General features: G+C 55.2%; 50 protein-coding genes and 7 tRNA genes (1 of these 57 running past the window's edge). 8 read left to right on the top strand and 49 right to left on the bottom strand.

Annotation, left to right across the window (positions count from 1 at the left end):
• The 14 genes from lipA to leuS all read right to left on the bottom strand — a co-directional run.
• Positions 1-739, bottom strand: the 5' portion of a protein-coding gene (lipA, locus tag LBF07_RS17260; protein WP_028019480.1) for a lipoyl synthase. The gene continues 227 nt to the left of window position 1, outside the view; only the first 739 of its 966 coding nucleotides appear in the window; its start codon is at positions 737-739; the stop codon falls past the left edge of the window.
• A 207-nt stretch (positions 740-946) separates the two neighbouring features.
• Positions 947-1,900: a YbeF family transcriptional regulator gene (locus LBF07_RS17265; protein WP_032665064.1), complete on the bottom strand. Its 954-nt coding sequence runs from the start codon at positions 1,898-1,900 to the stop codon at positions 947-949.
• A 291-nt stretch (positions 1,901-2,191) separates the two neighbouring features.
• Positions 2,192-2,833 (bottom strand): lipoyl(octanoyl) transferase LipB, encoded by a 642-nt coding sequence (gene lipB / locus LBF07_RS17270; RefSeq protein ID WP_033144925.1) that lies wholly within the window; start codon positions 2,831-2,833, stop codon positions 2,192-2,194.
• Positions 2,834-2,928: 95 nt separating this feature from the next.
• Complete coding sequence (gene ybeD, locus LBF07_RS17275; RefSeq protein ID WP_006177135.1) at positions 2,929-3,192, bottom strand: DUF493 family protein YbeD; 264 nt, start codon at positions 3,190-3,192, stop codon at positions 2,929-2,931.
• Positions 3,193-3,298: 106 nt separating this feature from the next.
• Complete coding sequence (gene dacA / locus LBF07_RS17280; RefSeq protein WP_032638844.1) at positions 3,299-4,510, bottom strand: D-alanyl-D-alanine carboxypeptidase DacA; 1,212 nt, start codon at positions 4,508-4,510, stop codon at positions 3,299-3,301.
• Between the two features lie 139 nt (positions 4,511-4,649).
• Entirely contained in the window at positions 4,650-5,762 is a 1,113-nt protein-coding gene (gene rlpA, locus LBF07_RS17285) for an endolytic peptidoglycan transglycosylase RlpA (protein WP_094934393.1), read from the bottom strand.
• A 16-nt stretch (positions 5,763-5,778) separates the two neighbouring features.
• Positions 5,779-6,891, bottom strand: coding sequence for a peptidoglycan glycosyltransferase MrdB (gene mrdB / locus LBF07_RS17290; RefSeq protein ID WP_023310746.1), 1,113 nt, complete (start codon positions 6,889-6,891; stop codon positions 5,779-5,781).
• A 2-nt stretch (positions 6,892-6,893) separates the two neighbouring features.
• Positions 6,894-8,795: a peptidoglycan DD-transpeptidase MrdA gene (mrdA, locus tag LBF07_RS17295; RefSeq protein WP_033144927.1), complete on the bottom strand. Its 1,902-nt coding sequence runs from the start codon at positions 8,793-8,795 to the stop codon at positions 6,894-6,896.
• A 28-nt stretch (positions 8,796-8,823) separates the two neighbouring features.
• Positions 8,824-9,291, bottom strand: a complete 468-nt coding sequence (gene rlmH, locus LBF07_RS17300; protein WP_023310748.1) for a 23S rRNA (pseudouridine(1915)-N(3))-methyltransferase RlmH — start codon at positions 9,289-9,291, stop codon at positions 8,824-8,826.
• A gap of 3 nt (positions 9,292-9,294) precedes the next feature.
• On the bottom strand, positions 9,295-9,612 hold the full coding sequence (gene rsfS / locus LBF07_RS17305) for a ribosome silencing factor (RefSeq protein WP_023334893.1): 318 nt from the start codon (positions 9,610-9,612) through the stop codon (positions 9,295-9,297).
• 269 nt (positions 9,613-9,881) lie between these two features.
• On the bottom strand, positions 9,882-10,547 hold the full coding sequence (nadD, locus tag LBF07_RS17310) for a nicotinate-nucleotide adenylyltransferase (RefSeq protein WP_033144928.1): 666 nt from the start codon (positions 10,545-10,547) through the stop codon (positions 9,882-9,884).
• Positions 10,540-11,571 carry a DNA polymerase III subunit delta gene (gene holA / locus LBF07_RS17315; protein WP_094934392.1) on the bottom strand — a complete coding sequence of 344 codons (1,032 nt, stop codon included), beginning with the start codon at positions 11,569-11,571 and terminating at the stop codon, positions 10,540-10,542. Before holA ends, nadD begins: the two co-directional genes overlap by 8 nt.
• A complete protein-coding gene (gene lptE, locus LBF07_RS17320) occupies positions 11,571-12,140 on the bottom strand; it encodes an LPS assembly lipoprotein LptE (RefSeq protein ID WP_039261260.1) in 570 nt (189 codons plus the stop codon). The genes holA and lptE overlap by 1 nt, the downstream gene beginning before the upstream one ends.
• A gap of 14 nt (positions 12,141-12,154) precedes the next feature.
• Positions 12,155-14,737, bottom strand: coding sequence for a leucine--tRNA ligase (gene leuS / locus LBF07_RS17325; RefSeq protein WP_033144930.1), 2,583 nt, complete (start codon positions 14,735-14,737; stop codon positions 12,155-12,157).
• A 214-nt stretch (positions 14,738-14,951) separates the two neighbouring features.
• Between leuS and LBF07_RS17330 the strand changes: the two genes are divergently transcribed.
• Positions 14,952-15,434 carry a zinc ribbon-containing protein gene (locus LBF07_RS17330; RefSeq protein ID WP_094934433.1) on the top strand — a complete coding sequence of 161 codons (483 nt, stop codon included), beginning with the start codon at positions 14,952-14,954 and terminating at the stop codon, positions 15,432-15,434.
• Between the two features lie 67 nt (positions 15,435-15,501).
• Here LBF07_RS17330 and rihA read toward each other — a convergent pair whose 3' ends face one another.
• The 10 genes from rihA to miaB all read right to left on the bottom strand — a co-directional run bounded on the left by rihA (position 15,502) and on the right by miaB (position 25,727).
• On the bottom strand, positions 15,502-16,443 hold the full coding sequence (gene rihA / locus LBF07_RS17335) for a pyrimidine-specific ribonucleoside hydrolase RihA (protein WP_045887719.1): 942 nt from the start codon (positions 16,441-16,443) through the stop codon (positions 15,502-15,504).
• A gap of 120 nt (positions 16,444-16,563) precedes the next feature.
• Entirely contained in the window at positions 16,564-17,289 is a 726-nt protein-coding gene (locus LBF07_RS17340) for an amino acid ABC transporter ATP-binding protein (protein ID WP_014883001.1), read from the bottom strand.
• A complete protein-coding gene (gene gltK, locus LBF07_RS17345) occupies positions 17,289-17,963 on the bottom strand; it encodes a glutamate/aspartate ABC transporter permease GltK (protein ID WP_014883002.1) in 675 nt (224 codons plus the stop codon). Before gltK ends, LBF07_RS17340 begins: the two co-directional genes overlap by 1 nt.
• The gene (locus tag LBF07_RS17350) at positions 17,963-18,703 is read right to left on the bottom strand and encodes an amino acid ABC transporter permease (protein ID WP_023310756.1); all 741 of its coding nucleotides are present in this window, start codon (positions 18,701-18,703) and stop codon (positions 17,963-17,965) included. Before LBF07_RS17350 ends, gltK begins: the two co-directional genes overlap by 1 nt.
• A 155-nt stretch (positions 18,704-18,858) precedes the next feature.
• Positions 18,859-19,764 (bottom strand): amino acid ABC transporter substrate-binding protein, encoded by a 906-nt coding sequence (locus tag LBF07_RS17355; RefSeq protein WP_008501049.1) that lies wholly within the window; start codon positions 19,762-19,764, stop codon positions 18,859-18,861.
• 352 nt (positions 19,765-20,116) lie between these two features.
• A complete protein-coding gene (lnt, locus tag LBF07_RS17360; RefSeq protein ID WP_094934391.1) occupies positions 20,117-21,655 on the bottom strand; it encodes an apolipoprotein N-acyltransferase in 1,539 nt (512 codons plus the stop codon).
• A gap of 5 nt (positions 21,656-21,660) precedes the next feature.
• Positions 21,661-22,539 carry a CNNM family magnesium/cobalt transport protein CorC gene (gene corC / locus LBF07_RS17365; protein ID WP_021242574.1) on the bottom strand — a complete coding sequence of 293 codons (879 nt, stop codon included), beginning with the start codon at positions 22,537-22,539 and terminating at the stop codon, positions 21,661-21,663.
• 89 nt (positions 22,540-22,628) lie between these two features.
• A complete protein-coding gene (gene ybeY, locus LBF07_RS17370) occupies positions 22,629-23,096 on the bottom strand; it encodes an rRNA maturation RNase YbeY (protein WP_008501052.1) in 468 nt (155 codons plus the stop codon).
• Positions 23,093-24,139, bottom strand: a complete 1,047-nt coding sequence (locus LBF07_RS17375; RefSeq protein ID WP_008501053.1) for a PhoH family protein — start codon at positions 24,137-24,139, stop codon at positions 23,093-23,095. The genes ybeY and LBF07_RS17375 overlap by 4 nt, the downstream gene beginning before the upstream one ends.
• Before the next feature lie 163 nt (positions 24,140-24,302).
• A complete protein-coding gene (miaB, locus tag LBF07_RS17380; RefSeq protein ID WP_033144935.1) occupies positions 24,303-25,727 on the bottom strand; it encodes a tRNA (N6-isopentenyl adenosine(37)-C2)-methylthiotransferase MiaB in 1,425 nt (474 codons plus the stop codon).
• Between the two features lie 135 nt (positions 25,728-25,862).
• On the opposite strand from miaB, the gene ubiF reads away from it, so the two are divergent.
• Positions 25,863-27,038, top strand: coding sequence for a 3-demethoxyubiquinol 3-hydroxylase (ubiF, locus tag LBF07_RS17385; RefSeq protein ID WP_094934390.1), 1,176 nt, complete (start codon positions 25,863-25,865; stop codon positions 27,036-27,038).
• A 115-nt stretch (positions 27,039-27,153) separates the two neighbouring features.
• Here the strand turns inward: ubiF and LBF07_RS17390 are convergent.
• The 12 genes from LBF07_RS17390 to nagB form a co-directional block, all read right to left on the bottom strand.
• Positions 27,154-27,228, bottom strand: a tRNA-Gln gene (locus tag LBF07_RS17390).
• Positions 27,229-27,264: 36 nt separating this feature from the next.
• A tRNA-Gln gene (locus LBF07_RS17395) sits at positions 27,265-27,339 on the bottom strand.
• A 41-nt stretch (positions 27,340-27,380) separates the two neighbouring features.
• Positions 27,381-27,457 (bottom strand) — tRNA-Met (locus LBF07_RS17400).
• Between the two features lie 17 nt (positions 27,458-27,474).
• Positions 27,475-27,549: transfer RNA gene (locus LBF07_RS17405), tRNA-Gln, on the bottom strand.
• Positions 27,550-27,581: 32 nt separating this feature from the next.
• Positions 27,582-27,656 (bottom strand) — tRNA-Gln (locus LBF07_RS17410).
• 23 nt (positions 27,657-27,679) lie between these two features.
• Positions 27,680-27,764 (bottom strand) — tRNA-Leu (locus LBF07_RS17415).
• Between the two features lie 8 nt (positions 27,765-27,772).
• Positions 27,773-27,849: transfer RNA gene (locus LBF07_RS17420), tRNA-Met, on the bottom strand.
• 226 nt (positions 27,850-28,075) lie between these two features.
• Positions 28,076-29,740 (bottom strand): asparagine synthase B, encoded by a 1,665-nt coding sequence (gene asnB, locus LBF07_RS17425; RefSeq protein ID WP_023310762.1) that lies wholly within the window; start codon positions 29,738-29,740, stop codon positions 28,076-28,078.
• Between the two features lie 249 nt (positions 29,741-29,989).
• Positions 29,990-30,742: a ribonucleotide monophosphatase NagD gene (gene nagD / locus LBF07_RS17430; RefSeq protein WP_023310763.1), complete on the bottom strand. Its 753-nt coding sequence runs from the start codon at positions 30,740-30,742 to the stop codon at positions 29,990-29,992.
• Between the two features lie 45 nt (positions 30,743-30,787).
• Positions 30,788-32,008: an N-acetylglucosamine repressor gene (locus LBF07_RS17435; protein WP_094934389.1), complete on the bottom strand. Its 1,221-nt coding sequence runs from the start codon at positions 32,006-32,008 to the stop codon at positions 30,788-30,790.
• An 8-nt stretch (positions 32,009-32,016) separates the two neighbouring features.
• Entirely contained in the window at positions 32,017-33,165 is a 1,149-nt protein-coding gene (gene nagA, locus LBF07_RS17440) for an N-acetylglucosamine-6-phosphate deacetylase (RefSeq protein WP_094934388.1), read from the bottom strand.
• 55 nt (positions 33,166-33,220) lie between these two features.
• Entirely contained in the window at positions 33,221-34,021 is an 801-nt protein-coding gene (nagB, locus tag LBF07_RS17445) for a glucosamine-6-phosphate deaminase (protein WP_023310765.1), read from the bottom strand.
• A 328-nt stretch (positions 34,022-34,349) separates the two neighbouring features.
• On the opposite strand from nagB, the gene nagE reads away from it, so the two are divergent.
• From nagE to chiQ, 4 genes are all read left to right on the top strand, one after another.
• Positions 34,350-36,371: an N-acetylglucosamine-specific PTS transporter subunit IIBC gene (gene nagE / locus LBF07_RS17450; RefSeq protein WP_047633829.1), complete on the top strand. Its 2,022-nt coding sequence runs from the start codon at positions 34,350-34,352 to the stop codon at positions 36,369-36,371.
• A gap of 169 nt (positions 36,372-36,540) precedes the next feature.
• Positions 36,541-38,208 (top strand): glutamine--tRNA ligase, encoded by a 1,668-nt coding sequence (gene glnS / locus LBF07_RS17455; protein WP_094934387.1) that lies wholly within the window; start codon positions 36,541-36,543, stop codon positions 38,206-38,208.
• A gap of 446 nt (positions 38,209-38,654) precedes the next feature.
• On the top strand, positions 38,655-40,052 hold the full coding sequence (gene chiP / locus LBF07_RS17460) for a chitoporin (RefSeq protein ID WP_023310769.1): 1,398 nt from the start codon (positions 38,655-38,657) through the stop codon (positions 40,050-40,052).
• 47 nt (positions 40,053-40,099) lie between these two features.
• Positions 40,100-40,429, top strand: a complete 330-nt coding sequence (gene chiQ, locus LBF07_RS17465) for a ChiQ/YbfN family lipoprotein (protein ID WP_047061876.1) — start codon at positions 40,100-40,102, stop codon at positions 40,427-40,429.
• Positions 40,430-40,522: 93 nt separating this feature from the next.
• Here chiQ and fur read toward each other — a convergent pair whose 3' ends face one another.
• The 4 genes from fur to ybfF all read right to left on the bottom strand — a co-directional run bounded on the left by fur (position 40,523) and on the right by ybfF (position 43,135).
• Complete coding sequence (gene fur, locus LBF07_RS17470) at positions 40,523-40,969, bottom strand: ferric iron uptake transcriptional regulator (protein ID WP_014169146.1); 447 nt, start codon at positions 40,967-40,969, stop codon at positions 40,523-40,525.
• A 290-nt stretch (positions 40,970-41,259) separates the two neighbouring features.
• On the bottom strand, positions 41,260-41,790 hold the full coding sequence (gene fldA, locus LBF07_RS17475) for a flavodoxin FldA (protein WP_008501067.1): 531 nt from the start codon (positions 41,788-41,790) through the stop codon (positions 41,260-41,262).
• A 155-nt stretch (positions 41,791-41,945) separates the two neighbouring features.
• Positions 41,946-42,233, bottom strand: a complete 288-nt coding sequence (gene ybfE, locus LBF07_RS17480) for a LexA regulated protein (RefSeq protein WP_028019455.1) — start codon at positions 42,231-42,233, stop codon at positions 41,946-41,948.
• A 128-nt stretch (positions 42,234-42,361) separates the two neighbouring features.
• Positions 42,362-43,135, bottom strand: coding sequence for an esterase (gene ybfF, locus LBF07_RS17485; protein WP_094934386.1), 774 nt, complete (start codon positions 43,133-43,135; stop codon positions 42,362-42,364).
• A 183-nt stretch (positions 43,136-43,318) separates the two neighbouring features.
• Here ybfF and seqA point away from each other — a divergent pair, with 183 nt between their 5' ends.
• A complete protein-coding gene (seqA, locus tag LBF07_RS17490) occupies positions 43,319-43,867 on the top strand; it encodes a replication initiation negative regulator SeqA (protein WP_094934385.1) in 549 nt (182 codons plus the stop codon).
• A gap of 24 nt (positions 43,868-43,891) precedes the next feature.
• Positions 43,892-45,532: a phosphoglucomutase (alpha-D-glucose-1,6-bisphosphate-dependent) gene (gene pgm, locus LBF07_RS17495; RefSeq protein WP_058841816.1), complete on the top strand. Its 1,641-nt coding sequence runs from the start codon at positions 43,892-43,894 to the stop codon at positions 45,530-45,532.
• Positions 45,533-45,636: 104 nt separating this feature from the next.
• Here pgm and potE read toward each other — a convergent pair whose 3' ends face one another.
• The 9 genes from potE to kdpF form a co-directional block, all read right to left on the bottom strand.
• Positions 45,637-46,950, bottom strand: a complete 1,314-nt coding sequence (gene potE, locus LBF07_RS17500) for a putrescine-ornithine antiporter (protein WP_094934384.1) — start codon at positions 46,948-46,950, stop codon at positions 45,637-45,639.
• Complete coding sequence (gene speF, locus LBF07_RS17505) at positions 46,947-49,145, bottom strand: ornithine decarboxylase SpeF (protein ID WP_094934383.1); 2,199 nt, start codon at positions 49,143-49,145, stop codon at positions 46,947-46,949. Before speF ends, potE begins: the two co-directional genes overlap by 4 nt.
• A 254-nt stretch (positions 49,146-49,399) precedes the next feature.
• Positions 49,400-49,504 (bottom strand): leader peptide SpeFL, encoded by a 105-nt coding sequence (speFL, locus tag LBF07_RS17510; RefSeq protein ID WP_003858645.1) that lies wholly within the window; start codon positions 49,502-49,504, stop codon positions 49,400-49,402.
• 279 nt (positions 49,505-49,783) lie between these two features.
• On the bottom strand, positions 49,784-50,461 hold the full coding sequence (gene kdpE / locus LBF07_RS17515) for a two-component system response regulator KdpE (protein ID WP_008501074.1): 678 nt from the start codon (positions 50,459-50,461) through the stop codon (positions 49,784-49,786).
• A complete protein-coding gene (gene kdpD, locus LBF07_RS17520) occupies positions 50,458-53,145 on the bottom strand; it encodes a two-component system sensor histidine kinase KdpD (protein ID WP_033144942.1) in 2,688 nt (895 codons plus the stop codon). The genes kdpE and kdpD overlap by 4 nt, the downstream gene beginning before the upstream one ends.
• Complete coding sequence (gene kdpC / locus LBF07_RS17525) at positions 53,146-53,721, bottom strand: potassium-transporting ATPase subunit KdpC (protein WP_033144943.1); 576 nt, start codon at positions 53,719-53,721, stop codon at positions 53,146-53,148.
• A gap of 12 nt (positions 53,722-53,733) precedes the next feature.
• Positions 53,734-55,782 (bottom strand): potassium-transporting ATPase subunit KdpB, encoded by a 2,049-nt coding sequence (gene kdpB / locus LBF07_RS17530; RefSeq protein WP_039261299.1) that lies wholly within the window; start codon positions 55,780-55,782, stop codon positions 53,734-53,736.
• Positions 55,783-55,800: 18 nt separating this feature from the next.
• Complete coding sequence (kdpA, locus tag LBF07_RS17535; RefSeq protein WP_094934382.1) at positions 55,801-57,480, bottom strand: potassium-transporting ATPase subunit KdpA; 1,680 nt, start codon at positions 57,478-57,480, stop codon at positions 55,801-55,803.
• Positions 57,480-57,569, bottom strand: a complete 90-nt coding sequence (gene kdpF / locus LBF07_RS17540) for a K(+)-transporting ATPase subunit F (RefSeq protein ID WP_014069365.1) — start codon at positions 57,567-57,569, stop codon at positions 57,480-57,482. The genes kdpA and kdpF overlap by 1 nt, the downstream gene beginning before the upstream one ends.
• Positions 57,570-57,671: the final 102 nt, after the last annotated feature.

Raw genomic sequence — 57,671 nt, forward strand, 5'->3', positions numbered from 1 at the left:
CGATGATTTCATCATTGGTTTCACCCAGGCCCACCATCAGACCAGACTTAGTCGGAATATGCGGATGCGCTTCTTTGAAACGCTCCAGCAGTTTCAGGGACCAGTTATAGTCAGCGCCCGGACGGACCTGACGGTAGATACGCGGCACGTTCTCCAGGTTGTGGTTAAACACATCTGGCGGCGTCGCGGTCAGGATATCCAGCGCGCGGTCCATACGGCCGCGGAAGTCAGGCACCAGCGTCTCGATTTTGATGTTAGGGCTTTTCTCGCGAATGGCCGTAATGCAGTCGGCGAAGTGCTGAGCACCACCGTCACGCAGGTCGTCACGGTCAACGGACGTGATAACCACATAACGCAGCGCCATGTCGGCGATGGTCTGCGCTAGTTTCTGGGGTTCGTTAGCATCAGGCGCGACTGGACGGCCATGAGCAACATCGCAGAACGGGCAGCGGCGGGTACAGATAGCACCCAGAATCATAAACGTCGCGGTACCGTGATTGAAACATTCAGCAAGGTTCGGACAAGAGGCTTCTTCACACACGGAGTGAAGACCATTCTTGCGCATCGCCGCTTTGATCCCCTGGATACGCGAAGAGTCGGCCGGAAGTTTGATTTTCATCCATTCCGGTTTTCTTAACAGCGCCTCGCGCTCTGTAGCCACGTTTTTAACCGGGATAAGGGCCATTTTATCGGCATCGCGGTATTTAACACCGCGTTCCATCACAATGGGTTTACTCATAGCGTGCGTGTTCCAGTTGCGAATATCGAAGGAAAGCGTTTCAATTCAAGGGAATGTTGTATTTATCAACTATTTTTGAACGAACGACAGGCAGTATATCATTGAAACGGTCGTTAAAGCAGCCTGCCAGATCGCCAATTTGTAAAATAGTTGTTGTTTTGTGCCTTTTGCCCTGCGGGTTGCAGGGACTTGTGCTGGCTAAACCTGTCAGAAGGCCTGACGGATGATGCGGATGACGTTTTCCAGGACCGGATCGCGCAAACTCAGCTTGTTGTAATGCAGTGAAATCTCGATAGATTCCGCATTAAGCTGGCTGAGCGGGATGCTTTCCAGCGGCCAGCATTTTTGTAGCAGGCTGTACAGGCGTGATGGCATAACGCACAGCATATCGCTGCTGCCGATCAGGGATGCGGTGGTAAACATATTGTAACTGCTGAAGCTGATCTGACGTTCCGGGAAAATTTCATCAATACGCTGACGAAGTGCATGATTAGATTGCCCTTCGGTCATGAAAGACGAGTGATCGTAGTTGCGCAGGTTTTCGATGGTTAACGGCTCGCTAAGAGCAGGATGCTGCTGGCGGCAAACCAGTACCAGGTTATCCGCATAAAGCACATTTTGCCCCAGCGCTCTGGCACTGAAGCTGCCGCTTTCAATAATCAGGTCCGTCTGGAACTGGGCAAGCTGAATGTCAGGTTCATTGAGAGGCACATTGCGAAGCAGGAGCTGCGGAGCATGCTCTTTTACGGCCTGGAAGATCGCCGGCATCACCAGCACCCCGACAGAAGGGGAACAGCCGATGGTGATGGTTCTCTGCTTATCATAGCTCCCGGTTAAATCCAGTGCGCCCAGAATCGACTCCAGCCCCTGGCTGATGTACTCGTGGAGATGCGTGGCGTAAGCCGTCGGCGTTACCCCCTGGCCCTTACGGATAAATAACGGGTCGGGAAATATAGCGCGTAGCTTTTGGATTGACTGGCTTATTGCTGATGGCGTGAGATTAAGAATTTTCGCAGCGTTAACGATACCCTTATGGACATATACCGCCTCAAAAATAGTCAGTAAATTGAGATCAATATTACGTAAAGTCCGAAAAATTTGCGGCTTGTCTTCGCCACCGGGTTCATTCAGTCGTTTGGCTGGTAAATTATTATACTCCACGCTTTCACTCCGTATACATTCACAATATGAATGATAGTTGAATTTATTTATTATGCTTGTAGAGATTCGTAAAGTGTTGGTTTTGTTTCACTTGTTTATCAAGGGCAAACGGTTGTGTGATAATTGCTCACCTTACTTATGCCGTGTTTGCCATGCTTGCTGGAGGCTAAATAATATGTGGCGGTAATATTCGGGCGCTTCGAAAATATAGAATCTGTGGATTATTGTAAAGTGCAAAAGCTGTAAATAAACAGTGGCCCGCCAAATTATCGAGCCATGTTGTATGATGTATTAAGCAGGGATATATTCGTACGGGGGATTGTTAAGTAGCGCTAACATCTGCTTTAAAAGTACGGGACGAATATGTTCTGGCGTAGCGGTTTCAACCCACTGACGCATTTGCGTCATTTCCATGCCGGCGTAGCCGCAGGGGTTAATGCGCTGGAAGGGCGCAAGGTCCATATTAATATTCAAGGCCAGGCCATGGAATGAGCAACCTTTACGAATACGCAGCCCCAGTGAGCAGATCTTCATTTCCCCAACGTAGACGCCCGGCGCATCGGCGCGTGGATGCGCGTCAATACCATATTCCGCCAGCGTGTTGACGACAGTTTGTTCCAGTAAGGTAACCAGTTCACGCACGCCCAGCTTTCTGCGCTTCAGATTGAGCAGGACGTACATCACCTGCTGACCGGGCCCATGATAAGTGACCTGACCGCCGCGATCGCTCTGAATAACCGGGATATCTCCCGTCATTAACAAATGCTCTGCTTTACCCGCCTGCCCCTGCGTAAATACCGGCAGGTGTTCGACCAGCCAGATCTCATCCGGGGTGCTGTCATCGCGTGAATCGGTGAAGTCATGCATAGCCTGGGAGACAGGCTCATAAGGTTGCAGCCCGAGGTGACGGACCAGAATTTTATCCTGATACAAAACTGCGTCTCCGAAGACGAGGGACAAAAGGTGTGGAGGAGTATATCACAGCGGGGGAGAGGGGTTACCCGGCAAACCGGGTAACCGCAAAGGGACTACAGCACCATACGAACAATTTCGATATTGCCGAGCTCTTCGTACAGCGTTTCAACCTGCTCAATGTGTGTCGCAGTGATGGTAATAGAAACCGAGTGGTAGTTGCCCTTGCTGCTTGGTTTTACTGACGGAGAGTAGTCACCCGGCGCATGGCGCTGTACCACTTCAACCACCTGATCAACCAGCTCAGGTTTCGCCAGACCCATTACTTTGTAGGTAAATGAGGTTGGGAATTCAAGCAGTTCGTTAAGTTTGGTTTTCATGTCAGCTCCGGCGTAACGTCAAAAAATAATAACTCCCACGTCAGGTGGGAGTTATCAGGATACTTAGTATATGGGGATCAAAATCACACTTTCAAGCGTTCAATTTTTAACCAAACCAGTGGTGGAACATCAATTTAATGTAATCAATGATTTTGCCGAAGAAATTGCCTTCAGGAATTTCTTGCAGGACAACCAGCGGACGCTGATCGATCGTTTTTCCATCCAGCTGGAAGTTGATCGTACCCACAACCTGGTTTTTCTGCAGCGGGGCATGCAGTTCGGTGCTGTTCAGCACGTAGCTGGCTTTCAGATCCTTCATGCGACCGCGTGGAATGGTCAGGTAGAGGTCTTTATCAACGCCGAGAGAAGCACGGTCGTTGTCGCCGAACCAGACGGGTTCAGACGCAAACTCTTTCCCTGCTTTCAGTGGGTTCACGGTTTCGAAGAAGCGGAAGCCCCAGGTCAGCAGTTTCTTGCTTTCTGTTTCACGGCCTTTAAAGGTACGGCCGCCCATCACGGCAGAGATCAGACGCATCTGACCTTCAGTGGCAGAAGCCACCAGGTTGTAGCCCGCTTTGTCGGTGTGGCCAGTTTTGATGCCGTCAACGTTCAGGCTGTTATCCCACAGCAGGCCGTTACGGTTGGTTTGACGAATACCGTTGAAGGTGAACTCTTTCTCTTTATAGATAGAGTATTCATTCGGTACATCGCGGATCAGCGCCTGACCAATCAGGGCCATGTCACGTGCAGAGCTGTACTGACCGTCTGCATCCAGGCCGTGTACGGTCTGGAAATGGCTGTTTTTCAGACCCAGTGCATTAACGTAGCTGTTCATCAGGCCCACGAAGGCATCCTGGCTCCCGGCGGCGAAGTCGGCCATCGCCACGCAGGCATCGTTACCAGACTGCAGGTTGATACCGCGAATCAGCTGGGAAACAGGAACCTGCATACCCGGCTTCAGGAACATCAGAGAGGAACCTTTGAAAACAGGGTTCCCGGTTGCCCACGCATCGTTACCGATGGTGACCAGATCCGATTCTTTGAATTTACCTGCCTTCATCGCCTGGCCGATAACGTAGCTGGTCATCATTTTGGTCAGACTGGCCGGGTCACGGCGGGCATCGGCATTCTGTTCTGCCAGCACTTTGCCAGAGTTGTAATCGATCAGGATGTAGGATTCCGCGTCGATTTGCGGAACGCCAGGGATCATGGTCTTGATATTCAGGTCATCGGCGTGAGCTGCAGAGAGCGCAGCAGCGCAAAGGGCCGTGGTCAGCGCCATGCGCTGCACAAAACGAGCAGAAAAAGTGGTCTTCATGGTCAGAACTACGACATCCGTGATGGAATTAAAAAAAGTGCCTTACTATAGCAAATGCTATTCAGGCAGGCATCCGACTTTAAGCATGAGTTTGTGAATGTGTTTTACACTAACTGACAATTCGGATACCGCCGGTTAATTATTTCGCAACAGCGATAAATGACTGAAGTTGAGCTTCATTCTGCAGACGCTGCTGCAGGGACGCGGCCTGCGATTTGCTGGCAAACGGCCCCATCTGAATGCGCCAGACCGCGCCGTTCTGCTCAACGCGTCCCGGTACGCCAAACTGCTGGCTCAGACGCTGTTGATACTGCCTGGCCCGGGCCTGATCGCTCACTGCGCCTACCTGAACCACATAGCTGCCGCTGGCCGCTGCTGGAGCCGCCACCGCCGCACTTTGCGTGGCCGCTGGCGCCGTTACGGGAGCCGGCTGGGTCGCTGGCGCAGCAACGGGCGCAGGGGCCGGAGTTGGCTCACTGCCTTCCAGCACGCCCGAGGCTAAGGTCGTCGGTGCGCCAAGAAAGCCGCTACTCTTTACCGGCGCACCGGTAGAATCCTCGCTTTGCAGCGTGTCATTGCTGATCGGGCGTATTTCTCCCCCCGGCTGAGCAGGCTCTGCCGGAGACGAGACGCTTCCCATTCCGCCGTCAAGATTTGGGCGGTCAGGAAGGGCATAGGTCTGTTTTGCCACCGTCGTACACGCGGTACCCGGCCCGGAGAGCGAACCATCCTGTGCGACGATAATCGGGTCAATACGGACTTTGGTGTTGTTCGAGGTGTTCAGGCGATCGGCAGACGCGCGCGACAGGGAAATCACCCGGTCATTTCCGTAAGGACCACGGTCGTTGATCCGCACGACGATCATACGGCCATTCGCCAGGTTGGTGATACGGGCGTAGCTCGGGATCGGCAGCGTCGGGTGTGCTGCCGTCAGCTGCATTGGGTCGAACACTTCCCCGGAAGCCGTCAGGTTACTGCCTGGCTCGGCATCATAAATGGCGGCAAAGCCCGCCTGACTGAAACGGGAAGGATCCTGAACAATTTTATAGCTTTTGCCGTCGCGCTGGTAATCCTGATTGGCACTGGCATTCAGCGGTTCATAAACGGGATCGGCACCGCTAATTTCAACGATCGGGCCATTACACACCGCAGGCTGCGGCGGCGCGACGGTTGCCTGTTGCTGACCATCATCACTTGTGCAGGCCGCAAGTAAACTTGCCGCGATGCAGATCCCCAGCCACTGCTTACGCATTCCGATCCCCTTATTTTTATACGCTTTTTGACAACATTTTTCTGTGGGTATGGATCGACATCACGATACCAAACCCGGCCATCAACACGATCAGTGCCGAGCCTCCGTAACTCACCAGCGGCAGCGGTACGCCTACCACCGGCAGAATACCACTCACCATACCAATATTTACGAAGACATAAACGAATAAAATCAGCATCAACCCGCCGGCCATGACGCGACCAAAAGTGGTTTGTGCGCGTGCTGCAATCCACAATCCCCGCATGATCAGCAGTACGTACAGCGCCAGCAATATTAAGATACCAACCAGCCCCAGCTCTTCCGCCAGTACGGCAAAGATAAAGTCGGTGTGGCGTTCCGGTAAAAATTCCAGCTGCGACTGCGTGCCGTGCAGCCAGCCTTTACCGCGCAGGCCGCCGGAGCCAATCGCAATCTTGGACTGAATAATATGATAGCCCGCGCCCAGCGGATCGGTTTCCGGATCGAGCAGCATCATGACGCGCTGGCGCTGGTAATCATGCATCAGGAAGAACCAGAGGATAGGAATGAACGCTGCAATCAGCACCACCGCGATGCCAATCAGGCGCCAGCTCAGTCCCGACAGGAAAAGGACAAACAGGCCGGAAAGGGCGATAAGAATTGAGGTGCCAAGGTCAGGCTGCGCCGCAACCAGCAGCGTCGGCAGGAAAATCAGCACCAGCGCGATGGCGGTGTTTTTCAGCGACGGCGGACAGACGTCGCGGTTGATAAAGCGTGCCACCATCAATGGAACGGCGATTTTGGCAATTTCCGAGGGCTGGAAGCGGACAACGCCCAGATCCAGCCAGCGCTGCGCCCCTTTTGAAATGGCGCCAAACGCATCTACCGCAACCAGCAAAATAATACAGAAGATGTAAAGATAGGGCGCCCAGCCTTCGTAGACGCGCGGCGGGATTTGCGCCATCACCACCATGATGATCAGACCCATGGCGATCTGGCCGATTTTGCGCTCCATCATGCCGATGTCCTGGCCGCTGGCGCTCCAGATAACCAGGGCGCTGTATACCAGCAGAGCCAGCAGGATCAGCAGCATGGCTGGGTCGATGTGGATTTTATCCCACAGCGATTTTTTATTTGGATTATCCGTCATGATTATTGGTCCTCCGCCGCAGCGGCGGCCGGGTTTTCAGCCGGCAGTTCGGTGTTGTTATCACCCAGCATAATGTGGTCAAGGATCTGGCGCATGATGGTCCCTACTGCTGGCCCGGCACCGCCGTTCTCCAGAATCATCGCCACCGCGACCTGCGGGTTATCATAAGGGGCAAACGCCGTCATCAGCTTATGGTCACGCAGACGTTCAGCAATGCGGTGCGCGTTATAGGTTTCGTTGGCTTTCAGACCAAACACCTGCGCAGTACCGGATTTCGCGGCCACTTTGTACGGCGTACCGGTGAAGTACTTATGCGCGGTACCGTTCGGGCGGTTTGCCACGCCGTACATACCGTCTTTCGCAATTTCCCAGAAGCCGGAATGGATGTCACCCACCGGGGCCTCGTGCGGCTGATTCCACGGCACTTTTTTGCCGTCTTCAACCGTACTCTGTAGCAGATGCGGCACTTTTACCACGCCGTCATTGATGAGGATCATCATGGCCTTGTTCATCTGAAGCGGCGTTGCCGTCCAGTAGCCCTGACCGATACCTACCGGAATGGTGTCACCCTGATACCACGGTTTTTTAAAGCGCTTCAGCTTCCATTCACGCGTTGGCATGTTGCCAGAACGTTCTTCTGAAAGGTCCACGCCGGTGTAATGCCCGTAGCCGAATTTGCTCATCCACTCTGACAGGCGGTCGATACCCATGTCATACGCCACCTGATAGAAGAAGGTATCCGCAGATTCTTCCAGTGATTTGGTGACGTTCAGATGACCGTGACCCCATTTTTTCCAGTCACGATAGCGCTTATCTGAACCCGGCAGCTGCCACCAGCCCGGGTCAAACAGGCTGGTATTACGGTTGATGACGCCGGCACTCAGCGCAGAGACCGCCACGTACGGTTTAACCGTGGATGCCGGCGGGTAAACCCCTTGCGTCGCGCGGTTGACCAGCGGCGTGTTCGGGTCATTCAGCAGACCGGAATAGTCTTTACTCGAAATCCCATCAACAAAGAGGTTCGGGTCATAGCTAGGCATGGAGACCATTGCCAGGATACCGCCGGTACGAGGATCGGTGACCACAACGGCTGCACGGCTACCCGCCAGCAGGGTTTCGATATACTGCTGAAGTTTGAGGTCGAGCGTCAGATAGACGTCATGCCCCGCCTGAGGCGGCACTTCTTTTAGCTGACGGATCACGCGTCCACGGTTGTTAACCTCAACCTCTTCATAGCCGGTTTGCCCGTGCAGAACGTCTTCGTAGTAACGTTCGATCCCCAGCTTACCGATATCGTGCGTAGCAGCGTAGTTGGCCAGCTTGCCATCTTTATCAAGGCGGTCGACGTCTTTGTCATTAATCTTGGAAACGTAGCCAATCACATGCGTCAGCGCGGAGCCGTAGGGATAGTAGCGACGCTTATATCCCTTCACTTCCACGCCGGGGAAACGGTACTGATTCACCGCAAAGCGGGCCACCTGGACTTCCGTCAAATTGGTTTTAACCGGAATCGAGGTGAAGCGGTGAGAGCGGGCGCGCTCTTTTTTAAACGCCGCGATATCGTCATCGTTAAGGTCGACAACGCTTTTCAGCGCTTCCAGCGTATCCTGAACATTATCGACTTTTTCCGGCATCATCTCGATTTGATAGATGGTGCGGTTCAACGCCAGCGGGGTGCCGTTACGATCGTAAATAATGCCGCGGCTGGGTGCGATAGGCACCAGCTTAATGCGGTTTTCGTTTGAACGCGTCTGGTAGTCGGTAAAGCGGACAATTTGCAGATTATAGAGGTTGGCGATCAGCACGCCGGTAAGCAGCAAAATCCCGGTAAAGGCGACCAGCGCCCGGCGCACAAACAGCGCGGACTCAGCCGTATAGTCGCGAAAAGAATTCTGTAGTTTCATCCGCTGCTTAATCTACCCTGGTCAGTCATTACTCGCGGTGATAGGGGTGGTTGGTAGTAATGCTCCACGCGCGATACAGGCTTTCTGCCACCAGTACCCGAACGAGCGGGTGGGGAAGCGTCAGCGCGGAGAGGGACCAACTTTGTTCAGCCGCTGCTTTGCAGGCAGGGGATAACCCTTCTGGTCCGCCAATCAACAGACTGACGTCACGGCCATCCTGCTTCCAGCGCTCCAGTTCTTGCGCCAGCTGCGGCGTATCCCAGGGTTTACCTGGAATATCGAGGGTGACGATGCGGTTTTTGCCAGCGGCAGCCAGCATCAGTTCGCCCTCTTTATCGAGAATACGTTTGATATCAGCGTTCTTGCCGCGCTTACCGGCGGGAATTTCCACCAGCTCGAACGGCATGTCTTTTGGAAAACGACGCAAATATTCAGTAAAACCGGTTTGTACCCAGTCCGGCATTTTGGTGCCGACGGCGACCAGCTGCAACTTCACGCATTAACCCCAGAGTTTTTCCAGCTCATACAGGCGACGGCTCTCGTCCTGCATGACGTGGACAATCACATCGCCGAGGTCGACTACCACCCAGTCAGCCGTCGCTTCACCTTCAACACCCAGCGGCAACAGCCCTGCTGCACGCGATTCCTGAACCACGTGATCGGCAATTGAAACAACATGACGCGTCGATGTACCGGTGCAGATGATCATGCAGTCGGTAATACTGGATTTACCCTTAACGTCGATAGCGATGATGTCCTGACCTTTCAGGTCATCAATTTTGTCAATAACAAAATCCTGGAGTGCTTTACCCTGCAAGTTTTCCCCCTGGGGTGAATGAGATTGTAAAACTTTGAATTCGAAGCCAGACAGTATACCTGAACTCACGCCTGCGTCGGGACAAATGTCTCCGGCCGGGCTTTTGAAGGCGGGTATCATCCCACCCTCCGCCTGAGATTGCATTGCCATTTTTGTAAAACAATTTCTGTAAAGCAATGATCGGCGGGAAAGTCTGGCAGCGGAGAATAACAGTATGGCTTACCCTGTCAAGGCGGGATAAACAATATGCCGCTTTTTATGCTCTCCGGCTATTCATCTGCGCTTTTCTGATACAAACCGTGCGCATGGATATAGGCCAGCACCGGAGATGGCAGCAGATCGTCACACGCTAAACCCTGCTGTAAACGCTCGCGAATGAGGGTTGCAGAGATATCAAACCACGGCGTTTCCGCCAGATAGATCTTCCCGGCAGGCTGGTTGTGAAGATCTTCAACATTATCCGTGAGGTGGTCTTCCAGCCACTGCTGGTACTGCTCTTCGCGCATGGTCAGCGGATAGCCGGGACGGCGGCAGACGAGCAGGTGGCTGTTCTCCAGGATGGTTTCATACTGATGCCACGTAGGGAAATTCAGCAGAGAATCCTGGCCGATGATAAAGGCAAGCGGCTGGTCTGGCCCTTGTTCGGCGCGCCACTCCTGAAGCGTCTGAGACGTCCAGGAGGGCGTGTCGCGACGCAGCTCACGCTCGTCAAGTCGGAATAGCGGTTTATCTGCGATGGCAAGGGCAAGCATCTCTTTTCGCTGCTCGCTGGTCGCCTCGGGCTGTGGACGATGGGGCGGGACATTGTTGGGCATGATGGTGACGCGCTGAAGGCCGATCAGATTCGCCAGAATTTCAACCGGCTTCAGATGCCCGTAATGTACCGGGTCGAAGGTGCCGCCATATAAGGCCTGTAAAGAATGCATGCTATCCATCAATAAAAACGTCTGCCAGCGCCTTGTGGCTGAGCAGCAGAGAAAGGCTTTCCAGCTCCGCCCAGACCGACTGGCCATAATCTTGTTTTAACGTGAGCTCAGCGCGCATCAGAAGCTGCACAGCCTGACGAAGCTGTTCATGACTCAGGCGGTTGACGGCCTCGGTGATTAAAGCCCGGCGATTTTGCCACACGCGGTGTTTATCAAACAGCGAACGCAGCGGCGTATGGGCAGACTGACGCTTGAGCGTAATCAGCAGCAGCAATTCGCGCTGCAGCGTACGCAGCAGAATAACCGGTTCGCTCCCTTCGAGACGCAGCTGTTGCAAAATATGCAGGGCGCGTTTGCTTTTCGCCGACAGCAGCGCGTCCACCCAGTGGAACGGCGTGAAGTGCGCCGCGTCGTTAACGGCCTGCTCGACGCGCGGCAAGGTCAGCTTGCCATCTGGCCAGAGCAGGGAGAGTCTGTCCAGCGCCTGCGCCAGGGCCAGCAGGTTACCTTCATAGCAGTAGCAGAGCAGTTGGTTCGCCGCATCATCCAGCTGAAGGTTGTTCTGCTTCGCTCTCGCTGCCACCCATTTGGGCAGATGCGCCTGTTCAGGCGTCTGACAGGTGACCTGCACCGCGTGGGCTGCGAGTTGGGTGAACCACGCCGCATTTTCCTGCGCTTTGGTGAGTTTGTTGCCGCGCACAATCAGCAGCAGATCGCTGTGAAGCAGGCTGACCAGCGTGGCCAGCTGTTCATTGATGGCCGCGTTAGGGCCGTTCTCCGGCAGCAGGATCTGAATTGTCTGGCGCGACGCAAAAAGGCTCATCGCCTGACAGAGTGAGAAGAGGGCATTCCAGTCGGTGTTGTTATCCAGCTGGACGGTGTGGTGTTCATCGAAGCCCTGAGAGGCGGCTTCATGCCGCACGGCATCCAGGCTTTCCTGAAGCAATAACGGATCGTTTCCAAGAAGCAGATACGCCGCGCGCAGCCCTTCTTTGAGCTGCGCGCGGAGTTGTTCAGGATACAGCCTGATCATCATTTACCCAGAGAGTTAGCAGCAGGAAGCGTGCCGGCAACTGGTTTTTCAACAATGTCAGAGCCTTGTCGGGTAGACGCTGCAATACCTGGCAGTTTACGGATCAGCTGTTCCGCCGCCTTGTCGTACATTTCGTTGATGATAATCTGCTGTTCGGCATCTTTTGCCAATGCCGTCTGCGGGTTATCGAAGAACGAACGGAACACTTTCGTGCTGATCGGATAGATGTCTTTACCCGGGATCAGGACCGCTGCGTTGACCGTCAGCACCATCTGATATTCAGCTGTACGACCGTCCTGGAAGATAGAGGCCGTATCTCTCGACAGACCTCCTCCGATGATACGCAGAGACGGTACATCCTGGCGCAGCGTTTGTTTCTCAACAAGCTCAACGCCGTTCAGACGCAGCTGATTACGAACTGCCCGGCTGAGTGGACCATTCGGATCCGATGAGTCGAAAATCATCGTTTTCATCTCAGCAGGCACTGCCGTGGTATTGCGCAGGTGCCAGCCACAGCCAGCGGTGACAAGCACCGCCAGTGATAAGAGTATTGTTGCCAGTTGTCGCACGTTTCCTCCCGCGCTTAGCCAACGACCAGATTGAGCAGTTTACCCGGTACGTAGATCACTTTACGTACGGTAACGCCCTCAAGATATTTTGCGACCAGAGGTTCCTGGCCCGCGCGCTCGCGAACCTGTTCTTCGGTTGCATCGACCGCCACGGTAATTTTACCGCGGACTTTGCCGTTTACCTGGACCACAACCAGCGTCGTGTTTTCCACCATCGCGGCTTCGTCAGCCTGCGGCCACGGCGCGTTGTCAATATCGCCTTCGCCTTTCAGCTCCTGCCACAGGGTGAAGCTGACGTGCGGAGTGAACGGGTTCAGCATGCGAACGACGGCCAGCAGCGCTTCACGCATTAAGGCACGATCCTGCTCGCCGTCCTGCGGAGCCTTCGCCAGCTTGTTCATCAGTTCCATAATAGCCGCAATTGCGGTATTGAAGGTCTGACGACGACCAATATCATCGGTCACTTTCGCAATCGTTTTATGAACATCGCGACGCAGCGCCTGCTGATCTTCAGTCAGTGCGGCGGCGTTCAGCGCCGGGGCATCGCCCAGTGCAGTGTGTTCGTAAACCAGTTTCCAGACGCGTTTCAGGAAGCGGTTCGCCCCTTCCACGCCAGACTCCTGCCATTCCAGGGTCATGTCGGCCGGAGAGGCAAACATCATGAACAGACGCACGGTGTCCGCACCGTAACGCTCAACCATTACCTGCGGATCGATGCCGTTGTTTTTCGACTTAGACATCTTGCTCATGCCGGTATAGACCAGTTCATGACCTTCGGCGTCTTTCGCCTTAACGATACGGCCTTTCTCGTCGCGCTCGACGATCGCATCAACCGGAGAAACCCAGTTACGCTCGCCGTTAGCACCGACGTAATAGAACGCATCTGCCAGTACCATGCCCTGACACAGCAGCTGTTTTGCTGGTTCGTCAGAGTTCACCATGCCTGCATCGCGCATCAGTTTGTGGAAGAAGCGGAAGTAGAGCAGGTGCATGATGGCGTGTTCGATGCCGCCGATATAGATATCAACCGGCAGCCAGTAGTTTGCCGCATCGGAATCGAGCATACCGTCCTGATACTGCGGGCAGGTGTAGCGCGCATAGTACCAGGATGACTCCATAAAGGTGTCAAAGGTGTCGGTTTCACGCAGCGCAGGCTGACCGTTGACGGTGGTTTTTGCCCACTCAGGATCGGCTTTGATCGGGCTGGTGATACCGTCCATGACCACGTCTTCCGGCAGGATCACCGGGAGCTGATCTTCCGGCGTTGGCATCACGGTGCCATCTTCCAGCGTCACCATTGGGATTGGCGCGCCCCAGTAACGCTGACGGGACACGCCCCAGTCGCGCAGACGGAAGTTAACTTTACGCTCGCCCACGCCCAGAGAGGCCAGCTTATCGGCGATGGCGTTGAAGCCCTCTTCGAAGCTCAGGCCGCTGAATTCACCAGAGTTGAACAGGGTGCCTTTTTCGGTCAGCGCTTGTTCGGACAGGTCGGGTTCAGAACCATCGGCGGCCAGAATAACGGCTTTAATCGGCAGGCTGTATTTGGTGGCAAACTCGTAGTCGCGCTGATCGTGGCCCGGAACGGCCATTACCGCGCCTGTACCGTACTCCATCAGCACGAAGTTCGCTGCCCAGACAGGGATCGCTTCGCCAGTCAGCGGATGCTTCGCATAGAAGCCTGTCGCGACGCCTTTTTTCTCCATCGTCGCCATGTCGGCTTCGGCCACTTTGGTGTTGCGGCACTCGTCGATGAAGGTGGCCAGCTCCGGGTTGTTCTCTGCCGCTTTCTGCGCCAGCGGGTGACCTGCGGCTACGGCCAGGTAGGTCGCGCCCATGAAGGTGTCCGGGCGGGTGGTGTAGACAGTCAGGGTCTGGTCATAGTTCTCAACGTTGAAGGTAATCTCCACGCCTTCAGAACGGCCGATCCAGTTGCGCTGCATGGTCTTAACGGTATCTGGCCAGTGGTCGAGGTTATCCAGATCGTTCAGCAGCTCATCAGCGTAAGCGGTGATTTTGATAAACCACTGTGGGATCTCTTTACGCTCAACTTTGGTGTCGCAGCGCCAGCAGCAGCCGTCGATAACCTGTTCGTTTGCGAGAACGGTCTGGTCATTCGGACACCAGTTAACGGCAGAGGTTTTCTTATACACCAGGCCTTTTTTATACAGCTCGGTGAAGAACTTCTGCTCCCAGCGATAGTATTCCGGGGTACAGGTTGCCAGCTCGCGGCTCCAGTCATAGCCAAAGCCCAGCATCTTGAGCTGGTTTTTCATGTACGCGATATTGTCGTACGTCCACGGCGCCGGTGCGGTGTTGTTTTTGACCGCCGCGCCTTCCGCAGGCAGACCGAACGCATCCCAGCCGATAGGCTGCAGAACGTTTTTACCCAGCATGCGCTGGTAGCGTGCAATCACATCGCCGATGGTGTAGTTACGCACATGGCCCATGTGTAGTCGACCAGAAGGATAGGGAAGCATCGACAGGCAGTAATACTTCTCTTTGCTCTCGTCTTCGGTTACTTCAAAGGTGCGCTTCTCGTCCCAGTGTTGCTGGACTTTTGATTCTATCTCTTCCGGGCGGTATTGCTCTTGCATGGCAGCCAGTGGTCCTGTTTTCAATACAGCTACAAATGTAGCCAATGGATGTGGTAATTCAGATCCGCATAGCATAGCCCAAACGCCCGCGTCAAAACAGCCTTTCGCACAAATGCGCTTTGCAGGAATTTACCGGGTCTGTGCTTCACCTGACAAAGCGGCGATGAAATAAGGTCTATTATTAGAAATAGTTACTTACCCGGGAGGCAAAATGATGAACAAGGTTGCTCAATTTTACCGCGAACTGGTGGCGACACTGACGGAACGGCTGCGTAACGGCGAGCGAGATATCGACGCGCTGGTGGAGCAGGCGCGTGCCCGCGTGACGCAAACGGGTGAGTTAACGCGAACCGAAGTGGAAGAGGTGACGCGCGCCGTGCGTCGCGATCTGGAAGAGTTCGCGCGCAGCTACCAGGAGAGCCAGGAGGAGGTCACGGACAGCGTTTTTATGCGGGTGATTAAAGAGAGCCTGTGGCAAGAGCTGGCCGACATCACGGATATAACGCAGCTGGAGTGGCGCGAGGTCTTTCAGGATTTGAACCATCACGGTGTGTATCACAGTGGTGAGGTGGTCGGCTTGGGAAATCTGGTATGTGAGAATTGCCACCATCATATTGCGGTATATACGCCGGATGTCCTGCCGCTGTGTCCGAAATGCGGCCACGATCAGTTCCAGCGTCGGCCGTTTGAGCCATAAATAAAAGCAAAACGGCAACCACGTTGCCGTTTTTAGTGTCTGCTCCTTCTCCCCGTGGGGGAGTGCATCAGGCCGCACTATAGTAAGCAAGTCTCTCCGCCAGCAAATCCACAAACGCCTCGCGGTCGATGTCCACCATCACCGTGGTATTCGGTTTATTCCCCGTCAGCGAGTAGTAATCCACCACCGTCATTCCCTGGGTGTATTTTCCCTGCGTCTCAACACCAACCCATCTGTCCACCGTGGTGAACATCTCCGGCTTCAGTAGCCAGGCAATGGTGCACGGGTCATGCAGCGGCGCGCCGTGGAATCCCCACTTCTCGGCTTTGTGATACTCCATAAAGAAGTCGAGCAGCTCGGCCACGGTTGTCGCGACCGTATTACCCACGGAGCGGAATCGCTCAATATCGTCCGCCATAATCTGCGCGCGGTGGGTAACGTCCAGTCCCGCCATTACAATTGGTAAGCCGGACTGGAAGACGATTTCCGCGGCTTCCGGGTCGACAAAGATGTTGAACTCCGCCGCAGGCGTCCAGTTCCCCAGCCCCATGGCCCCGCCCATAATCACAATTCGGGCAATTTTATTATGCAGCTCAGGATGGCTGTTCAGCAGCAGCGCAACGTTGGTTTGCGGTCCGGTTGCCACCAGCGTTACCGGTTCTGCACTCTCACGTAGAACCTTCGCCATCAGCTCCACGGCGGTACAGTTTTGCGGCGTGAAACCCGGCTCCGGCAGTGCCGGACCGTCCAGCCCGCTTTCACCATGAACGTTGTCGGCAATAATCAGCTCGCGCATCAGCGGCTTCACGGCCCCGCCGGCGACAGGAATGTCGGTGCGTTTGAGCAGCGTGAGCATGCGCAGCACGTTGCGCAGGGTTTTGTCCGGCGTCTGGTTTCCGGCGGACGAGGTGACGGCTTTTACCTCGAGTTCAGGGGAGGCAAGAGCGAGGACGAGCGCGATCGCGTCGTCATGACCCGGATCGCAGTCGAGAATAATAGGCTGTGCCATAGCGTTCTCCATACGTAGCGTTATTTTGTGACAAGGTTAACGCTGCAATGTGACGCCGACGAGAGGAACTGAGTGAAAGCGTGAAGCAGTGCGCAATCCGCAGATTGCGCACCGGGAAGGTTAGTGCAGGATTTTCGCGAGGAAATCTTTCGCACGCTCTGATTTCGGGTTAGCGAAGAACTCTTCTTTCGGTGAGTCTTCGACAATTTTCCCTTCGTCCATAAAGATTACGCGGTTGGCCACTTTACGGGCAAAGCCCATTTCGTGGGTCACCACCATCATGGTCATCCCTTCGTGCGCCAGCTCGACCATTACGTCCAGCACTTCATTGATCATCTCTGGATCGAGCGCCGACGTTGGCTCATCAAACAGCATTGCCACCGGATCCATGCACAGCGCGCGGGCGATCGCCACACGCTGCTGTTGGCCGCCAGAAAGCTGTGCCGGGAACTTATCGGCATGCGCCGAAAGCCCAACGCGTTCCAGGAGCTTCAGACCTTTCTCGCGCGACGCTTTTTTATCACGCTTAAGCACTTTTACCTGCGCCAGCGTCAGGTTCTCAATAATGGAGAGGTGAGGGAACAGCTCAAAATGCTGGAACACCATGCCAACGTGAGAGCGAAGCTGGGCGAGGTTGGTTTTCTTATCGTTGACTTTGGTGCCGTTGACAACGATCTCACCCTGCTGCACCGGCTCCAGTCCGTTGACGGTTTTAATCAGCGTCGATTTACCGGAGCCGGACGGCCCGCATACCACCACTACGTCGCCTTTTTTGACTTCGGTGGAGCAGTCGGTCAGCACCTGAAAGTGCCCATACCATTTAGAAACATTTTTCAGGGAAATCATTATACCGTCCTTTTCTTCAGCCAGCTGACCAACAGCGACGCGCTTAAACTAATCACAAAATAGACCGCACCCGCAAAGAGCACCATCTCGACCTGCGTACCATCACGTTCACCGATGGTTGACGCGGTACGGAAGAAGTCTGCCAGACTCAGAACGTAGACCAGCGAGGTATCCTGGAACAGCACGATGCCCTGGGTCAGCAGGAGCGGAACCATGGCGCGAAACGCCTGCGGCAGAATAATGAGCTGCATGGACTGCCAGTGCGTCATTCCCAGCGCCAGCGCGGCGCTGGATTGCCCGCGGGAGATACTCTGAATGCCCGCTCGGATAATCTCCGAGTAGTAAGCGGCCTCGAACATTGAGAACGCCACCATGGCGGAGATCAGACGGATATCGGTTTTCGGCGACAGCCCCAACACGTTCTGCAGGAAGCCGGGCACAATCAGGTAAAACCACAGCAGCACCATCACCAGCGGGATGGAGCGGAACACGTTAACGTAGGCGGTCGCAAACCAGGCGAGCGGCTTAAAGCTCGACAGGCGCATGACGGCCAGCAGGGTGCCCCAGACGATACCAATGATGATGGCAATAACGGTGATTTTTAAGGTAATCACCAGGCCATCAAGCAGGTAAGGCATGGATGGAACGATAGAACTCCAGTCAAATTCGTACATTATTTGCCCCCCAGATTACCCGGCAGGCGGATTTTGCGTTCAACCAGGTTCATCACCAGCATGATGAAAGCGTTAATCAGAACATACGCGAGCGTGATCGCGGTGAAGGATTCCCACGCGTGAGCGGAATAATCCAGCAGCTTGCCCGCCTGCGCGGCCATGTCGACCAGGCCGATAGTCGAGGCGATGGCCGAGTTTTTCACCAGGTTCATCATCTCGGAGGTCATCGGTGGAACGATAACGCGGTAGGCGTTAGGCAGCAGCACGTAGCGGTAGGTTTGGGGCAGCGTCAGGCCCATTGCCAGGCCCGCGTTTTTTTGTCCGCGCGGCAATGACTGAATGGCGGCACGCACCTGCTCGCAAACGCGCGCAGCGGTAAACAGCCCCAGACACATCATGGAGGAGACAAAGAACTGCACGTTCGGATCCAGCTCCGACTTGAACCACATGCCAATATTTTCCGGCAGCAGTTCCGGGATGACCAGATACCAGGTAAAGAATTGCACGATCAGCGGAACGTTACGGAACAGTTCCACATACAGGGTGCCAAGCGTTGAAAGAAAACGGTTAGGGACGGTGCGCAGAATACCGAACAGAGAACCGACAAGAAACGCGATAATCCACGCCGTTATCGATAGTGCCACGGTGACCTGAAAGCCGCTCCACAGCCAGCCAAGATAGGTGGTGTTGCCGAACGGGGCTTGTTGCAGGAATATGCCCCAGTTCCAGTCTATTGACATAATAAACTCCAGAAAAAAAAGGGTAGCAGCGCTACCCTCGAAGATTGGTGAGAAGCTCATTTTTCGCGCTGAGTGGGGAACGACCACTCAACGTATAGTCTGTCCATGCTTCCCGACAATCGAGAGGGCAGGAGATCCCGCCCCTGTTGTTCTAATTAGTTAAGAGCCTTGTCATTTGGAGATTTGAACAGCGCCTTCATGTCGTCAGACAGTTCAAAATTCATGTTCAGGTTTTTTGGTGGAATCGGGTTCTTGAACCATTTGTCGAACCATTTTTCCGCTTCGCCGGAGGTCTGCACCTGAGCGATGGTGTCATCGATCAGCTTTTTGAACTGCGGATCGTCTTTACGCAGCATACAGCCGTAGGCTTCTTTGGACTGCGCGGTACCGACGATATCCCAGTTGTCTGGTTTCTTCGCTTTCGCACGTTCGCCCGCCAGCAGGGCGTCATCCATCATAAACGCAACGGCACGACCGCTTTCCAGGGTACGGAAGGAGTCGCCATGGTCTTTCGCGCTGATGATGCGCATATCCATTTTCTTCTCGTCGTTCAGCTTGTGCAGCAGCACTTCTGACGTGGTACCGGAGGTCACAACAACCGCTTTGCCTTTCAGATCAGCGAAGTCTTTGATCTCACCGCCTTTCTTCGTCAGCAGACGGGTGCCCACGACAAAGATGGTGTCAGAGAAGGCAGCCTGTTTCTGACGCTCGAGGTTGTTGGTGGTGGAGCCACACTCGAAGTCAAAGGTGCCGTTTTGTAGCAGTGGAATACGGTTCTGTGAAGTGATTGGGATCAGCTTCACCTGCAGGTCAGGTTTGTTCAGCTTTTTCTTCACAGCTTCAACGATGGCGTTGGAGTAATCCTGTGAATAGCCCACGACTTTTTGCGTGTTGTCGTAGTAAGAGAACGGGACTGAAGATTCACGGTGGCCGACCACGATGACGCCGTTTTTGGCAATCTTGTCGAGAGTGCTGCCTGCTGCCGGAGCATCTTCAGCGTGAACCACGCCTGCAGACATTCCCATAACCAGCATTGCTGTGGCCAGTTTACGTAATTGCATACCCAACTCCTTTTTTATCAGCGCCAGCGACGCATTGATACCCATTGTGATGTTGTTATATCTCGCGCAGTGCGAGTGCAGTGTTATGCAAGCTTGTTAACATTTAGTCTGGCTTAATGTAAAGATTTTGCTGCGTTATTGTTTATTTTTGCGAAGCGCGCCGCACCATTCAGAGGCAAATATCTCCCGTTGCACCGTTTCGGTGCTACCGATGATCTACGCTGGTGCGACAAAGTTGCACGTTAAGCCAAACTGCGTTTACCTGAATAAACAAAGCAATAGGCGTGCCAGGATGGGACTCTGGAGAAAATTGTCGGGTGGCGGCTACGCCACCCGGCAACAGAAGGGAAGGTTATTTCCGACGCTGACGCAGGCTCATCAGCACCGCGCCAAAGCCGAACAGCACGGTCAGTATCCACAGCGGCCAGTTGCCGGTGCGCGCGTATGGCGTCAGCCCGGTGGTTGGCGTGACTTTAGTGGTCAGTACCTCGCGAGTAAACTGCGGGATCATCGCCTGAATCTCGCCCTGCGGACCAATCACGGCGGTGATGCCGTTGTTGGTGCTGCGCAGCAGCGGACGCGCCAGCTCCAGAGAGCGCATACGTGCCATCTGGAAGTGCTGCCACGGGCCGATTGACTTACCAAACCAGGCGTCGTTGGAGATGGTCAGCAGATAGTCAGTATCCGGGCGGAAGTTATCGCGTACCTGCTCGCCGAGAATGATTTCGTAGCAGATGGCCGCCGTCAGGGCCAGGCCGTGCGCGTGCAGCTGAGGCTGTACGTACGGGCCGCGGCTGAAAGAGGACATCGGCAGGTCAAAGAACGGGGCCAGCGGGCGCAGAATCGACTCCAGCGGGACAAATTCACCAAACGGCACCAGGTGGTTCTTGTTGTACCGGTCAGTGGAGTGGTAGCTGTACTCGCTATCTTTCCCGAGCGTAATGATGCTGTTGTAGGTGTCGTAGCGGTTCTGCTGATTCAGACGCGCATCGACAATCCCAGTGATCAGCGTGCTGCCGCGCGCCAGCAGCAGGTCGTTCATCATGTTGAGGAACGGCTGCTGGTTAATTTCCAGATCGGGGATCGCAGATTCCGGCCAGATAATCAGCTGGGATTTACCCATCACCTCTTCGGTGGCGTTGGCGTAGATCTTCAGCGTATTCAGCAGCTCTTTCTCATCCCACTTCATAGACTGCGGAATATTCCCCTGCACCATGGAAACCTGCATGGCGCGCTCTGGCTCGGGCGTGAACCACTGGATATAGCGCAGCGGGAAGGGCAGGGCAAACAGCACCAGTGCCACAGCCAGCGGTTTCCAGCAGCGCTGGACCAGCGCCAGGACCAGCAGGCCGCTGACCACCATCAGCAGGAAGTTGATGGCCTCAACGCCCATTACCGGCGCCAAACCCTTCAGGGGGCCGTCAATCTGGCTGTAGCCGAACTGCAGCCACGGGAAGCCCGTCAGCACCCAGCCGCGCAGGAACTCGGTTATCTGCCAGACCACCGGCGCGGCAATGGCGACGCGCAGCCAGGTGGTTTTTGGCCACAGGCGAGAAAGGATGCCGGCGAACAGACCGGTATAGAGCGAGAGATACGCGGCGAGCAATACCACCAGGAAGACGTTAACCGGGCCAGGCATACCGCCAAATTGGGCGATGCTGACATAGACCCAGTTGATGCCTGAGCCAAACAGCCCCAGTCCCCAGAAGTAACCGATAGCCGCAGCCTGTACCGGACGACGATTCAGGGTCAGGCCCTGAAGCCCCATCAGGGAGAGAATGGCGGCGGGCCAGATATCGTAAGGAGAAAAAGCCAGCGTACCGCTGGCTCCAAGTAACAGCGCCAGCAGCAAACGGATGAGCTGGCGTTCAAGCAGTGGGGCAAATGCCATTTACATTAATCTTCCAGTTTTGGCACCGGTGAGTCGTCCGGCGTTCTGACGTGAACCTGTATAATACGTCGGCTGTCGGCCATTGCCACTTTGAACTGGTAACCGTCGATGTCAACGGTCTCACCGCGCGCCGGGAGGTGGCCAAAGGCCTGCATCACCAGCCCGCCAATGGTATCGACCTCTTCATCGCTGAAGTGGGTACCGAAGGCGTCGTTAAAGTCCTCAATCGAGGCCAGCGCGCGCACGGTCCAGGTGTGGCGGCTAAGCTGCCGGAAGTCGATATCTTCTTCTTCGTCGTACTCGTCTTCGATTTCGCCCACGATCAGCTCAAGAATATCCTCGATCGTGACCAGACCGGAAACGCCACCAAACTCATCAATAACAATCGCCATGTGGTAACGCTGAGAGCGAAACTCTTTCAGCATCCGATCCACACGTTTACTCTCCGGCACAACCACGGCCTGGCGTAACACTTTTTCCATGCTGAAGGCTTCGGCATCGCTGCGCATAAACGGCAGCAGATCTTTGGCCATCAAAATCCCTTCGATGTGATCTTTGTCTTCGCTGATGACCGGGAAACGCGAGTGGGCGGATTCGATGATCACATCGAGGCACTCGTCCAGGGTCTGGTTACGTTTCAGGGTGATCATCTGCGAGCGGGGGATCATGATATCGCGAACGCGCTGGTCGGCGATGTCCATAACCCCTTCGAGCATTTCGCGCGTATCTTCGTCGATAAGGTCGTTCTGCCCGGAATCACGAATCAGCTCCAGCAGTTCATCACGGTTTTTGGGTTCGCCGTGGAAAAGCTGGTTCAGAATGAGGGAGAAAAATCCCTTTTTACTGGTTGTCGTGTCGCTACTGTGTGAATTGTCGTCGCTCATGGCGTTTGTTAAGGGTTCTCTTGTTAGTTCAACGTTTACCGCCACGCGATATCCTTTCGTGGCGGCATGTGAGTCCGTCAGGTGACGGACTATTCTTTCTCGGCAATGTACGGATCCTCATAGCCCAGAGCAAGCATTATCTCTGTCTCGAGGGACTCCATCTCTTCCGCTTCGTCATCTTCAATGTGATCGTAGCCGAGCAGGTGCAGGCTGCCGTGTACCACCATATGCGCCCAGTGGGCCTCAAGCGGCTTTTGCTGCTCTTTGGCTTCCTGTTCAACCACCTGACGGCAGATGATCAGATCGCCCAACAGCGGCATCTCAATGCCCGGCGGCGCTTCGAACGGGAAAGAGAGCACGTTGGTCGGCTTATCTTTCCCGCGATAGGTCAGGTTAAGCTCATGGCTTTCTGCTTCATCCACCAGGCGAATCGTGACTTCTGATTCTTCCTGAAACTGAGGAATAACGGCATCCAGCCATTTCTGAAACTGTGCCTCATCTGGCATGCCGGAATTGTCTTCACAGGCCAGCTGTAAATCGAGGATCACCTGACTCATTTCTGTTCTTGCTCCTGCGCTTCGCGCTTACGTTCTGCGGCCAGTTCGGCCTTACGCTTCTGATCCGCCTCTTCCCAGGCTTCATAGGCGTTAACGATACGCGCGACCACCGGGTGGCGTACCACGTCTTCACTGTGGAAGAAGTTAAAGCTGATTTCGTCGACCTCGGCCAGCACCTCAATGGCGTGGCGCAGGCCGGATTTGGTGCTGCGCGGCAGGTCGATCTGGGTGACGTCACCGGTAATGACCGCTTTCGAGTTAAAGCCGATACGCGTCAGGAACATCTTCATCTGTTCGATGGTGGTGTTCTGGCTCTCATCGAGAATGATGAACGCATCGTTCAGCGTACGACCGCGCATGTAGGCGAGAGGGGCCACTTCGATAACGTTACGCTCAATGAGCTTCTCAACCTTCTCAAAGCCGAGCATCTCGAACAGCGCATCGTATAACGGGCGCAGATACGGGTCGACCTTCTGGCTCAGATCGCCCGGCAGGAAGCCCAGCTTTTCACCCGCTTCAACGGCCGGACGGGTCAGCAGAATACGACGGATCTCCTGGCGTTCCAGCGCATCTACCGCAGCGGCAACGGCCAGATAGGTTTTACCCGTCCCCGCCGGCCCCACCCCGAAGGTGATGTCGTGGTCGAGGATATTGGCGATGTACTGCGCCTGGTTTGGCGTACGCGGCTTAATAACGCCACGTTTGGTCTTGATGTTAATGGCCTTGCCGTAGTCCGGCACGCTTTCCGCGCTCTGCTCAAGCACGCGCGCCTCTTTAATGGCGAGGTGAATTTGTTCCGGTTCGATATCCTGAATTTCGCCGCGCATGGGTGATGTATCCACATACAGGCTACGCAGAATGTCCGCAGCGGCGTTGACGCAGATAGGGCGTCCGGTAAGTTTGAAATGATTATCGCGACGATTGATTTCGATACCCAGACGTCGCTCCAGTTGTTTGATGTTGTCATCAAACGGCCCGCACAGGCTCAGCAGGCGAGCGTTGTCTGCTGGCTCAAGGCTAATTTCACGCGTATCTATATTCAAACTGTTCCTCTTTAATTGGTTAACTGACCCATTGCGATAGGACGTAATAAAACGGTCATTACCGAAATTATTCACGCCACAGAATAAAGGCGCAAGCGTTGCGGAAGATATTGGGGACGATGAGAGGAAATACAAGGCCTGCCGGAAAGGCAGGCCAGGAGGATTAAGGCTGGTAAATCCCCACGCCAGAATCGTTTTCTTTACGGGTACGAGAGATCACGGATTCCGGTGACTCGGCAATACGCAGGCCCATTTCGTCCTCGGTGCGTACCAGCTTCGCGCGCAGCGAGTTGGTCAGCACTTCGACAATCTCGACGTCCACGAATTTACCGATCATATCCGGGGTGCCTTCAAAGTTCACCACGCGGTTGTTTTCGGTACGACCGGAGAGTTCCATAATGCTCTTGCGGGAGGTGCCTTCCACCAGAATGCGCTGAACGGTGCCGAGCATACGGCGGCTCCACGCGTTGGCCTGCTGGTTAATACGCTCCTGCAGAATATACAGACGCTGCTTTTTCTCTTCTTCCGGCACATCGTCAACCATATCGGCCGCTGGTGTTCCTGGACGCGCAGAGAAGATGAAGCTGTAGCTGACGTCAAAATTCACTTCACCGATGAGCTTCATGGTGCGCTCGAAGTCATCAGCAGTTTCGCCAGGGAAGCCGACGATAAAGTCGGAGCTGATCTGGATATCCGGACGGGCTTCGCGCAGCTTGCGAATGGTGGACTTGTACTCCAGCACCGTATGCGGGCGGCCCATCAGGTTCAGCACGCGGTCAGAGCCACACTGAATCGGCAGGTGCAGGAAGCTCACCAGCTCTGGCGTATCGCGATACACGTCAATGATGTCGTCGGTAAACTCCATCGGGTGGCTGGTGGTAAAGCGAATGCGGTCGATACCGTCAATCGCGGCCACCAGACGCAGCAGTTCGGCAAAGCTGCCGGTGGTGCCGTCGTAGTTTTCCCCGCGCCAGGCGTTCACGTTCTGGCCCAGCAGGTTCACTTCGCGAACGCCCTGCGCGGCAAGCTGCGCAATTTCAAACAGAATATCGTCTGCCGGACGGCTGACTTCTTCACCACGGGTGTAAGGCACCACGCAGTAAGTGCAATATTTGTTGCAGCCTTCCATGATGGAGACGAAGGCGGTCGGGCCATCGGCGCGCGGCTCCGGCAGACGGTCAAACTTTTCGATTTCCGGGAAGCTGACGTCAACGACCGGGCTACGGTTGCCGCGAACCTGATTGATCATCTCCGGCAGGCGGTGCAGGGTCTGAGGGCCAAAGACGATATCCACATACGGGGCTCTCTGGCGGATCAGCTTACCTTCCTGCGATGCGACGCAGCCACCCACCCCGATGATCAGATCCGGATTTTTTCGTTTGAGTAGCTTCCAGCGGCCTAACACGTGAAAGACTTTTTCCTGCGCTTTTTCACGAATCGAACAGGTGTTCAGCAGCAGCACGTCCGCTTCTTTCGCATTTTCAGTCAGCTGGTATCCGTGGGTTGAATCCAGCAGATCGGCCATCTTGGATGAATCGTATTCGTTCATCTGACAGCCCCAGGTTTTTATATGGAGTTTTTTAGTCATCGACTTGCTCAGCTCAGGATTGCAAGCCGCGTATTGTAATGCTTTGGTGGGGTTGTGACCAGTATGAAGGTTATGTGTCTCAGGACCGCAAAAATCCGGTAAACTTAAGGGATTCTCCAATAAGGAAAATTGACCATGACACTCCTACACACCGAAGTTGCCGTTGTCGGCGGCGGTATGGTCGGCGGCGCGCTGGCGCTGGGGCTGGCGCAGCAGGGATTTGAGGTAACGGTAATTGAACAGGCTGCTCCGCCGGCCTTCGATCCCGCGAGCAAACCGGATGTGCGCATATCCGCGATCAGCGCGGCGTCCGTCGATCTGCTGCGCGGGCTGGGCGTCTGGGAGGCGGTGCTGGCGATGCGCGCCCATCCTTACAGCCGTCTTGAAACCTGGGAGTGGGAAAATGCCCACGTCGCGTTTGATGCCGCTGAGCTGAAGCTGCCGCGCCTGGGTTATATGGTGGAAAACAACGTGCTTCAGCAGGCGCTCTGGCAGGCGCTGGAGGCGCATCCGAAGGTGACGCTGCGCGTTCCGGCGTCGATTAAGGCACTGCATCCTCACGAGAGCGGGTATTTGCTGACGCTCGACAGCGGCGATGAACTGGCCGTGAAGCTCGTCGTCGGAGCGGACGGCGCTAACTCGCAGGTCAGACAGATGGCGGGAATTGGCGTTCATGCCTGGCAGTATGAGCAGTCCTGCATGCTGATTACCGTCGAGTGCGAGCATGCGCCGGGTGAAAGCACGTGGCAGCACTTTACGCCGAATGGCCCGCATGCCTTTTTACCGCTGTTTGATAACTGGGCATCGCTGGTCTGGTACGACAAACCGGCACGCATTCGCCAGCTGCAGGGGCTTACAATGGAACAATTGCAGCGGGAAATCCGCCTGCATTTCCCGAGCCGTCTGGGCAACGTGACGCCGGTCGCTGCAGGTGCATTTCCGCTCACGCGCCGCCATGCTTTGCAGTATGCCCGTGAAGGGCTGGCGCTGGTGGGCGATGCGGCACACACCATTCATCCGCTGGCCGGGCAGGGCGTGAACCTGGGGTACCGTGATGTCGATGCGTTACTGGATGTGCTGAGCAGCGCCCGCGGGCACGCGGAAAACTGGCCCAGCCATCAGGTCCTGAAGCGTTACCAGACGCGACGCATGGCGGATAACTTTATTATGCAGTCGGGGATGGATCTGTTCTATGCCGGGTTCAGCAATGACTTAGCCCCGGTGCGCATTCTGCGTAATATTGGATTGATGGCAGCGGAACGTGCCGGTGGTCTGAAGCGTCAGGCGCTGAAATACGCGCTGGGACTGTAATCTTTTTCCCCTCTCCCAGTGGGAGAGGGTCAGGGTGAGGGCATCAGGCCAGGCCGCACCATCCTGAACAACAAAAACAAAAAAACCCGCAGAGCGGGCTTTTTTGTTACTTAAGTGGCTGGGGTGCAGGGATTCGAACCCCGGAATGCTGGTATCAGAAACCAGAGCCTTACCGCTTGGCGACACCCCAATTGCGTTAAACAAACTGCTTAACGACTTTTTAAATTGGCTGGGGTACGAGGATTCGAACCTCGGAATGCCGGAATCAGAATCCGGTGCCTTACCGCTTGGCGATACCCCAACAATTTGTCTTGATTACCGAAAAAATCGATAATCTTAATTTGGTGGCTACGACGGGATTCGAACCTGTGACCCCATCATTATGAGTGATGTGCTCTAACCAACTGAGCTACGTAGCCAGTACTGCAATCTTCGATGGCTGGGGTACCTGGATTCGAACCAGGGAATGCCGGTATCAAAAACCGGTGCCTTACCGCTTGGCGATACCCCAATACCGCGGAGAACCGCAAAATCGAAGAAATATGGCTGGGGTACCTGGATTCGAACCAGGGAATGCCGGTATCAAAAACCGGTGCCTTACCGCTTGGCGATACCCCATCCGTGCAACGCTTACCCGGGAATGGTGCGGGAGGCGAGACTTGAACTCGCACACCTTGCGGCGCCAGAACCTAAATCTGGTGCGTCTACCAATTTCGCCACTCCCGCAAAAAAGATGGTGGCTACGACGGGATTCGAACCTGTGACCCCATCATTATGAGTGATGTGCTCTAACCAACTGAGCTACGTAGCCATCTTTTTTCGCGTTACCTTATCGGCGTTGCGGGGCGCATTATGCGTATAGACCCTTGCAGCGTCAACACCTTTTTCAACGAAAATAGCCGGAATGTGACTGTTTGGTTAGGTTGCGAACAGCGTGGCCGAATATTCGGCAATTATTGGTTATTAATCAGATTTAGACGGTGAAATGGGAGGCAAAAAAATCAGGCCCCTGAGGGGCCTGATTGCGATCTGAGTGATTATTTGTAGGCTGACTGATGAACGCCTACCGCGCGTCCTGACGGATCGTTCATGGATTTGAAAGATTCATCCCATTCAATCGCTTTGGCAGAAGAGCAGGCGACGGACGGGCCACCCGGTACGCACTCCGCGGCACTCGGTACCGGGAACAGCTCTTCAAAAATTTCACGATACAGATAGGCTTCTTTCGAGCCCGGCGTGTTGTACGGGAAGCGGAAGCTCGCGGTTTCCAGCTGTTGGTCAGAAACCTGTTTCGCCGCGACCTCTTTCAGGGTGTCGATCCAGCTATAACCAACGCCATCAGAGAACTGCTCTTTCTGACGCCATGCCACGCTCGCCGGCAGGTAGGATTCAAAACACTCACGCAGGATATGTTTTTCCATTTTGCCGTTGCCGCACATCTTGTCCTGCGGGTTGATGCGCATCGCCACGTCGAGGAATTTCTTATCCAGGAACGGCACGCGCGCTTCCACGCCCCAGGCCGACATCGCTTTGTTGGCACGCGCACAGTCGAACATGTGCAGCGCCTGCAGCTTACGCACGGTTTCTTCGTGCAGCTCTTTGGCGTTCGGCGCTTTGTGGAAGTACAGGTAGCCGCCAAACACTTCGTCAGAACCTTCACCGGAGAGCACCATCTTGATGCCCATCGCTTTGATCTTACGCGACATCAGGTACATCGGCGTTGAGGCGCGGATGGTGGTCACGTCATAGGTTTCAATGTGATAGATCACATCGCGGATCGCATCCAGACCTTCCTGCACGGTGAAGTGAATCTCATGGTGCACGGTGCCGAGGTGGTTCGCCACTTCCTGCGCGGCTTTCAGGTCAGGTGCGCCTTCCAGGCCAACGGCAAAAGAGTGCAGCTGTGGCCACCAGGCTTCTGAGCGCTCCTGATCTTCCACGCGACGGGCCGCGAATTTCTTGGTGATCGCGGAGATCACGGAGGAGTCCAGACCGCCGGAGAGCAGCACGCCGTAGGGCACATCAGACATCAGGTGGCTTTTGACGGAATCTTCCAGGGCCTGACGCAGCTCGGCTTTGTCCGTGACGTTGTCTTTTACCGCATCATAGTCGAACCAGTCACGCTGGTAATAGGAACGGATCTCGCCGTCTTTGCTCCACAGATAGCTGCCCGCCGGGAACTCTTTAATGGTGCGGCATACCGGCACCAGGGCTTTCATTTCAGAGGCGACGTAGAAGTTGCCGTGCTCATCGTGGCCCATGTACAGCGGGATAATGCCGATGTGGTCACGGCCAATCAGATAAGCGTCTTTTTCGCTGTCGTACAGGGCGAAGGCGAACATGCCCTGCAGGTCGTCCAGGAACTCGGGCCCTTTCTCCTGATACAGCGCCAGGATCACTTCACAGTCAGAACCGGTCTGGAACGCGTAGCGGTCGCCGTATTCGGCGCGCAGCGCCTGGTGGTTGTAGATTTCACCGTTGACAGCCAGCGCGTGCGTTTTTTTCTCGTTATACAGCGGCTGTGCACCGGCGTTGACGTCAACAATGGACAGACGTTCGTGAGCCAGAATCGCTTTATCACTGGCGTAAACGCCTGACCAGTCCGGACCGCGGTGGCGCATCAGGCGGGACAGTTCGAGTGCCTTTTTACGCAGTTCGCCCGCGTCAGTTTTAATATCCAGTACGCCAAAAATTGAACACATAACCTTCTCCGTTAACCCTGTTGCTTTGTAATGTTGCTTGCTTATGAAAATGCCGCAAAGGGGCAGGGCGCGCAAGCGTTTTACGGGTGAAAACGGAAATAGTGCAACAGTGATTGCGGAATAGTGAAAAAAGAGCACGCCAGAAATTCTTTTATTGATGATTATGCAATGAAACGTGCTTTTTGTTAGATGAGAATTTATTTTTGTAGGCCATAAATGAAAAACCACGCCCTGAGGCGTGGTTCGGTATCAGATGATGTCGATTTCATCGACGGAGGGGTAAATCCAGCTTGGCCGGAACGGCATCGAATCAATGTCATCAAGTTGAGAGACGCCGGAGAGGACCAGAATCGTCTCCAGACCCGCCTGGAATCCGGCCAGAATATCGGTGCGCAGGTTGTCGCCGACAATAACGGTTTCTTCAGAGTGGGCCTGCATCTTGTTGAGCGCGGCACGAATGATCCACGGGCTCGGTTTACCGACTACAAACGGCTGACGACCTGAGATTTTTTCGATACCGGCGCACAGCGCGCCGCAGGCCGGATAAAAACCACGGCCGTGCGTATCCGGGTTGGTCGCGATAAAGCGCGCGCCGCTGGCGACAAAGTATGCTGCCTTATGCATCATCTCCCAGTTAAAGGAGCGCGTTTCGCCGACAATCACGAAGTCCGGGTTCACGTCAGTGATGGTAAAGCCAGCTTTGTACAACTCGTGTATCAGCGCACCTTCACCCACCACGTAGGCTTTTTTCCCTTCCTGACGCTTCAGAAAATCCGCCGTGGCCATTGCCGAGGTATAAAACACGCTGTCCGGAACGTCGACGCCCGCCGTGGCAAAGCGGTTAGCCAGATCCTGACCGGTTTGGGAAGGGTAGTTCGTGAGCAGAACCAGAGGCATTCCTTTGTCGATGATGCGGTGAAGAAACTCCGCAGCACCCGGCACGGCAACGTTGTCGTGCATCAGCACGCCGTCGATATCACAAATTACATTCTTAATGGTCATGGACAGTCCGACATCAAAAAAAGAAGGCGTTACTATAAGGTCCGATCAACTTTCCAGCAAATGCTGCAGCAGAATTCCGTTGAGCATGGCGCGTTTGACCAGCGCGAACGCGCCAATCGCCGAGCGATGGTCAAGCTTTGAACGAACCACCGGGAGGTTCTGGCGGAATGCTTTCAGCGCCTGGGTGTTAATACAGCCTTCAATGGCGGGGAGCAGCACCTTTTCCGCCTCCACAATTTCACCGGCGATCACCACTTTCTGGGGGTTAAACAGGTTAATGGCGATGGCGATGGTTTTCCCCAGATGGCGGCCTACCTGCTCGATCACTTCACAGGCCAGCGCGTCGCCTTTATTGGCGGCTTTGCAGATGGTGCCTATCTTGCAATCGTCCAGCGTGACGCGGCTGTGGTAACCCTGTTCAAGGAGATGGCGAACGCGCTGCTCGATGGCCGTGTTGGCGGCAATCGTTTCAAGGCAGCCGAAGTTGCCGCAGTGGCAGCGCTCCCCGAGGGGTTCAACCTGAATGTGGCCGATCTCGCCGACGTTACCGTTGCGACCAATAAAAATACGGCCGTTAGAGATAATACCGGCGCCCGTTCCGCGGTGAACGCGCACCAGAATAGAGTCTTCACAGTCCTGGCTCGCACCAAAGTAGTGCTCTGCCAGCGCCAGAGAGCGAATGTCGTGGCCCACAAAGCAGGTCACCTTAAAACGCTTTTCCAGCGCGTCGACCAGCCCCCAGTTTTCAACCTGAATATGCGGCATATAGCGGATCACGCCGCTTTCCGGGTCGACCAGTCCTGGCAGAATCACGGAGATGGCAATGAGTTCACGGATCTTGCGCTGACAGCTTTCAATAAACTGCGCAATGGTATTCAGCAGCGCATGCTCAAGCGTCTCCTGAGTGCGCTCCGGAAGAGGGTAGTGCTCTTCCGCAATCGCTTTACTGCTCAGATCGTACAGCGTGAGCGTGGTGTCATGACGGCCCAGACGGACGCCAATGGCCTGAAAATTGCGGGTTTCGGTAATAATGGAGATGGCGCGGCGGCCTCCGGTGGAGGCCTGCTGATCGACTTCTTTGATCAGACCGCGCTCAATGAGCTGGCGGGTAATTTTTGTCACGCTGGCGGGAGCAAGCTGGCTCTGTTCGGCTATCTGAATTCGCGAGATTGGTCCGTGCTGGTCAATCAGGCGGTATACCGCCGCACTGTTAAGTTGTTTAACGAGATCGACATTACCGATTTGAGCTTGTCCGCCAGGTGTCATACTTTTACTTACTCAGTGACGACCTCGTTACCATTAACGATGGTCTTAATAATTTTATAATCGTGTGTGAATGCCGTCAGGTTTGCAACCATACCTGGTGCAATTTCGCCGAGCTGTTTATCCACGCCCATTGCGCGCGCCGGATAAAGGGTGGCCATACGCAGGACTTCATCAAGCGCAATCCCGCAATGTTCAACCAGGTTACGCACCCCTTCAATCATGGTTAAAGAGGAACCGCTCAGCGTACCGTTTTCATCCACACACAGTCCATTGCGGTAGTATATTGTTTTACCGGCAAAAATGAACTGCTCAATATTTGCACCTGCCGGTGCGGTGGCATCCGTCACCAGACAAAGCTTGTCACCTTTCAGCCGCTTAGCGTTGCGAATGTTGGTGTAATCGACGTGTAAGCCGTCAGCAATAATGCCGCAGTAAACGTCTGGCTCATCCAGAATAGCCCCGACCAGACCCGGTTCACGGCCTGTGATATACGGCATGGCGTTGTAAAGGTGCGTTGCGAAGGTAATCCCCGCGCGGAAACCGGCTTTCGCTTCTTTCAGCGTCGCGTTTGAGTGACCTGCTGAAACGATAATTCCGGCACCAGCCAGTTTGCTGATGACATCCGTACCCGTCATTTCAGGCGCCAGCGTCACTTTGACGATCACATCGGCGTTCGCACACATGTAGTCAACCAGCTCCGCATCAGGTTTACGCACGTAATCCGGGTTATGCGTTCCTTTCTTGACCATATTCAGCCATGGCCCTTCAAGGTGCAGACCCAGCGCCTGATTAGGGTGTTTGGCCAGGTATTCGCGCATCACGCGGATACCCTGCTTCATGAGGTCATCACTGCTGGTGATGAGCGTTGGCAGATAGCTGGTGCAGCCCGATTTCTCGTTGGCCTTCTGCATGATCTCCAGCGTTTCGACCGTCACCGCATCCGCGGTGTCATTGAATTGCACACCGCCGCAGCCGTTGAGCTGTACGTCGATGAAACCGGGGGAGATTACTGCTCCATTGAGTGAGCGCTGTTCAATCTCCGGCGGCAGTTCTGCCAGCGGACAAACACGTTCAATCAGGCCATCAGCGATAACAATCGCATGGTCATCCAGAATTTCATGGCCGGTATAAATCCGACCGTGGGTTAAAGCGTACATAACGACCCCCGGTTAAAAAAAGCGGCCGCCTCTTGATGAAGAGGCGGTTATTCAATTACAGACCTTTGATGTTCTCAGCTTCTAACTCGTTGAAGTATTTCAGCGTTTTAACCTTCAGCTCCATCGTGGACGGTTCGTCGCAGACGATGACGGATTTAGGATGCAGCTGCAGGCAGCTGATGGTCCACATATGGTTAACGTTGCCTTCAACGGCAGCCTGGAGCGCTTGCGCTTTCACGCCGCCCAGCACCAAAATCATCACTTCTTCGGCATCCAGCAGGGTGCCTACGCCTACGGTCAGGGCGTATTTTGGAACCTGGTTAACATCGCCGTCAAAGAAGCGGGAGTTTGCCACGCGCGTGTCATGGGTCAGCGTTTTAATACGGGTGCGGGAAGCCAGAGATGACGCCGGTTCGTTAAACGCGATATGACCATCATTACCTACACCACCCATGAACAGGTGGATCTTACCGTAAGAACGGATTTTTTCTTCATACTGACGGCATTCTGCGTCAATATCAGGCGCGTTTCCATTCAGCAGGTTAATATTTTCAGATGGAATATCAACGTGATCAAAGAAATTACGGTGCATAAAGCTATGGTAGCTTTCCGGGTGGTCTTTCGGTAAGCCAACGTATTCATCCATATTGAAGGTCACAACATGTTTGAAGCTAACCTGGCCTGCTTTATGCATCTCAACCAGCGCCTTATAGGCGGTCAGCGGCGTGCCGCCTGTCGGAAGTCCAAGAACGAAAGGACGATCGGCGGTCGGTTTAAAGGCGTTAATACGGTTAACGATATGGCGAGCGGCCCATTTACCGACTTGTTCAGCAGTTGCCAGGGGAATCAGTCTCATTGTTCACCTCAAGAGTTTAAGTAGAAGAGTGGGCGGATGGCTATCGGGACCTGATACTTAAGCGTAACCTGGAAACTTTCAGGCCGGATCAATCCGTCTTGATTTTTTGAATGATAAAATAAGTTTTCGCTGTTAGCCAGTGTAAGGGAGGGTGAATAACGATATTTGGTGACAAAAATCACAAAAAGTACGCGTTTAATTTGCGATACGAATTAATTTTTCACACACTCACAATGCCAGTGAAGCATCAACTGTATCTATAGTTCGTGACACAATAAAAAACAGAGCTGAGAACATGCCTTAAACGGGGTCTCATAGGGGGAAGAAAGTGAGTATTCTAGGTTATTTACAAAAGGTTGGCCGCGCGCTTATGGTGCCGGTCGCCACGCTGCCTGCCGCAGCCATCCTGATGGGTGTCGGCTACTGGATCGACCCCAACGGCTGGGGTAATACCAGCGCGCTGGCGGCGTTCTTTATCAAGTCAGGTTCCGCCATTATCGACAACATGTCCGTGTTGTTCGCGATTGGTGTGGCTTACGGTATGTCCAAAGACAAAGACGGTGCCGCTGCGCTGACGGGTTTTGTCGGTTTCCTCGTGTTAACCACCCTCTGCTCGCCTGCAGCGGTGGCCATGATCCAAAAAATTCCGGCGGACCAGGTTCCGGCAGCATTCGGTAAGATCAGCAACCAGTTTGTCGGTATCCTTGTGGGTATCATCTCCGCCGAACTGTATAACCGCTTCAGCAGCGTAGAGCTGCCAAAAGCGCTCTCCTTCTTTAGCGGTCGCCGCCTGGTTCCTATCCTGACCTCGTTTGTGATGATCGTTGTCGCGTTCATCATGATGTACGTCTGGCCGATGATTTTCGACGGTCTGGTGAACTTCGGTGAGCACATCCAGAAACTGGGTTCTGTCGGTGCGGGCGTGTACGCGTTCTTCAACCGTCTGCTGATCCCGGTCGGTCTGCACCACGCGCTGAACTCCGTATTCTGGTTCGACGTTGCCGGTATTAACGATATCCCTAACTTCCTGGGTGGCGCACAGTCCATCGAAGCAGGTAAAGCGGTTGTCGGTATCACCGGTCGTTACCAGGCGGGCTTCTTCCCGATCATGATGTTTGGTCTGCCGGGTGCTGCGCTGGCTATCTACCACTGCGCGCGTCCAGAGAACAAAGCAAAAGTGCTGGGTATCATGATGGCGGGGGCGTTCGCGGCCTTCTTCACCGGTATCACCGAGCCGCTGGAGTTCTCCTTCATGTTCGTGGCGCCGGTTCTGTATGTGATCCACGCCGTGCTGACCGGTATCTCCGTGTTCATCGCTGCCAGCATGCACTGGATTGCCGGTTTCGGCTTCAGCGCCGGTCTGGTGGATATGGTGCTGTCGTCCCGTAACCCGCTGGCGACCCACTGGTGGATGCTGATCCCGCAAGGTCTGGTGTTCTTCGCGATCTACTACATGGTGTTCCGTTTCACTATCACCAAATTCAACCTGATGACCCCGGGTCGTGAACTGGCCGTGGCCGGTAGCGAAGCGGATGGTCAGGATGTGAACGTGAGCGGTGCTCAGGATCAGGACGTTTCAGGCCTGGCGCGTCAGTACATCGCCGCTGTCGGCGGTTCTGACAACCTGACCGGTATCGACGCCTGTATCACTCGTCTGCGTCTGAACGTCAAAGACTCTTCCCTGGTGAACGAAGCGCTGGCCAAACGTCTGGGTGCTTCCGGCGTTATCCGCCTGAACAAAACCAGCGTGCAGATTATCGTTGGCTTCGTGGCAGAGAAAATTGCTAATGCCATGAAAACCACTGGTCCGGTAGCCGCAGCAGAAGCTTCTGCCGCACCTGCCGCCGCGCCAGCGGCTGCAAAACCGCAGGCGGTACCGAACGCCAAAACGGTAGCCGCGCTGGTTTCACCGGTAACAGGTGAAGTGGTTGCGATTGAGCAGGTGCCTGACGAAGCCTTCGCCAGCAAAGCTGTTGGTGACGGTGTGGCGGTGAAACCAACGGACAAAACCGTTGTGTCTCCGGCGGCCGGTACCATCGTGAAAATCTTCAACACCAACCACGCGTTCTGCCTCGAAACCGAAAATGGCGCGGAGATCGTTGTCCACATGGGTATCGATACCGTTGCGCTGAACGGTCAGGGCTTTACTCGCCTGGTGGAAGAGGGCGCTGAAGTGGTGGCCGGGCAGCCGATTCTGGAAATGGATCTGGACTTCCTGAACGCCAACGCGCGCTCCATGATAAGCCCGGTCGTTTGCAGCAACATCGATGACTTCAGTGGCCTGGTCATTCAGGCGAAAGGTCAGGTTGTTGCGGGTCAAACACCGCTGTATGAGATTAAAGGCAAGTAATCGCTCCTGAGTAGAGTCATGCCTTAAGCGGCGGGGGATATCCTCCGCCGCTTTTTTTTGCAGCAAACGCCCCCATTATTTTCTTCAGAGACGTTTTAAGGGTTGTCACTACGTCCGGCTTATAAGATCATATGCCGTTATACGTTGTTTACGCTTTGAGGAATCCACGATGAGTGAGGCAGAAGCCCGCCCGAGTAACTTTATTCGTCAGATCATCGATGAAGATCTGGCCAGTGGTAAGCACACCACAGTTCATACCCGCTTCCCGCCGGAGCCGAACGGCTACCTGCATATCGGGCATGCGAAGTCCATCTGCCTGAACTTTGGCATTGCACAAGACTACCAGGGACAGTGCAACCTGCGTTTCGATGACACCAATCCAGTAAAAGAAGACATCGAATACGTTGAGTCCATCAAGAATGACGTGCAATGGCTGGGCTTCAACTGGTCTGGCGATATCTGCTACTCCTCTGACTATTTCGATCAGCTGTACGCCTACGCGGTTGAACTGATCAACAAGGGTCTGGCGTACGTTGACGAACTGTCTGCTGATGAAATCCGTGAATATCGCGGTACGCTGACCGCCCCGGGCAAAAACAGCCCGTTCCGCGATCGCAGCGTGGAAGAGAACCTGGCGCTGTTTGAAAAAATGCGTGCCGGTGGCTTCGAAGAAGGCGAAGCGTGCCTGCGTGCCAAAATCGACATGGCGTCTCCGTTCATCGTGATGCGCGATCCGGTGCTGTACCGCATCAAGTTCGCGGAACACCATCAGACCGGCAACAAGTGGTGCATCTACCCGATGTACGACTTTACCCACTGCATCAGCGATGCGCTGGAAGGCATTACGCACTCCCTGTGTACGCTGGAGTTTCAGGACAACCGTCGTCTGTACGACTGGGTTCTGGACAACATCACCATTCCTGTACATCCGCGCCAGTACGAGTTCTCTCGTCTGAATCTGGAATACACCGTGATGTCCAAGCGTAAGCTGAACCTGCTGGTGACCGACAAGCACGTTGAAGGCTGGGATGACCCACGTATGCCAACCATCTCTGGTCTGCGCCGTCGTGGTTACACTGCCGCCTCTATTCGTGAGTTCTGCAAACGCATCGGCGTGACCAAGCAGGACAACACCATCGAGATGGCCTCCCTTGAATCCTGCATTCGCGAAGATCTCAACGAAAACGCCCCGCGCGCGATGGCCGTTATCGACCCGGTGAAGCTGGTTATCGAAAACTATCCGCAGGGTGAAAGCGAGCTGGTCTCCATGCCTAACCATCCGAACAAACCGGAAATGGGTAGCCGTGACGTGCCGTTCAGCGGTGACATCTGGATTGACCGCGCTGACTTCCGCGAAGAAGCCAACAAGCAGTACAAGCGTCTGGTGCTGGGTAAAGAAGTGCGTCTGCGTAATGCCTACGTCATCAAAGCCGAGCGCGTAGAGAAAGATGCGGAAGGGAATATCACCACCATCTTCTGTTCATATGACGCTGAAACGCTGAGCAAAGATCCGGCGGATGGCCGCAAGGTGAAAGGCGTGATTCACTGGGTGAGCGCTTCCCACGCGCTGCCGGTAGAAATCCGTCTGTACGATCGTCTGTTCAGCGTGCCTAACCCAGGTGCAGCGGAAGACTTCCTGGCGACCATCAACCCGGAATCTCTGGTGATCAAGCAGGGTTATGCGGAGCCTTCTCTGAAAGCCGCTGAAGCGGGCAAAGCGTTCCAGTTCGAACGTGAAGGTTACTTCTGCCTGGACAGCCGTTACAGCACGGCGGAAAAACCGGTATTCAACCGTACCGTAGGCCTGCGTGATACCTGGACGAAGATCGGCGAATAATATTGCTGCTCTGGTCAATGAGAGACAAACGCCGCACTATGCGGCGTTTTTTTATTTTACGATCAGGGTATTAAGACAGGGCCTAAAAAGGCGTCATAAAAATATCAGGTCAATGAGGTGCTACTTATTTTTCAAAAAAAAGTTTGTATCATTGCGGAAATTAAAAAGGTTATAAAAAAGGAAAGAATTCTCACGTCTAGCTACTGAAATACCTGATAATTCCCCGCCATTCCTCGCCTCCTCACAAATGTTACAAAGCGCTACCAATTATGTGCACTTCGTCATAGTCCTGACTTTTGTCCGCTAAAAAGCATTGATAATTCGCGTCGCGAAAAATAACCTAAAGACGGTAGTTAATTCGAGGGTATTTAAAGCTACCCCTGACCATTTGGTCTTTTTTATTTACGCCGCTTCAGGCGTTTTAATTCGTCAAAGAGGAATAATCTATGCGTACGTTCAGTGGCAAACGTAGTGCGCTGGCGCTGGCTATTGCCGGTGTGACAGCAATGTCGGGTCTGGTGGTGACACCAGAGGCGAAAGCGGCGGGCTTCATCGATGATTCTACCCTCACGGGCGGTATTTATTACTGGCAGCGTGAACGTGACCGTAAAGACGTCACCGAAGACAAATACAAAACCAACCTTTCTCACTCCACCTGGAATGCCAACCTGGACTTCCAGTCAGGCTATGCCGCGGATATGTTCGGTCTGGATATTGCTGCGTTTACCGCGATTGAAATGGCGGAAAACGGCGACAGCGCCCACCCGAACGAAATTGCCTTCTCCTCCAGCAACAAAGCCTATAAAGAAGACTGGTCCGGGGATAAGAGCGGCATTAGCCTTTACAAAGCCGCTGCAAAATTTAAATACGGTCCGGTCTGGGCGCGCGGTGGTTATATTCAGCCAACTGGCCAGACTCTGTTAGCACCGCACTGGAGCTTTATGCCGGGTACCTATCAGGGTGCCGAAGCCGGGGCGAACTTTGACTACGGTGATGCGGGTGCGTTGAGCTTCTCCTATATGTGGACCAACGAGTACAAAGCACCGTGGCACATCGAGATGGACAAGTTCTACCAGAACGATAAAAAAACCAAAGTCGATTACCTGCACTCGTTGGGCGCGAAGTACGACTTCAAAAACGATCTGGTGCTGGAAGCGGCATTTGGTCAGGCACAGGGCTATGTCGATCAGTATTTTGCCAAGGCCAGCTATAAATTTGATGTCGCGGGTAGCCCGCTGAGCACCAGCTACCAATTCTACGGTACGCGCGACAAGGTCAGCAACGGTGGCGTAAACGACATTTATGACGGCACCGCGTGGCTGCAGGCGTTAACCTTCGGCTACAAGGTCGGTCAGGTTGATTTGCGTCTGGAAGGCACATGGGTGAAGGCAGAAGGGCAGCAGGGCTACTTCCTGCAGCGTATGACCCCGACCTACGCCTCCTCCAACGGTCGTCTTGATATCTGGTGGGATAATCGCTCAGACTTCAACGCCGACGGCGAGAAAGCGGTCTTCTTCGGCGCAATGTATGACCTGAAAAACTGGAACCTGCCTGGCTGGGCGGTGGGCGCTTCTTACGCTTACGCCTGGGACGCAAAACCTGCCGATATGGCCACGCCGGACGCATACTACGATCCCAACTATCGCCTGAAAGAGTCTTCCTACAGCCTTGATGCTATCTATACCCTGCAGGATGGCCGTGCGAAAGGCACGATGTTCAAACTGCACTTCACCCAGTATGACAACCACTCCGATATCCCGAGCTATGCGGGCGGTTACGGCAACATCTTCCAGGATGAGCGTGACGTGAAATTCATGGTTATTGCCCCATTCACCATCTTCTGATGAACGCACCGGCGGGCTGAGTCCCGCCGGCATGGAGACTGCACATGATGAAAAAAATTGTAATCGTCGCGTTGCTGGCATCAGGGCTGGTGGCGTGTGCTCAGAATCAGGCGCCGAAAGAGGACTCCCGTCTGAAGGAGGCGTATAGCGCCTGCATAAATACTGCGGAAGGATCGCCGGAGAAAATTCAAGCCTGTCAGAGCGTGCTGAACGTGCTGAAGAAAGAGAAAGCGCATGAGCAGTTCGCGACGCAGGAAAACGTCCGCGTGATGGATTACCAGGCCTGTATTCAGGCGCGTAAAACCGGTAACGATCAGGAAGTGGCGAAGCGTTGCGACCAGATTTGGAAAGAAATACGAAGCAATAACAGTAACTAATTCGCTGTTATCATGCCCGGTGGCTCTGCGCCACCGGGCTTTTTTTAGGCAAAAAAAAGCCAGCCTTGCGGCTGGCTGAGAGTATGAATCTTATTATTTCGCGTCGTGCGCGTGATCGTCTTCGCGGCAATCGCCCTCAGCGCAGTGACCGTAAAGGTACAGGCTGTGGTTTGTCAGGCGGATGCCATGACGCGCAGCGATTTCACGCTGGCGCGCTTCGATGGAATCATCGCTGAATTCAATGACCTTGCCGCAATCGAGGCAGATCAGGTGATCGTGGTGCTGCTGCTGGGTCAGTTCGAAAACGGATTTACCGCCTTCGAAATTATGACGGGTAACAATGCCCGCGTCATCAAACTGGTTCAGCACGCGATAGACGGTAGCCAGCCCAATCTCTTCACCCATGTCGATAAGACGTTTATAAAGGTCTTCCGCACTGACATGGTGATTGTCTGGACCCTGAAGCACTTCAAGGATTTTTAACCGAGGAAGCGTAACTTTCAGGCCAGCCTTCTTTAATGCGGTATTGTTGTCAGTCATGCGGAATCTGTCCTGTTGCTAAACGATTCACTTCTGTAGGAAGTGACAGAAAATGCACCCGGGATAATGCGTCTCATTATAGAACTGCCATGGCTAAATGAAAACTGCAAGTCTCAGGCAAAATATGCTTATAAAAACGTGGTATCACCAACAAACTTGCTCAATGGAAAACCACGTTTTATCAGGGAGACATTGTACAGGTCTGGGCGAAAAAGTTAAAAGATTGTAGCGATTAATTTAATCGGTTTGACCTGGAGCATGGGCGCAACCGCAGTTGCGCCGCGATAAAATCAGGCGTTCAGAATATCATCCAGGTGCAGTTCTTCGCGGATCTGCTTCACCCACTTCTCAACGCGCTCTGCGGTCAGTTCTGGCTGACGATCTTCGTCGATGGCCAGGCCTACGAAATGATCGTCATCGGCCAGGCCTTTAGACGCTTCGAAGTGGTAACCGGCGGTCGGCCAGTGGCCTACGATAACCGCGCCGTTCGGCTCAATGATATCGCGGATGGTGCCCAGTGCGTCACAGAAGTATTCGGCGTAGTCTTCCTGATCGCCACAGCCAAACAGGGCGACCAGCTTACCGTTGAAGTCCACTTCTTCCAGCGTCGGGAAGAAATCATCCCAGTCGCACTGGGCTTCACCGTAGTACCAGGTTGGGATACCCAGCAGCAGAATGTCATAGCCTTCCAGATCTTCTTTGCTGCTCTTGGCGATGTCATGCACATCAGCAACGTCTTTACCGAGCTGTTTTTGAATGTTTTTTGCGATATTTTCGGTATTGCCGGTATCACTGCCAAAGAAAATGCCGATGATTGCCATGAGTAAAATAACCTCTTGAAACTTAATAGTATGGTGGCGCAATTCGGCCACGGATAAGGGCAATAATAGCAGAACTGGCAACCCTGCGGAAACAGCTATCGCGCAGGACTGCACTCTGTGCTACATGAAAAGGGTGAGAAAGGGGATTTTCAGACTTATGCCTGGCTGCGTAACGTCTCAAGCTGGACGAGCAACATCTCTTCAATGAGCTCGCTGCGGCTGATATTTCGCGCGTCAGCCAGCTCGTTCAGCGCGTCGACGGCGTCGGCGTTAAGCTTCAGTTCGACACGCTTAAGCCCACGATTTTTATCGCGTTTAAGCTGGTTGCGTTTATTGATACGCAGCTGTTCATCGCGCGAAAGCGGATTCGTCTTGGGTCGTCCCGGGCGACGCTCATTCGCGAACAGATCTAGTGTCGTACGGTCCGTTTGTTCTTTGGCCATGATTCTGAGACTTCGGGGGAAACACGCCGCCCTGCTAATGCCCGGGCGATAAGCGCGCCATCATACATCACCAAAAACGGCACGCCAACGACTGGAAGCCCGCAGCCTTCCAGTCGCTTTCTTTTTAATCAATTTGCAGTATCAGCAAGATAGCGGCGAATGGCGCGCAGCACAGCATCCGGTTTTTCCGCATGCACCCAGTGCCCGGCACCGGCAATCACGTGGGCGCGAGCCTGCGGGAATTGGGTCAGCAGCGTGTCGCGGTACGCGTCGGTAACGTAAGGAGAATTTCCGCCGCGAATAAAGAGAGTAGGGTGTGGCCAGGCGGGGACGGTTTCCCAGCCCACGATGTTATTGTATTGATCCCAGAGCACCGGCACGTTAAAACGCCATTGGCCGTCAACAAATGACTTCAGCAGGAACTGCACGACGCCTTCTTCATCAAGATGCTCACGCATGACGGCAGCCGCCTGTTGGCGCGTAGCGACACCCGCTTCTGTGACCGCATTGATGGCGGCAAAAATCTCGTCGTGACGGCGGACGTCATAATCCACGGGCGCGACGTCAATCACCACCAGGCCGCTAATACGGTCCGGGGCCAGTGCCGTCAGGGCCATCACCGCTTTGCCACCCATTGAATGCCCGATGAGGGTCACCTTTTGCAGGTCGTGGGCATCCAGCGTATCCAGCAGATCCTGCGCCATCGCCGCGTAGGTCATCTCGTCGGAACGCCCGGAAAGACCATGATTGCGCATATCGACCTGTAAAATATCGTGGTCGGTAACCAGATCGCGCGCCAGCACGCCCAGGTTATCCAGGCTGCCAAAAAGCCCGTGAACCAGTACGATGGGAGAATTATTGTTCGGCGATTGTGCAGTTTGCGCTCGGGTATTCAATTTCATGGCAAAGTTCTTTTTTTACGTATGTCAGGTTAGGGTATCATGTTGACCATTCTGCCGCCCGGCTGCAAGGTTCCAGTTTAATCTGACTTTTGCGGCCAACCTGGTTTGACGCTATCCGCTGTTGGGATTTGACCTTATAATCCCAATGACTTGTATTCAGATAAGATATCGCACTGGATTAAGATGAAAACAATCGAAGTTGATGACGAACTCTATCAGTATATTGCCAGCCAGACGCGGCATATCGGGGAGAGCGCGTCCGACATTTTACGGCGCATGCTTAAAATTTCCGCCGCTTCACAGCCTGCTACCCCAGTCACCAAAGATGTCGTGTCTCAGCCGAGCGTTGTTGCACAAGCAAAACCTGTCGTGACGCCGGCAAAAGATAAAGTGCGCGCGATGCGCGAGCTGCTGCTCTCCGATGAATACGCGGAGCAGAAAAAGGCGGTTAACCGCTTTATGCTGGTGCTGTCTACACTTTACTCACTGGATAACAAAGCGTTTGCTGAAGCGACCGAGTCGCTTCACGGCCGTACTCGCGTCTATTTCGCGGGCGACGAGCAGACGCTGCTGCAAAATGGCAATCAAACCAAACCCAAACATGTTCCTGGCACCCCGTACTGGGTGATCACCAATACCAATACGGGCCGCAAGTGCAGCATGATTGAACACATCATGCAGTCCATGCAGTTCCCGGCGGAATTGATTGAAAAGGTTTGCGGTACAATTTAACCCTTGCATCAGAAGGACCCGGTAATGGCAAATCACAGCCGTGCAGGCCAACCTGCACAACAAAGCGATTTGATTAACGTCGCTCAGCTGACCGCGCAGTATTACGTGCTGAAACCGGTCGTGGGCAACGCAGAACACGCAGTGAAGTTTGGTACATCTGGTCACCGCGGCAGCGCGGCGCGCCACAGCTTTAACGAACCGCACATTCTGGCCATTGCTCAGGCCATTGCGGAAGAGCGCGCTAAAAACGGCGTTACCGGTCCGTGCTACGTGGGGAAAGATACCCATGCCCTGTCTGAACCGGCGTTCATCTCTGTTGTGGAAGTGCTGGCGGCAAACGGCGTCGATGTGATTGTTCAGGAGAACAATGGCTTCACCCCAACGCCTGCGGTCTCTAATGCCATCCTGGTGCACAACAAAAAAGGTGGCGCTCTGGCGGACGGTATCGTTATTACGCCATCCCACAACCCGCCGGAAGACGGTGGTATCAAATACAACCCGCCTAACGGTGGCCCGGCCGACACTAACGTCACCAAAGTGGTGGAAGATCGTGCGAACGCGCTGCTGGCTGACGATCTTAAAGGCGTGAAGCGTATTTCTCTGGATGCGGCCATGGCGTCCGGTCATGTGAAAGAGCAGGATCTGGTTCAGCCGTTCGTGGAAGGGCTGGCGGATATCGTCGATATGGCGGCCATCCAGAAAGCCGGCCTGAAGCTGGGCGTGGATCCGCTGGGCGGCTCCGGTATCGAATACTGGAAACGTATCGCCGAGCACTACAAGCTGGATCTGACCATCGTGAACGATCACGTCGATCAGACCTTCCGCTTTATGCACCTGGACAAAGACGGCGCGATCCGTATGGACTGCTCATCCGAGTGCGCGATGGCGGGCCTGCTGGCGCTGCGTGATAAATTCGATCTGGCGTTTGCTAACGACCCGGATTATGACCGTCACGGTATCGTCACCCCTGCCGGGCTGATGAACCCGAACCACTATCTGGCTGTTGCAATTAACTATCTGTTCCAGCACCGCCCGCAGTGGGGCAAAGAGGTGGCCGTCGGTAAAACGCTGGTTTCCTCTGCGATGATTGACCGCGTGGTCGAGGCGCTGGGCCGCAAGCTGGTGGAAGTGCCGGTCGGCTTCAAATGGTTCGTTGACGGTCTGCACGACGGCAGCTTCGGCTTCGGCGGTGAAGAGAGCGCGGGCGCATCTTTCCTGCGTTTCGACGGCACGCCATGGTCAACCGATAAAGACGGCATCATCATGTGCCTGCTGGCGGCGGAGATCACCGCGGTCACCGGTAAGAACCCGCAGGAACACTACAACGACCTGGCGGCACGCTTTGGTGCACCAAGCTATAACCGTATTCAGGCTAGCGCGACGTCAGCTCAGAAAGCGGCCCTGTCCAAACTCTCTCCGGAGATGGTCAGCGCAAGCACCCTGGCAGGCGATCCGATCACCGCGCGTCTGACGGCTGCACCGGGCAACGGCGCATCCATTGGTGGTCTGAAAGTGATGACTGAGAACGGCTGGTTCGCCGCGCGTCCGTCCGGTACGGAAGATGCGTATAAAATCTATTGCGAAAGCTTCCTCGGCGCTGAGCACCGTCAGCAGATTGAGAAAGAAGCGGTAGAGATTGTCAGCGAAGTGTTGAAAAACGCGTAAGTGCGGTATGGGTGCGGGCTGATGCCCTCACCCCGGCCCTCTCCCACAGGGAGAGGGAGAAAACACTAAAAACGGCAACCCCTGGGTTGCCGTTTTGCTTTTACCTAACTATGTTTGTTCTTCAATTCAAACCGCGGTGACACCAGACCGTACAGCGTCCAGCCCATAAAGGTCACCATTGCCCCGTAGAGCATCGCTTCCTGGCCGGATGAGTAGAGCGCATAAAAGCTGTAGATTGCCCCAATCAGCGCCACGATATTGGCCGCACGCGCTTTGCGTGGATCCACCTTCGCCACCTTCTGAATGATCACCAGCGCTGCCATCGACAGGATATACGGAATGATGTTCGTCACCACCGCCAGGTTGACCAGCACGTTGAACTGGCTGTTCAGCGACGGGCTAATGGTCATCAGCGACAATCCGCTCTGGAAGATAACAATCGCCAGCATGCCCTGCACCGGCGCATCCGCTTTGGTCACGCGGGAGAAGATTTTTGGGAAGTAACCTTCATCAGCCGAGGATTTAAAGACCTGTGCGATGGTGAACTGCCAGCCGAGGAGTGAACCGCAGCAGGACATCACCATCAGCCCCATGATCACTTTCCCGACCTCAAGCGTGAACATCTGCGCGAAGGCCAGACCGAACGGCGCCGTAGAGTTTGCCAGATCCATGTTTGGCACAATCCCGGCAATCACGTTAGTCGAGACGATATAGATCACCGCCGCGCCCAGCGTGCCGCCGAGGACCGCAATCGGCACGTTCTTCTCCGGATTCTCTACCACTTCCGCGTTCGCACAGGCGGATTCCAGACCCAGGAAGGCCCAGAGCGTCATGGCGATTGAAGAGCCGACCGCGGTAAAGAATGGCACATGGTGCGGGTTCCAGGAGTTGGCGTAGAGTGTCGGGCTGAACCAGAACCAGCCGATGATGCACAGGCCGACAACCGGGATAATCACGCCCCAGACGGTGATGCTGGAGAGCTGCCCGGTGATGCGCGCGCCGCCAAAGTTAGCCACGGTACAGATCCACAGCACGCCGATGGTCGCCAGCCCAATTTGCACCGGGCTGAGCGTCGCGCCAAACAGCTCCGTACCGTAACCCACGGCGGAGATGGCAATCGCCACGTTGGCGATCAGCAGCGACACCCCGTAGGTATAGTTGGCCATAAAGTTGCCCGACTTGCCAAAAGCGTATTCGGCATAGCCGCCCATGCCGCCTGACTTACGGCTGAACATTCCGCACTTGGCAAACGCCCACGCCAGCGCCATTGAACCGACTGCCGTCACCAGCCAGGAGATGATAGAGATGGTGCCCACCTCTGCCAGTTTGGTAGGCAGCATGATAATCCCGGAGCCCATCATGTTCACCATGGTTAGGATGGTCAGCTGCACCACGCCCATCTTATTGGACTTACTCATAATTTCTCTCCTTTCAGCAGCGCGGGCTGAGCGGCGGGTTGTTTGATGACGTTACAGCGAACCTGCTTGCGACCCTCACACTCCTCGACGTACACACCCTGCAGCTCCGGCGCGAAGCCCGGCAGCAGATTGATGCCTTCTTCCAGCGCGGCAAAGTAGCGCAGCACGGAACCGCCCCAGACTTCCCCTGGGACAACGCACAGCACCCCTGGCGGATAAGGGAGCGCGCCTTCGGCGGCGATGCGGCCTTCCGCGTCGCGCAGGGAGACCAGTTCAACTTCACCGCGCAGATAGGCGTAGTTCGCGTCCTGCGGGTTCATCATCACGCGTGGGAAGTGAGACTTGCGGAACATCTCTTTCTGCAGCTGTTTCACGTTGTGGCGGGCGTACAGGTCATGCATTTCCTGGCAGATCTGGCGCAGGGTGTAATCCGCGTAACGTTCCGGATGTTGTTTGTAGAGAGAAGGCAGGACGTCTTTCAGCGGAACATCGCTCTCGAGCAGTTTTTCGAAGCGCACCAGCTGCGCCACCAGCTGCTGCAGTTTGCCCATATCTTCCGCAGGCGTGAGCAGGAACAGGATCGAGTTGAGATCGCATTTTTCCGGCACGATGCCGTTTTCACGCAGGAAGTTGGCGAGGATAGTGGCGGGCACGCCGAAGTCGTCATACTCCCCGGTGCGGGCGTTAATACCCGGCGTGGTCAGCAGGAGCTTGCACGGGTCGATAAAATACTGATGCTCAGCGTAGCCTTCAAAAGCGTGCCAGTTTTCACCCGGTACGAAGTGGAAGAAGCGCAGATCGGTCGCAATTTTCGCCGTGTCCCAGCTTTCCCACGGGAGGCCATCCACCGTTTCCGGCACGAAGGGGCGCAGATACCGGCAGTTCTCCAGGATCAGCTTGCGCGCTTCGATACCGTTCACCACGCAATCCATCCACATGTTGCGGCCACTCTGGCCTTCGTGCATACGGGCGTTGATGTCCAGCGCAGCGAACAGCGGATAAAACGGGCTGGTGGAGGCGTGCATCATAAAGGCATTATTCAGGCGCTTATGCGGGACATAGCGCTGTTGCCCTTTGATATGGCTGTCTTTCTTATGAATTTGCGAGGTCTGCGAGAAGCCGGCCTGCTGCTTATGTACGGACTGGGTGACCAGGATCCCCGGATCGTTTTCGTTCAGCTCCAGCAGCAGCGGAGAGCAGTCGGCCATCATCGGAATAAATTGCTCGTAACCCACCCAGGCCGAGTCAAATAGGATGTAATCACACAGGTGTCCAATCTTATCCACCACCTGACGAGCGTTATAGATGGTGCCATCGTAGGTACCCAGCTGGATCACCGCCAGGCGGAACGGACGCGCATCGCGTGCACGGCCTGGCGCCACCTCTGCCACCAGCTCGCGCAGATAACTTTCTTCAAAGCAGTGGGCGTCAATGCCGCCAATAAAGCCGTACGGGTTGCGCGCGGTTTCCAGATAGACCGGCGTTGCGCCAGCCTGGAGGAGGGCACCGTGATGGTTGGATTTGTGGTTGTTACGGTCGAATAGTACCAGGTCGCCCGGGGTGAGCAGGGCGTTAAGCACCACTTTGTTGGATGACGAGGTGCCATTCAGCACGAAGTAGGTCTTATCAGCATTAAAGACTTTTGCAGCATGCTGCTGGGCGATGCACGGTGCGCCTTCGTGGATCAGCAGATCGCCCATCGCCACGTCGGCGTTACACAGGTCGGAGCGGAAAAGCGTCTCACCAAAGAAATCGACAAACTGATTACCGGCTGGATGGCGGCGGAAGAACTGACCACCCTGATGCCCCGGGCAGTCAAACGCGCTATTGCCCTGCTTCACATAGTCGACAAGGGCGCGGAAAAACGGCGGGCGCAGCTGGGTTTCATACTTCTGGGCGGCCGCTTCCAGCTGGCGTCCATAAAAGTCGTTGCTGGTGTCTGAATACTCAAATACGCCATGAATGCGCGATAAATAGTCTGCCGGGATGAACTCTTCTTTGTGCGTCGCGACAAAAACAGGAATGCCAAAACCGGTGGCTTCTATTTCGTCCAGGATACCGCTGGCAATATCCGTGACCGCCAGAACAATGGCGGCAACATCAATATAATCAGAGGCGCGGACATCTACCAGTTCACGCTGGGTAGTAAAGCAATCCGGACATGCACGGCTGGCTGCGATTTTTAAACTTTTCATCTTTCTCTCTTTATTTTAGGTAATAAGCGTCCCTCGATTTCTTGCAAGAAAGAAATCGATAATTTACCGGAAAAAAAGCAAAGGGTGGCCGCTGATTAAAATCAGTGAATTGCTTTTTTGATGATTGAAATTCAGTCCGCCCGGTGCAGATGAGTCTGAATTAAAATGAATGAGCGCACGAGTTCACAGGCAATGGCCTGTAAAATAAGGTATTTCAGGATAACCTGTAAGCGAGTGCGCCAGAAGTCGAAGGACTACCGGGCATTAAAGAGATGAAAGTCAAAGCAGTTTCGGTGGGCAAACATCATGATATGTGTTGTCCGCCTTATATGGGGCATTAAGCGATTGTTGTTTTCCATGTTTCATTTTCCTTTCAGTAATTGAAAGCATGGTCATTTTATCCAGGGAAAGGCGATTAACCGTGAGGTAGATCACCGTTAACCGATCAAATCAGAAATAAATATTCGTTTTAGATGAATATCGCAGATCAAAATTCTGATTTGTTGATGATGCGTTAACAGGTTGTGTTGTTAATGTTTTAAATGAGCAAAAATAGCCCGTAAAAATAATTTATGGGTTATTTGTGAAATATTGTCTGAGGGATTTCGTTTTTATTTAAAAATAAAATGAATAGTTATTCAAAGCATAAACCGATAACCGATACCGGTTTCAGTTAATAAATGGCGAGGGCGAGCGGGGTCAACTTCGAGTTTCTGACGAAGATGTCCCATATATATGCGTAAATAATGACTATGTTCTACAGCGTTGGGTCCCCACACCTGACTTAACAGCTGGCGTTGGGTGAGAACCTTGCCGTGGTTGTTGAGCAGAACGGCGAGCAGGCGAAATTCTATTGGCGTCAGATGGATTTCTTCTTCACCGCGCACAATACGCCGCGCGGCCAGGTCAACCCGGATATCCCCAAACGTGTAGGTTGGGTCAGCTGGCGTGGTTGCGCTGTGGCGACGCAGCGCCACGCGAAGGCGAGCCTGTAACTCGCCGATACCAAAAGGTTTAATCAGATAGTCATCCGCCCCGGCATCCAGCGCCGCGATTTTATCCGTCTCTTCCGTACGCGCGGAGAGCACGAGGATCGGCATCTGGCTCCACTGACGCACTTCCCGGATAAAATCGATGCCGTCGCCGTCCGGCAGGCCAAGATCGAGGATCACCAGGTCCGGCTTGCGGGTGGCGGCTTCAATTAAACCCCGTTGAAGCGTGCCCGCATCATGAACGCGCAGACCGTCCCCTTCCAGCGCAGCGCGCAGAAAACGGCTAATGGCGATCTCATCTTCAACAATCAGAACGTTGATCACAAATCCTCTGGTAATTCATTAAGTTCTGGCGGGGTTTCCAGAGGAAGTGTAACACAAAACCGCGCGCCTCCTTCGGGACGATTCTCTGCGGAGATGGACCCGCCGTGAACGTCAATGATCGCCTGGCAAATGGCCAGCCCCAGCCCGACGCCCGGAATGGCCGACTCCTTATTGCCGCGCGCGAATTTTTCGAAAATAGCCAACTCCTGCCCGGCAGGAATGCCCGGTCCGGTATCCCAGACGTCAAGGCGAAGCGTGCCGTCGTCCACCGTCGCATCCACCCCAATTTGGGCGCTGGCGCCCGCATATTTGCCGGCATTTTCCAGCAGGTTAATCAGGACCCGCTCAAACAGCGGACCATCGACATGAATTAACGTCAGGGGCTCGGGCATGTTCAGCGCGATATGTCGCCCGCCCAGACCGGGTTCGAGCATTTTCAGGGCGCTGCCCACCACCTCTTCAAGCGTGAGCCACTCTTTTTTGAGGTTAAAACCGCCTGACTGGATACGCGCCATATCGAGCAGGTTATTCACCAGACGCGTGGTATTCAGCACATGCTGGCGGATCTCGCTGGCCTGAAGGGCGTGTTTAGAGCCTTCGGCCGCCAGGTCCAGCGTCAGGATTTCTGACTGACCAAACAGGACGGTGAGCGGGGTTCGCAGATCGTGAGAGAGCGCCGCCAGCAGCGAGTTACGAATGCTTTCACGCTCGCTCGCCAGCCGGGCCTGCTCTTCGCTGGCGGTGAGGGCCAGCCGCTCCAGCGCGCTGGCAACCAGCAGCGTAAAGGTCTCCAGCAGCCGCTGCTGTTCGGGGATCATCAGCTGGCGCAGGTTGGAGGGCTCAACAATCACCAGCCCCTGATTTTTATCGGCGCTGCGCAGCGGCAGAATTTGGTAGGGCACGCCGGGCAGGGTGTCGGTCCCTGCGCCCGCAGGTAACCCTTTATCAAAGCTCCAGCGCGCGATGGCTTCGTCCCAGGGCGTCATGCCTGAGGCCGACGTCAGCGGGCGCAGCTTGCCGTGTTCGTCCGGGAGCAAAATCAGGTTGCTGGCATGAAACGTCGAGCGAATGAACTGCTCGCTGGTCTGCACGATATCCAGCGGCGTGCGGCCCACCGCCAGCGATTTCGACATCTCATAGAGATGGCGCGTGCGCTGTTCGCGATAGCGGGCAATACGCGCCTGGTAGCGCACGCCCGCCGTCAGATTCCCGATCACCAGCCCGACGGTGAGCATTACCGCGAAGGTAAGAATGTACTGCACGTCCGACACCGCGAGCGTGCCGCGCGGGGCAATAAAGAACAGATCGAAGCTGATGACGTTGATCACCGTCGCCAGCACCGACGGCCAGCGCCCGTAAAAGAGCGCCACCACCACCACGCCAAGCAGGTAGATCATCACCAGGTTGGCGGCATCAAATGCGATCAGCCACTGGCTTGCAATCACGGTAATCAGCGCGCAGAGCACGACGGCGACAAGACAGCCGCGCAGCTGAATGCGCCATTTATCGCTGAAGGCACGGCTGTCCGGCGCGCGGCTGGGTAACGGCGTGGGCTTATCATCCAGCGCCACGATCACCAGGTCCAGATCCGGTGCGCGGCGGGCCAGCTTGTCGGCAAACGATTCGCGGCTAAACCAGCGGCGATGCTGGCGACGGCCAATCACGATTTTCCCGAGATTGTGCTCACGGGCGTAGCGCAGGATGGCTTTATCTTCCTGAGGGTCGGAAAGAGTGGCGGTTTCGGCACCCAGCTCCTGCGCCAGGCGAAGCGAACTCAATATCGCGCGGCGCTGGTTCTCGGGGAGCGCGTGCAGCTGCGGCGTTTCGACATACACCGCATGCCAGACGCTGCCAAATTTAGCCGCCAGGCGCGCGGCGGTGCGGACAAGCTTTTCATTGCCGCTGCCGTGGCCTACGCACAGCAGGATGGCATCTCGCGTATGCCAGACGCGCTCCTGGCCCTGCAGGTCGCGCCAGGCGCGCATCTGATCGTCGACGCGATCGGCAGTACGACGCAGGGCCAGCTCGCGCAGGGCAATCAGGTTACCTTTACGGAAGAAATGTTCGATGGCGCGCTCGGCCTGGCCGGCAATATAAACCTTGCCTTCGTGCAGGCGCTGGCGCAAATCGTCAGGGGGCAGGTCAACCAGCACCACTTCATCGGCGGAATCAAAAAAGGGGTCGGGCACCGTCTCGCGCACCTGAATGCCGGTGACGCCGCTGACCACGTCGTTCAGGCTTTCGAGATGCTGAACGTTAACCGTCGTGAAAACATCGATGCCGGCTTCGAGCAGCTCTTCTACATCCTGCCAGCGTTTTGGATGGCGTGAGCCTGGCGCATTGCTGTGCGCCAGTTCGTCCATCAGGATAAGGGCGGGACGGCGGGCGAGGGCGGCATCGAGATCGAATTCGGTGACTAGCCGACCGCGGTGGCTGATGCGGCGGGGCGGCTGGGTGGCCAGCCCCTTCAGCAGCGATGCGGTCTCTTTGCGTCCGTGGGTTTCTACCACGCCTATCAATATATCGAGCCCCTGCGCCCGAAGCCGCTGGGCTTCCGTCAGCATGGCGAAGGTTTTCCCGACGCCTGCGCAGGCGCCAAAGAAAATTTTCAGTTTGCCGCGATGGGCTTCGGCCGTCTGTTCGAGCAGCCTGTCCGGATCCGGACGCATGGGCTCGTCGGTCATTTAGTTTTTCCTTAGCGCGTCCAGCGCCAGATTCAGCTCAACAATATTCACCACGGGCATGCCGATAAAGCTGACCAGCGGCTTTTGCGTGTGCTCTGCAACCAGCTGGCTAACCTGTTCGACGGTCAGCTGACGGGCCGCGGCGACGCGCGGGATTTGCCATGCCGCGGCTGCCGGCGTCAGGCTGTAGTCCAGCCCGCTGGCCGAGGCGGTCACCAGCTCTACGGGCACCTCACGGCTGGCCTGCGGATTAGCGGCGCGCAGGGCTGCCACGCGCTCAGCAACGGCTTTGTCCAGCTCAGGGTTGCTGCCTGCCAGGTTGCTGCCGCCGGATGCCATCGGATTATACGGGCTTTCGGCAGTGGCGGAAGGGCGCCCCTGGAAGTAACGGGCATCCGTAAAGTTCTGACCAATCAGGCGCGAACCGCGGCTTTCACCGTTTTGCATAATCAGCGAGCCGTTGGCCCGATCCTTAAACCACCACTGGCCCAGCGCGGTGGTCACCAGCGGGTACAGCCCGCCGGTAATGAGAGACAGCAGAATAAAAAGAAGTATAGCGGGGCGTAACATCGTCATTTGATTCACCTTTTAAACCAGGCCGAACAGCGTCAACAGCAGGTCGATAACCTTGATACCGATGAAGGGCACCACCAGCCCGCCCAGGCCGTAAATCCACAGGTTGCGGCGCAGCATGGCGGCGGCCGTGAGCGGCTTATAGCTCACGCCTTTCAGCGCCAGCGGGATCAGGAAGACAATAATCAGGGCGTTAAAGATTACTGCGCTCAGAATGGCCGATGCCGGAGAGTGCAGGTGCATCACGTTCAACGCGTTTAATTGCGGGTAGGTCGCAGCAAACGCCGCCGGAATGATGGCGAAATATTTCGCCACGTCGTTGGCAATACTGAACGTGGTCAGCGACCCGCGCGTCATCAGCATCTGCTTGCCGATGTGCACCACTTCAATCAGCTTGGTCGGGTTAGAGTCGAGGTCGACCATGTTGCCCGCCTCTTTTGCCGCCTGGGTACCGGAGTTCATTGCCACCGCCACGTCGGCCTGCGCCAGGGCAGGGGCGTCGTTGGTGCCGTCGCCGGTCATCGCCACCAGGCGGCCTTCCGCCTGATACTGACGAATCAACGCCAGTTTCGCTTCCGGTGTGGCTTCGGAAAGAAAATCATCCACGCCCGCTTCGGCGGCAATCGCCGCGGCGGTAAGACGGTTATCCCCGGTGATCATCACCGTTTTGATCCCCATTTTACGCAGCTGGGCAAAGCGCTCCTTGATGCCGCCTTTGACGATATCCTTCAGGGCAATTACCCCCAGCACGTGTGCCCCTTCGGCCACCACCAGCGGCGTCGCCCCCTGACGGGCCACGCTTTCGACCAGGCTGTCCACTTCCGGCGGGAAGTGGCCATTGTTGGCCTCAATGTGGCGACGGATGGCGTCAACAGAGCCTTTACGGATCATGCGATCCTGAATGTTAATGCCGCTCATGCGGGTTTGCGCCGTGAAGGGCACGAAAGTGGCGTGCAGGCTCTGAACGTCGCGCTGGCGCAGGTTAAAGCGCTGCTTGGCGAGGATCACGATACTGCGGCCTTCCGGGGTTTCATCTGCAAGCGAAGAGAGCTGCGCGGCGTCCGCCAGCGTTTTTTCATCCACGCCCGGGGCGGGCAGGAAATCTGACGCCTGGCGGTTACCGAGGGTAATGGTCCCGGTTTTATCCAGCAGTAAGACGTCCACGTCACCGGCGGCTTCCACCGCACGCCCGCTGGTGGCGATGACGTTGGCACCGAGCATACGGCTCATGCCGGCTACGCCGATGGCTGACAGCAGGCCACCAATGGTGGTGGGGATCAGGCAGACCAGCAGCGCCACCAGCACCGTGATAGTGACCGCGGTGCCGCCATAGGCGGAGAACGGCCACAGCGTCGCGGTTGCCAGCAGGAAGACGATGGTCAGGGCCACCAGCAGGATGGTCAGGGCGATCTCGTTCGGCGTTTTACGACGCTGGGCACCTTCCACCATGGCGATCATCCGGTCGAGGAAGGTTTCCCCCGGGTTAACGCTACACTGGATCACCAGCCAGTCGGAGAGAATGCGCGTCCCGCCCGTCACGGAGGCGAAATCGCCGCCGGACTCACGGATAACCGGCGCGGACTCCCCGGTAATGGCGCTTTCATCCACCGAGGCGCCCCCTTCGATGACTTCACCGTCGCAAGGGATAATGTCACCGGCTTCCACCAGCACCACATCGCCTTTACGCAGTTCATCCGCCGGAACGTGGTCCATCTGCGCGCCGTATTTAGGTTCACGTAGCTTGCGCGCGAAGGCGGTTTTCTTTACCCCTTTCAGGCTGTTGGCCTGGGCTTTACTCCGGCCTTCCGCCAGCGCTTCCGCAAAGTTGGCGAACAGCACGGTAAACCACAGCCACAGGCTGATGGCGCCGGTAAACGTTGCATTTCCCGGCATGTGGCCCGTTCCCATGGCAATCGCCAGGGCGGTGGTCAGGACGCTTCCCGCCCAGACAATAAACATCACCGGGTTGTGCCACTGCACGCGCGGACTCAGCTTTTTCACCGCATCCATGAGCGCCTGGCGAACTAATGACGGTTCGAACAGGGCCAGTTGTTTACGACTCATGACAATTTCTCCGCAAAATCAGCGTAAAGAGAGGTATTCCGCGACCGGGCCTAACGCGAGGGCGGGGATAAAGGTCAGGGCGCCGACCAGTAACACGGTACCCGTCAGCAGGCCGATAAACAGCGCGCCGTGGGTCGGTAATGTCCCGGTGGTGGTCGGTTGGATTTTTTTATTCACCAGCGATCCGGCAATCGCCAACACCGGCACAATGATCCCAAAGCGACCCACAAACATGCAGAACGCCAGCAGGCAGTTCCAGAACGGTGAGTTGGCGCTTAAGCCCGCAAACGCGCTGCCGTTGTTGTTGGCGGCAGAGGAGACGGCATACAGCACTTCGCTAAAACCGTGAATGCCGGGGTTAAAGATGCCGCTGCGTCCGGTCTCGGTCATCAGCGCCAGCGCGGTGCCGAGCAGCACAAGCGCAGGGGTGACCAGAATCGCCAGCGCGGTTAATTTCATCTCGCGGACGTCGATTTTTTTACCGAGGTATTCCGGAGTGCGGCCAATCATCAAACCGGCAATAAATACCGCCAGCAGCACGAACAGCAGCATGCCGTAAAGACCCGAGCCCACGCCGCCAAAGACGACTTCGCCAATCTGCATCAGCCACATCGGGATCATGCCACCCAGCGCCGTAAAGGAATCATGCATGGCGTTGACTGCCCCGCACGAGGCCGCCGTGGTGACTACCGCATACAGGCTGCTGGCAAGAATGCCAAAGCGGCTCTCTTTACCTTCCATATTGATATTGCTGTTGGCCCCCAGCTGCATGAAATGGCCGTTGCCGCTCCATTCAGCCCACATCACCAGCGCCACGCAGACTACAAAGATAAGTGACATCGTCCAGAGCAGGGTGCGGCCCTGACGTCGATCGTTAACCACGTCACCAAAGGCGAAGCAGAGCGCGGCGGGGATCAGGAAAATCGCCAGCATCTGCACAAAATTGGTCAATGCGGTAGGGTTTTCAAACGGATGCGACGAGTTGGCGTTGAAGAAGCCACCTCCGTTCGTCCCGAGCATTTTGATGGCTTCCTGTGACGCTACTGGCCCCATCGGCAGGAGCTGTTTTGCACCTTCCAGCGAGGTATAGGGCGCGTAAGACATCAGGTTTTGCAGGGTGCCCTGCTGGATGAAGAACAGCGCGATCAGCAGCGCAATTGGCAGCAGGATCCACAGCGTAATGCGGGTCAGATCCACCCACGCGTTACCCAGGGTATTGATTTTCTGACGCGCAAACGCACGCGTCAGCGCGAAGATCACCGCGATACCGCTGGCGGCCGAGAGGAAGTTTTGCACGGTTAACCCGACCATCTGGCTGAAATAGCTCAGCGTGGTTTCACCGGCGTAGGACTGCCAGTTGGTGTTAGTGACAAAGCTCACCGCCGTGTTCAGCGCAAGATGCCAGGACAGGCCCGGTAGCTGTTGCGGATTCAGCGGCAGGATGCCCTGCAACATCAGCATGGCAAAAAGCGCAATGAGCCCAACGATATTCAGCAGCAGAATGGCGATCAGATACTGACGCCAGTTCATCTCCCGATCGTCTATTCCCAGCACGCGCCAGATCCCTTTTTCAACGCTTCCCGTGCCGGGCAAAGGAACGTTGTTGATCAATCGTGCCAGTCCCGATCCCAGTGGCCTTGCCAGAATGAACAGTACCACTAAGAAGCTGGCAATAAGCAGAAACGCCTGAGCAGCCATCAGAAGGCCTCCGCATTTATCAGGGCATAGACCAGATAACCCAATAACAGGAACACCAGCACGATGCCGGCAATAAGACCTGCACTCACAATCCACCTCCAGGTGACTTTCGTTGTTGTACTAACGGGAGGATTTCCGGCGCAAAGATTTCGCAAAAATGGGGAGGGCGGGTGTAAAAAAAGTATAAAAAT

Origin of the sequence: Enterobacter cloacae complex sp. ECL352, from assembly GCF_020149545.1 — a bacterium.
Taxonomy (GTDB): domain Bacteria; phylum Pseudomonadota; class Gammaproteobacteria; order Enterobacterales; family Enterobacteriaceae; genus Enterobacter; species Enterobacter asburiae_B.

Bases quoted from the DNA above. Each gene is read 5' to 3' on its own strand.
- ybeD (WP_006177135.1), bottom strand. From the start codon at position 3,192: ATGAAAACCAAACTTAACGAACTGCTTGAATTCCCAACCTCATTTACC.
- dacA (WP_032638844.1), bottom strand. From the start codon at position 4,510: ATGAAGACCACTTTTTCTGCTCGTTTTGTGCAGCGCATGGCGCTGACC.
- rlpA (WP_094934393.1), bottom strand. From the start codon at position 5,762: ATGCGTAAGCAGTGGCTGGGGATCTGCATCGCGGCAAGTTTACTTGCG.
- mrdB (WP_023310746.1), bottom strand. From the start codon at position 6,891: ATGACGGATAATCCAAATAAAAAATCGCTGTGGGATAAAATCCACATC.
- mrdA (WP_033144927.1), bottom strand. From the start codon at position 8,795: ATGAAACTACAGAATTCTTTTCGCGACTATACGGCTGAGTCCGCGCTG.
- nadD (WP_033144928.1), bottom strand. From the start codon at position 10,547: ATGGATAGCATGCATTCTTTACAGGCCTTATATGGCGGCACCTTCGAC.
- holA (WP_094934392.1), bottom strand. From the start codon at position 11,571: ATGATCAGGCTGTATCCTGAACAACTCCGCGCGCAGCTCAAAGAAGGG.
- leuS (WP_033144930.1), bottom strand. From the start codon at position 14,737: ATGCAAGAGCAATACCGCCCGGAAGAGATAGAATCAAAAGTCCAGCAA.
- LBF07_RS17330 (WP_094934433.1), top strand. From the start codon at position 14,952: ATGAACAAGGTTGCTCAATTTTACCGCGAACTGGTGGCGACACTGACG.
- rihA (WP_045887719.1), bottom strand. From the start codon at position 16,443: ATGGCACAGCCTATTATTCTCGACTGCGATCCGGGTCATGACGACGCG.
- LBF07_RS17340 (WP_014883001.1), bottom strand. From the start codon at position 17,289: ATGATTTCCCTGAAAAATGTTTCTAAATGGTATGGGCACTTTCAGGTG.
- gltK (WP_014883002.1), bottom strand. From the start codon at position 17,963: ATGTACGAATTTGACTGGAGTTCTATCGTTCCATCCATGCCTTACCTG.
- LBF07_RS17350 (WP_023310756.1), bottom strand. From the start codon at position 18,703: ATGTCAATAGACTGGAACTGGGGCATATTCCTGCAACAAGCCCCGTTC.
- LBF07_RS17355 (WP_008501049.1), bottom strand. From the start codon at position 19,764: ATGCAATTACGTAAACTGGCCACAGCAATGCTGGTTATGGGAATGTCT.
- lnt (WP_094934391.1), bottom strand. From the start codon at position 21,655: ATGGCATTTGCCCCACTGCTTGAACGCCAGCTCATCCGTTTGCTGCTG.
- corC (WP_021242574.1), bottom strand. From the start codon at position 22,539: ATGAGCGACGACAATTCACACAGTAGCGACACGACAACCAGTAAAAAG.
- ybeY (WP_008501052.1), bottom strand. From the start codon at position 23,096: ATGAGTCAGGTGATCCTCGATTTACAGCTGGCCTGTGAAGACAATTCC.
- miaB (WP_033144935.1), bottom strand. From the start codon at position 25,727: ATGACTAAAAAACTCCATATAAAAACCTGGGGCTGTCAGATGAACGAA.
- ubiF (WP_094934390.1), top strand. From the start codon at position 25,863: ATGACACTCCTACACACCGAAGTTGCCGTTGTCGGCGGCGGTATGGTC.
- asnB (WP_023310762.1), bottom strand. From the start codon at position 29,740: ATGTGTTCAATTTTTGGCGTACTGGATATTAAAACTGACGCGGGCGAA.
- nagD (WP_023310763.1), bottom strand. From the start codon at position 30,742: ATGACCATTAAGAATGTAATTTGTGATATCGACGGCGTGCTGATGCAC.
- LBF07_RS17435 (WP_094934389.1), bottom strand. From the start codon at position 32,008: ATGACACCTGGCGGACAAGCTCAAATCGGTAATGTCGATCTCGTTAAA.
- nagA (WP_094934388.1), bottom strand. From the start codon at position 33,165: ATGTACGCTTTAACCCACGGTCGGATTTATACCGGCCATGAAATTCTG.
- nagB (WP_023310765.1), bottom strand. From the start codon at position 34,021: ATGAGACTGATTCCCCTGGCAACTGCTGAACAAGTCGGTAAATGGGCC.
- glnS (WP_094934387.1), top strand. From the start codon at position 36,541: ATGAGTGAGGCAGAAGCCCGCCCGAGTAACTTTATTCGTCAGATCATC.
- chiP (WP_023310769.1), top strand. From the start codon at position 38,655: ATGCGTACGTTCAGTGGCAAACGTAGTGCGCTGGCGCTGGCTATTGCC.
- chiQ (WP_047061876.1), top strand. From the start codon at position 40,100: ATGAAAAAAATTGTAATCGTCGCGTTGCTGGCATCAGGGCTGGTGGCG.
- fur (WP_014169146.1), bottom strand. From the start codon at position 40,969: ATGACTGACAACAATACCGCATTAAAGAAGGCTGGCCTGAAAGTTACG.
- fldA (WP_008501067.1), bottom strand. From the start codon at position 41,790: ATGGCAATCATCGGCATTTTCTTTGGCAGTGATACCGGCAATACCGAA.
- ybfE (WP_028019455.1), bottom strand. From the start codon at position 42,233: ATGGCCAAAGAACAAACGGACCGTACGACACTAGATCTGTTCGCGAAT.
- ybfF (WP_094934386.1), bottom strand. From the start codon at position 43,135: ATGAAATTGAATACCCGAGCGCAAACTGCACAATCGCCGAACAATAAT.
- seqA (WP_094934385.1), top strand. From the start codon at position 43,319: ATGAAAACAATCGAAGTTGATGACGAACTCTATCAGTATATTGCCAGC.
- pgm (WP_058841816.1), top strand. From the start codon at position 43,892: ATGGCAAATCACAGCCGTGCAGGCCAACCTGCACAACAAAGCGATTTG.
- potE (WP_094934384.1), bottom strand. From the start codon at position 46,950: ATGAGTAAGTCCAATAAGATGGGCGTGGTGCAGCTGACCATCCTAACC.
- speF (WP_094934383.1), bottom strand. From the start codon at position 49,145: ATGAAAAGTTTAAAAATCGCAGCCAGCCGTGCATGTCCGGATTGCTTT.
- speFL (WP_003858645.1), bottom strand. From the start codon at position 49,504: ATGGAAAACAACAATCGCTTAATGCCCCATATAAGGCGGACAACACAT.
- kdpD (WP_033144942.1), bottom strand. From the start codon at position 53,145: ATGACCGACGAGCCCATGCGTCCGGATCCGGACAGGCTGCTCGAACAG.
- kdpC (WP_033144943.1), bottom strand. From the start codon at position 53,721: ATGACGATGTTACGCCCCGCTATACTTCTTTTTATTCTGCTGTCTCTC.
- kdpB (WP_039261299.1), bottom strand. From the start codon at position 55,782: ATGAGTCGTAAACAACTGGCCCTGTTCGAACCGTCATTAGTTCGCCAG.
- kdpA (WP_094934382.1), bottom strand. From the start codon at position 57,480: ATGGCTGCTCAGGCGTTTCTGCTTATTGCCAGCTTCTTAGTGGTACTG.